We start from the raw sequence: 46,140 nt of genomic DNA on the forward strand, positions 1-46,140 counted from the left end.
GCCGACTGCTGGGCCGTCCCGGCCGGATTACAGCGCTGCAGCGCTTCCTCGACCACATCCAGAAGCACGACAACGTGTGGGTGTGCCGCCGTATTGATTTGGCTCGTCACTGGGCCGAGCGTTTCCCTTGCAAGGATTGATTGCGACATGGCTTTGACCCTGGAACAACTGAATGCCGCCGATGCGGCAACCGCCACCGACCTGCTCGATGGCCTGTACGAGCACTCGCCCTGGATTGCCGCCAAGGCACTGGAGCAGCGACCCTTCAAGTCCATGGCGCATATCAAGCACGCCATGGCCAAGGTGCTGGCCGAGTCCAGCGAGCAGGCCCAGCTCGATCTGATCCGCGCTCACCCGGAGCTGGCCGGCAAGCAGATGGAGACCAACACGCTCACCGCCGAATCGACGAATGAGCAGAAGAAGGCTGGCCTGACCAACTGCACGCCCGAAGAGCTGGAGCACATCCGCAAGCTCAACGCCGAATACGGCAAGCGCTTCGGCTTCCCCTTCATCCTGGCCGTGCGCGGCGCGCGCGGTCTGGGTCTGAGCAAGGCCGAGATCATTGCGACCTTCGAACGCCGCATGTTCAACCACCCTGCCTACGAACAGGCCGAGGCACTGCGCAACATCCACCGCATCGCCGAGATCCGCCTGAACGACAAGTTCGGCTACGAGCCCGTCGAAGGCAACGAAGTCTGGGACTGGCAGGAACGCCTGTCCACCAACAGCGACCCCGGCTACGCCGAAAAAGGCCAGCTGACGGTGACCTATCTGACCGACGCCCACCGCGCCTGCGCCCAGCGCATCAGCCACTGGATGCGCGAGATCGGCTTCGACGAGGTCGAGATCGACGCCGTGGGCAATGTGGTGGGCCGCTACAAGGCGGCCACCGAAGGCGCCAAGACCCTGCTGACCGGCAGCCACTACGACACCGTGCGCAACGGCGGCAAGTACGACGGCCGCCTGGGCATCTTTGTGCCCATGGCCTGCGTCAAGCAACTGGCCCAGCAAGGCAAGCGTCTGCCCTTCAACATCGAAGTGGTGGGCTTCTCGGAAGAGGAAGGCCAGCGCTACAAGGCCACCTTCCTGGGCTCTGGCGCCCTGGTGGGTGACTTCAAGCAGGAATGGCTGGAGCAAAAGGACGCCGACGGCATCACGCTGCGCGAAGCCATGCTGCATGCCGGCCTGTGCATCGACGACATTCCCAAGCTGGAGCGCGACCCCGCCAAGTACCTGGGCTTCGTGGAAGTGCACATCGAGCAGGGCCCCGTGCTCAACGAGCTGGACATTCCCCTGGGCATCGTCACCTCCATCAACGGCAGCGCCCGCTATGTCTGCGAATTCATCGGCATGGCCAGCCACGCAGGCACCACGCCCATGGACCGCCGCCGCGACGCCGCAGCCGGCGTTGCCGAGCTGTCGCTGTACATCGAAAAGCGCGCCGGCCAGGATGGCGACAGCGTGGCCACCATCGGCCAGCTGAACGTGCCTTCAGGCTCGGTCAACGTGGTGCCCGGCCGCTGCCAGTTCTCGCTGGACCTGCGCGCGCCCACCAACGAGCAGCGCGACGCCATGATCAACGACATCATGGCCGAGATGGCTGCGATCGCCGAACGCCGCGGCCTGCGCTACACCACCGATCTGTCCATGAAGGCAGCGGCTGCGCCCAGTGCTCCCGAATGGCAGAAACGCTGGGAAAACGCTGTCGACGCACTGGGCGTGCCCCTGTTCCGCATGCCCAGCGGCGCCGGTCACGACGCCATGAAGCTGCACGAGATCATGCCTCAGGCCATGTTGTTCGTGCGCGGCATGAACGCCGGCATCAGCCACAACCCGCTGGAAGCCTCCACCTCCGACGACATGCAACTGTCCGTGGATGCCTTCACCCACCTCCTCCACCAACTGGCTCAAGAACAGCAATGACCAATATGAATCAAGACAAGCAAGCCACCTACGCCGCCATCGATGCATGGATTGACGAGCACTTCGACGAAGAAGTGAAGTTTCTGCAGGCCATGGTGCAAGTGCCCACGGACACGCCTCCCGGCAACAACGCACCCCACGCGGAACGCACTGCCGAGCTGATCAAGGGCTTTGGGTTCGACGCCGAGAAGCACGTCGTTCCCGAAGCCGACGTCAAGGCCTACGGCATGGAGTCCATCACCAACCTGATCGTGCGCCGCCCCTACGGTGACGGTGGCCGCACCATCGCCCTGAACGCCCACGGCGACGTGGTGCCTCCGGGCGAAGGCTGGACCAAGGACCCCTATGGCGCCGAAATCGAAGACGGCAAGCTCTATGGCCGCGCCGCTGCCGTAAGCAAGAGCGACTTCGCCTCCTTCACCTTCGCTGTGCGTGCCCTGGAAGCCGTGGCCAAGCCCAGCAAGGGCGCCGTGGAACTGCACTACACCTACGACGAAGAGTTCGGCGGCATCATGGGCCCCGGCTGGCTGCTGGAAAAGGGCCTGACCAAGCCCGACCTGATGATTGCAGCGGGCTTCAGCTACGAAGTAGTTACCGCTCACAACGGCTGCCTGCAGATGGAAATCACCGTGCAGGGCAAGATGGCTCACGCCGCCGTGCCCCACACCGGTGTGGACGCGCTGCAAGCCACGGCCGTGCTGCTGACTGCTCTGTACGGCGAAAACGTCAAGTACAAGCAAGTCACTTCGCAAGTGCCCGGCATCAAGCACCCCTACCTGAACGTCGGCCGCATCGACGGCGGCACCAACACCAACGTGGTGCCCGGCAAGGTCATGCTCAAGATCGACCGCCGCATGATTCCTGAAGAGAATCCTGTGGAAGTGGAAGCCAGCATCCGTGCTGTGATCGCCAAGGCCATCGAAGACTTCAATACCCAGGGCGGCTACACCGGCGAAGACGCCGTGCGCGTGGACATCAAGCGCCTGCTGCTGGCCAACGCCATGACCCCCCTGGACGGCAACAAGCCCCTGGTGGACGCCATCCAGAAGCATGGCGAAGCCATCTTCGGCGAAGTGCCTCCTGCAGTGGGCACGCCTCTGTACACCGACGTGCGCCTGTATGTCGAGCGCGGCATCCCCGGCGTGATCTACGGCGCCGGCCCCCGCACCGTGCTGGAATCGCATGCCAAGCGCTCCGACGAGCGCCTGGTGCTGGAAGACCTGCGCCGTGCCACCAAGGTGGTGGCCCGCTCGCTGGTGGACCTGACTGCCTGAGCACCAAACACCGTTTGAACGCCTAGCCTTCTTCTGTCTGGATGGAGGTTTTTCAAGGAGCCTGGATTCGTCCGGGCTCTTTTTTTATGTGCGCAACACCAGCAGGCCGGCGGGCATTTGCTCGGCATGGCTCAGGTCCACATGGCTGGCCAGAAAATCCAGCACCGCCCGCGTCCTCACCGGCAACTGGCCGGGCTTGCCCACATACACGGCATGGATGGGTTGCAGATCCCCGGGATTGAAATCCTCCAACAACACCTGCAGCCTGCCCGCGTGCAGATCCTCCCAGGCGTGATAGAGCGACAGCCTCGCCAGGCCCGCCCCGGCCTTGGCCAGATTGGCCATGGCTTCGCCGTCGTTGACGCGCAGCACCTCCCCCATGCTCACCGTCACCGCCTTGCCCGCCACCACAAACGGCCAGTGCGGTATGGCCCGCGGGTAGTTCCAGCCAATGCGCACATGGCCTGCCAACTCATCGGGATGCTGCGGTCTGCCAAAGCGCTGCAGATAATCCGGCGAGGCCACGATCACCTGGCGCGTGTGACCCAGCTTGCGCGCCACCATGTCCGAAGACGGAAGCTCCCCCCAGCGCAAGGCGATATCGGCGCGAGCCGCTATCAGGTCCACGACGTGATCGGTAAAGCTGAGGTCCAGCTGCAGGCCCGGCCAGGTCCGCATGAGCAGGCCGACCAGCGGCACCAGCAGGCGATTGCCCGTGGACGAGCTGGCATTGATGCGCACCACTCCAGTGGGCTGGCCCTGCCGGGTGACCGAGGATTCCAGCGCCAGCCAGTCCGTCAGCAGCTGCCGGCCCTGCTCCAGCAACTGCTCTCCCTCGGCCGTCAGCTCCAGCCGCCGGGTACTGCGGCGCAGCAGTTGCACGCCCAGCCGGGTCTCGAGCCGGGCCACGATCTTGCTCACGGCCGAGGGCGAGACCTCGCGCAGACGCGCCGCTGCCGAGAAGCTGCCCTGCTGGGCCACCTGCACAAAGGTCTGCAGCTCCACAAAGCGGTCCGCGCTGTGCTCCTGCAGCGAAGGCATAGCCATGGATTTCTTCATGAATCACATCATAAAGATGCGATTTATTCCCTGCAGGAACAAATGAATGTCCGCATCAAGGGCTAGCGCGCCTTCTGCTGCAGGTTCACAGTTCAGCCCTTCGCGGAATTTTCACAAGGACGTTTTCATGCCTGCAGCATTGCTTGCTCTGGCCGCCGGTGCCTTCGGCATCGGAACCACGGAATTCATCATCATGGGGCTGCTGACCCAGGTCAGCCAGGATCTTCATATCTCCATCCCCACGGCGGGCACGTTGATCTCGGGCTATGCCGTGGGCGTCGCCGTGGGAGCTCCCGTTCTCACTCTGGCCTCGCGCCGCTGGCCACGCAAGCTGCTGCTGCTGAGCCTGATGCTGCTGTTCATCGCCGGCAATGCCGCCGCCGCTCTGGCGCCCAGCTATGGCTGGCTGCTGGCGGCACGCGTGCTAACCTCGCTGACCCACGGCACCTTCTTCGGCGTGGGTGCGGTCGTCGCCACGCAACTGGTGGCACCCGAAAAGAAAGCCTCGGCCATTGCACTGATGTTTTCCGGCCTGACCCTGGCCACGCTGCTGGGCGTGCCCTTCGGCACCTGGATCGGCCAGCACTGGGGCTGGCGCATGGCCTTTGCCAGCGTCAGCGGCATCGGCGTGATCGCACTGCTGATCCTGCTGCGCCATGTGCCACGCGCACTCAGCATGCCCAGCCCTCAGGGCCTGACACAGGAGCTGACCGTGCTGCGCAATGGCGCCATGTGGCGCGGCCTGCTGTTGACGGTGATCGGCTTTGCCGGCGTCTTCACCCTCTATACCTATATAGAGCCGCTGCTGACCCAGATCACCGGGATGGACAACCGCATGATTGCGTTCACCCTGCTGCTGTTCGGGGCGGGCCTGGCCCTGGGCAACCATGCGGGTGGCAAGCTGGCCGACCGCTTTGGCGTGCAGCGCGCACTATGGGTGTCGCTGGCCACCTTGATGCTGGTGCTGATCGCGGGCCGCTGGATGTTTGCGAGCACGCCCCTGGCGATTGCCTTTGTGCTGCTGCTGGGCATTGCCGCCTTTGCCACTGTCGCGCCGCTGCAGATGGGTGTGCTGCAATCGGCTGGCGAAGCCGGCATGAATCTGGCATCCAGCCTCAATATCGCGGCCTTCAATCTGGGCAATGCCCTGGGCGCCTGGCTGGGCGGAGCCGTGATTGCACAAGGCCTGAGCCTTACTTGGCTGGCCTGGGCTGCAGCCATGCCAGCAGCAGCGGCACTGCTCATGGCCAGCTTCGCACCACGTCAGACCAGTCCAGTTCAGGCTTCGGCCATGGCGGCGGGCATGCACTGAAGCTCAGACGCGGCGCCAAGGCGGCACAAGGCGTGCAGCAGCGCAGGCGAATTCCACTCCCAAGGCGACCTCAAGGTCGCCTTTTTCGCTTGTGCAGCAGCTCGGCATGGTTTTTGCACCAATTTAGGTCCTATGACTAGGCATGAGATCTTTACAGGTCCCCATGCACGCTTTTGCACAGCAGTGCACCAATTCCGGGCTTGATGCCTTTTTTTGCACCTTCTTCAACGCTAATGCATGCAACCGGCCTCAAGACGGCAACGCACTTTCTTTCACTAGATGTTTCAAGACCCGAAACCTGCGCACGCATAACCGCAGCCAGATCTCTTCCGATTGCATATCGCGCAATTTTTGCTATGAAAAACAAAGCATCTATCGCTTGATATCAATAGATTTCAATATGTTTTATTCTGAAAATTAGAAAAACAAAGCCTCAGAAGCTACATATTTAATAGCAATCAGTAATTACCTTAGATGGTTATGCACGAAAAACATAACCATTGACATCCCATCCAGAAACTGAAATTTGAGCAGGGTTTACCGCTAGATGCCGTGCGTTATGAGCTGTATACACTTTTTGTATGGATTGCATGCCGTTCGCGAATCGCATGCCAACCTGAAGCCAATATAGAGTGAGGAGACATGTTTTTATGACATCCCAAGTGCATCCCGTGGATGAGGTTCTGCCATTCGGCAAGCTCACCGCCTTAGGTCTGCAGCACGTTCTGGTCATGTATGCCGGCGCCGTCGCCGTGCCGCTGATCGTGGGCCGTGCCCTGAACCTGCCCCCTGAGCAGGTCGCGCACCTGATCTCTGCCGACCTGTTCGTCTGCGGCCTGGTCACCCTGATCCAGGCCATGGGCGCAACCCAGTGGTTCGGCATCAAGCTGCCCGTGATGATGGGCGTGACTTTTGCCAGCGTGGCCCCCATGGTGTCCATGGCACAGAGCACCGGCGGCAACGCCGGCGCAGGCCTGATCTTTGGCTCGGTGATAGGCGCGGGGGTGATCTCCATCCTCATTGCGCCGCTCATCAGCCGCATGCTGCGCTTCTTCCCGCCGGTCGTGACGGGCACCATCATCGCCGTCATCGGCATCAGCCTGATGCGTGTGGGCATCAACTGGATCTTCGGCAACCCCGTGGGCCCGACCGCCCCTTCCGTGCCAAACCCCGAGCACCTGAAGTGGCTGGCCGAGGCCCAGGCCATGGCCGGCGCTCCCGGCTCCTCGCTGCCCGCCATCCCCAAGGGCTTCTCGGTGCTGCCCACCATGCCCAACCCCAAGTATGCCGATCTGCAAGGCGCTGCGGTCTCGGGCATCGTGCTGCTGTCCATCCTGCTGATCGCACGCTTTGCCAAGGGCTTCCTGGCCAATATCTCGGTGCTGATGGGCATCTTGATCGGCGGCGTGATCTCCGTGGCCATGGGCCTGATGAACTTCGAGAAGGTCGCCAAGGCCGAGTGGTTCACGCTGGTACTGCCCTTCCAGATCGCCATGCCCGTCTTCGACCCCATCCTGATCCTGACCATGAGTCTGGTGATGGTGGTAGTGATGATCGAATCCACCGGCATGTTCCTGGCCCTGGGCGACATGGCCAAGCGCGACATCACGCAGGACGAGCTGACCCGCGGTCTGCGCACCGACGGTCTGGGTACCCTGATCGGCGGCATCTTCAACACCTTCCCCTACACCAGCTTCTCCCAGAACGTGGGTCTGGTGGCCGTGACCGGCGTGCTCAGCCGCTGGGTCTGCGTGGCCGGTGGCGTGATCCTGATCGTTCTGGGCGTGCTGCCCAAGATGGGCGCGCTGATCGAATCCCTGCCCACCGTGGTTCTGGGCGGCGCGGGTCTGGTGATGTTCGGCATGGTGGCCTCCACCGGCATCCGCATCCTGGCCAACGTGGATTTCCGCAACAACAAGAACAACGCCATGATCGTGGCAGTGTCCATCGGCGTGGGAATGATTCCTCTGGTTGCCCCTAATTTCCGTCAGTGGATGCCCCATTCCATCCATCCGCTGATTGAATCCGGTATCCTGCTGTCCTCGATTACCGCCGTGGCATTGAATCTTTTCTTTAACGGAGCCGCCAAAGACAACAGCGCTGCCATCAACGCAGCACGTGAGGCTGACGCTCACTAAACGCCAGTCCTGAAGCGAACGCTGGCTTACCGGCCAGCCCAAGCCCCCTGCCGCCCCACAGTGCGCCAGGGGGTTTGTTGTCGATACAGTTGAAGCAAAACAGACCTGACTCAAAATGCTTCTTGCCATCCGGTAAGCTCCGAGAAGCAACTTGCTGATAAATATTTCGTATGACACAAAACCTGTCCTCCGCCGAACAAGCCCTGCGCGATGCGGCCCGCGAATACCACCGCAGCCCCGTCAAAGGCAAGATTTCCGTCACACCTACCAAGCCCCTGTCCAACCAGCGTGACCTGTCCCTGGCCTACTCGCCAGGCGTGGCCTATCCCTGCCTGGACATCGAGGCGGACCCCTCCACTGCTGCCGAATACACCTCGCGCGGCAACCTGGTCGGCGTGATCACCAACGGCACCGCGGTGCTGGGTCTGGGCGATATCGGCCCGCTGGCTTCCAAGCCCGTGATGGAAGGCAAGGGTTGCCTGTTCAAGAAGTTTGCCGGCGTGGACGTGTTCGACATCGAACTGGCCGAGCGCGATCCCGACAAGCTCATCGACATCATTGCCTCGATGGAGCCCACCCTGGGCGGCATCAACCTGGAAGACATCAAGGCTCCCGAGTGCTTCTACATCGAGCAAGAGCTGTCCAAGCGCATGAACATTCCGGTGTTCCATGACGACCAGCACGGCACGGCCATCATCTCCAGCGCCGCTTTGCTCAATGGCCTGGAACTGGTTGGCAAGGACATCGGTGCCGTCAAGGTGGCCGTCTCCGGCGCCGGCGCGGCAGCCATTGCCTGCGTCGATGTGATGGTGGGCCTGGGCATCAAGCGCTCCAACGTCTACATGGTGGACTCCAAGGGCGTGATCTACGAAGGCCGCCCCGGTGGTCTGGACGCATCCAAGCAGCGTTACGCTCAGAACACCGAAGCCCGCACCCTGGCCGACGTGGTCGACGGCGCCGACGTTTTCCTGGGCTGCTCCGCTCCCGGCGTGCTGACTGCCGACATGGTCAAGACCATGGCCGACAAGCCCATCATCCTGGCCCTGGCCAACCCCGAGCCCGAAATCCGCCCCGAACTGGCCAAGGCCATCCGCCCGGATTGCATCGTGGCCACCGGCCGCTCCGACTATCCCAACCAGGTCAACAACGTCCTGTGCTTCCCCTACATCTTCCGTGGCGCGCTGGACTGCGGCGCCACCAAGATCACCGAAGCCATGAAGCTGGCCTGCGTGCGTGAAATCGCCGCCCTGGCCAAGCAGGACGTCAGCGACGAAGTCGCCGCCGCCTACCAGGGCAAGGAGCTGACCTTCGGCCCCGACTACCTGATCCCCACGCCCTTCGACACGCGCCTGATCCTGCGCATCGCTCCCGCCGTGGCCCAGGCTGCCGCCGAATCCGGTGTCGCCACCCGTCCCATCGAAGACATCGCCGCCTACCGCGAAAGCCTGACCCGCTTCGTCTACCAGACCAGCATGTTCATGCGCCCCGTGTTTGCAGCCGCCAAGGCCAATCTGCAGCGCGTGGCCTATGCCGAAGGTGAAGACGAGCGCGTGCTGCGTGCCGTGCAGGTTGCCGTGGACGACGGCTTGGCCAAGCCCATCCTGATCGGTCGCCCCGCCGTCATCGAAGCCCGCATTGCCAAGGCAGGCCTGCGCATGCAGCTGGGCAAGGACGTGGAAATCTGCAACCCCGAAGACGACCCTCGCTTCCGCCAGTACTGGGAAACCTATCACAAGCTGATGGGCCGCAACGGCGTCACTCCCGAAGCCGCCAAGGCTGCGGTGCGCCGCTCCAACACCCTGATCGCCGCCCTGATGGTGCACCTGGGTGATGCCGACGCCATGCTGTGCGGCCTGGTGGGCCGTTTCGACAGCCACCTGGCCCATCTGGAAGACGTGCTGGGCCTGAAGAAGGGCGCCAACGAGTTCGCAACCGTGAACGCCGTCATGCTGGAATCCGGCACGCTGTTCGTGGCCGACACCTACATCAACGACGCTCCCAGCGCCGAAGAACTGGCAGAGATCGCCAAGATGGCTGCCGACGAAGTGGCCCGCTTCGGCCTGCCACCCAAGGTTGCCTTCCTCTCGCACAGCAACTACGGTTCGTCCACACGCGGCTCGGCCCGCAAGATGCGCGCTGCACGCGACCTGTTCGCCGCCGCCAACCCCGGCATCGAATGCGATGGCGAAATGCACGGCGACGCTGCTCTGGACGCCAACGTGCGCAGCCACTCCCTGCTGGAGTCCTCGCTGACCGGCGCTGCCAACGTGCTGATCTGCCCCAACCTCGACGCCGCGAACATCCTGTTCAACGTGCTCAAGACCACGGGCGGCCATGGCACTACCATCGGCCCCATCCTGATGGGCTGCTCGGCCTCCGCCCACGTGCTGACCCCCTCCTCCACCGTGCGCCGCGTGGTCAACATGACCGCTCTGGCAGCCGCTCAGGCCATCGCACTGCGCAGCTGATCAAACGGCACCTCTCGGGTATCCCGCCCGAGGCTGCAACAAAACGCCCTCAGGGGCGTTTTGTTTTGCCCCATACCCTGTCTTGAGCTTTGAGCCCTTCGTTCATTCACGGCGGCCTGTAACTCGCGCAGCAAACGCTCATAGCAGACGCCATGATAAAAAGTGAGCGCTAATCGAGATACAGCAAGCGCCATGCGCTATGGTTTTCATAGATAAGGCAAATTGCGCGCAATGCCGACCGGCGCACAATCCTTGTGTAGAATCCTGCCATCCGGAGGTTTGGGTGAGTGGTTTAAACCAGCAGTCTTGAAAACTGCCGAAGGAGTGATCCTTCCGTGAGTTCGAATCTCACAGCCTCCGCCAGATGACTAAGAAACAAGCGCCCTTCAGGGCGCTTTTTTCTTGTCTCCATCAATCAACACGTCTGCCAAGCCCAAGATCTGGCTGGACACAACTGAGTCGACTGGCCTCTGATGCCAGCACTCGGTTCGATAGAAACAGAACCAGTTCAGTAAAGCTGTGTTGTGCGTGGTTCAAGAGGTACGGCCTGCACCTCGCCCACGACAAAACAACTGGACTCCGGATTCCCGCTTGACTACCAGTCATGTTGGCGATGACGAAGACGATATTTGAAAACTGCTTCATCACGAACTGGACGTCACACCAAGGCTTTACATCCAAGACGCTTCAGAAGAGCGAGGTGCAGGGCGCACATGAAGCACACCATCGCGCTCGCCGAAATTAGCACGTGCTTGAAAGTGGGGATGCTCAGGCAGTTCGGCCAGGGACAGAACGGGCGACACACAGGCTTCCGTACCCTCGAATACACGGCACCAGTGAGCCTGGTCGTGCATGGCAAACAAGGCTGCCAGACGCTGCCGCATCGCAGGCCAGGCGGACTGGTCATGCTGTGCAGGCAAACCGGCCTCCGATAGTCCCAGCCCTCGCAACAAAGCAGCATAAAAGCGCGGTTCGATGGCACCCACAGCCACCGCTTTGCTATCTGCAGTGGCATAGGTCGTATAGAAGTGCGCTCCGCCATCGAATAGATTGCTCTCGCGTTGATCCCTCCATTGGCCAGCTTGCCATCGTCCAAGAATTGGAGCGAGCATTGCCAATGCGCCGTCCACCATAGCCGCATCAACCACGCAACCCTGACCCGTGCCGCGTGCCCGGGTCAGTGCCGCCAGGACGCCTGCAATCAGCAGCATTCCTCCTGCTCCAAAATCGCCGATGAGATTGAGCGGCACGGTCGGAACCCCGTCTGCACGGCCTATGGCATGGAGCACCCCGCTGGTAGCGATGTAGTTGATGTCATGCCCCACCGTCTGTGCCAGTGGCCCGCTTTGCCCCCAGCCAGTCATGCTACCGTAGACCAAGGAAGGATTGTGAGCATGGCAGATGCCGGGCCCCAACCCCAAGCGCTCCATGACACCAGGGCGCATACCTTCCAGCAAGATGTCTGAAGACGCCAGCAGCTTGAGCACGATGTCTCGTCCGGCCTCTGTTTTCAGATCGGCGTGCACAAGCTGTTTGCCATGGTTTTGCAGCTCAAATTGCTGCTGGCGGGCAATGCCCATATCCGCAGGGGTGGGACGCATCACGCGGATGACCTTCGCCCCCATACCTTGCAGCATCATGCCAGCCCAGGGTACGGGTCCTATCCCCTCCATCTCCAGGATTCGTACATCAGACAGGGGCGCATTCATGGCATTTCTCGCATAGCGACAATGCTGCGCCCACTGGTTGCACCATCAAGTTGACGCTGGGCATGCGCGAGAAGCTCGGCCAGCTCTCTTCAGTGCTTCTGTTGTCAACGAGTCCCCACTGCTCGATGTGGTGAGGGCTACTCTGGCAAGTTCTGATCATGGCGTCGAGACGGTACGCTGGACTCGCTTACGGTGGCATGCACGTTTTGTCCGGGCAAACATTGTCTCTGTCCATTGAGGAGAGTTCTGCTCCGGCTTCAAATTGGGGAACCAAATCTAACGAGCGTTTGCGAGAAATCGCGCGCCACCCGTCCTGAGCATTCCGTCAGCAGAACGTTATGTTCAGGCGGCTCTAAAGGAGACACCGTCATGCCCCATCAGATCACCCTTCGTTTTGAAGACGGAGTAACCCGCTTTATAGAGTGCGAAGAGGACGAGCGCATCAGCGATGCCGCCATTCGTGCCAAGATCAACACTCCACTCGATTGCCGTGATGGTGTGTGCGGCACCTGCAAGGCAGTCTGCGAGTCCGGCGAATACACAACGGGTGACTGCACGGATGAAGCCATCAGCGCGGAAGAACTGGCCCAGCGCAAAGTCCTGACCTGCCAGATGAGCCCGAAGTCGGACTGCGTGATCCAGATCGCGTCGAGCTCGACGGGCAAGAGCGCTCGTATGCACCAAGGTCGCCTGACGTCGATCGAGCGCGTTTCGGAAAGCACCATTGCATTCGCCGCCAAACTCGAAGACCGTGTTGGTCTCGAATTCAAGGCCGGTCAATATGTGAACGTAACGATTCCTGGGTCGGATCAGACGCGCAGCTACTCGTTTTCCTCGGGGCCCCAAGACCGTGACGTATCGTTCCTGGTGCGCAATGTGCCGCAAGGCCTGATGTCCACGTGGCTGGCCGAGAAGGCGAAGGTCGGTGATGCGATCGAGTTCAAGGGACCATACGGCGGTTTCTATCTGCGTGAAATCGAGTCTCCGGTTCTGATGCTAGCCGGTGGCACAGGGCTTGCACCGTTCCTGTCGATGCTTGATGAGGTCCTGAAGAGAGGCGACAGCAAGTATCCGATTCACCTGATTCTGGGCGTGAATACGGAAAACGATCTGGTGTGCGTTGATCAACTCGACGGATACGCGAGGCTGATTCCCAGTTTCACGTACGCAACGGTTATCGCGGACAAGATGAGTGCTCACCCGCGTAAAGGTTGGGTCACCGATCACATCGATGCAGCTCAACTCAATGACGGTGAAGTTGATATCTACCTGTGCGGGCCGCCCCCGATGGTCGATGCAGTAAGCAAGTATCTCAAGGACCAGAACGTGAACCCCAAGAGTTTCCACTATGAAAAATTCTCTACGGCAGCACCTGCACAAGCGCCTGTTCGGGCCGCGGCTTCCGTAGTCGTATCGCAAGTGCCGGCAGCGTCCATTGCGTCCTCGGACGCGGCCAGGGCTCTCGAACTGGGCTTGCTGCTCGGTCGCTTGAACGCAGATCAGATTCAGAAGTTCGGGGCCTTCGCTGCGGCACAGAAGGCCTTGGTTCAAGCAACGGGCGATGATCAACTAGTCAAGCTGTACGCAGACTTCACGCAAAACGATTTCGTGATGAAGGCGCTAGCTAGGCACGTGAATCAGGATTCCCAGACTATGTCGGCTCTGGCTGCAGAAGCCAAGCTCGGTGGCTGCCCGTTTCACGCGATGATCGACCAGGCGCCAGCGACTGCGCTTCCCGTGTACTCGCATGAATTGAAATGGCCCGAGGGTATGGAGCCGTTCAAGGTCGTTGACGACGGTTCGCAGGGCGACCCTTACGCTCACTACGAGTGGATGCGTGAAAACGCACCAGTCCTGCGCTGCCAGTCCACGACGTCCGACGTCTGGTTTCTCTCGCGTTACGAAGACGTGTTCAAGGCCGTCCGTAACACGAAGCTGTTCTCGTCGGAAGTGGTGAAACCGGTGCCGCTCACGTTCCTCACGCTGTTTGACGGTGAAGCACACTCGCGTCTGCGAACGATTCTGCAACCGTCATTTACGCCGCTGGCAATCGATCCGTTTGTCGAAGCGGTGACCGCACGTGCCAACGAACTTCTGGATGCGATGATCGCCACGGGCGGTGGCGACGTGGTTCAGGATTTTTCGATTCCACTGTCGATTCGCACGATTTCGGCCATGCTGGATGTTCCGGCAGAAGACGAAGAAAAGATGAAATTCTGGTCTGATGAAACCTTCTCGTACTTCGGACGTATTGCACGTAACGCGCTGGGCACCGGTACTGATGAGCAGAGTGCTAACGATTTTTGGGAGTACCTCCGCATTCAAATGCTGAAGCTCATGGATACGGACAGCCAGTCGATTGGCGCGCACATCGCACGCATGTGGAAGGACGGGCTGCTCAGCGAGAAAGAGGCAAAGGAGCTGTGCTCGTTCGTGTTCATCGCCGGTCACGACACGACGACTATTTTGGTGGCCAACGCGTTCCGTATGATGGCCGAGCAACCGAGCCACCTCGAACGACTACGCGCCAACATGGATGACTGCGAGAAGTTTGTGGAGGAGACGGCACGCTATCGTGGCACTGTTCAACGCGTGTCCCGCGTGACGACCGCTGATACAACAGTCGCCGGTGTTCACATCCCGAAGGGTTCGATCATCCGGCTGCTGCTGTCGTCAGCCAACCGTGACTCGCGCAAGTTCCCGGACGGCGAGACGTTCAACATCGACCGCGATAACGAAGCACACATGGGCTTCGGAAACGGGATGCACAAATGCCTGGGCATGCCGTTGGCGAAGTTGGAGACGCTGGTGTCGGTGCGTGCGCTGGCACAAAAAGTGGGTTCAATCTCGCTCGATACCACGAAGGAAATCAAGTACGTGCGCGGCAACAACTTGACGAACTCGGGGCCAGAGCACCTGTTCGTGAAGCTCCACGGTTTATCCACGTAAGCGCATGCTGGACTCTGCGTAAAGAGTAGGCGCCACACAAAAAAAGTGGCGCCCCTTTGCGTAAGTGGAGTACAAATTTCATGAGCTAGCACCACAGGCGTTGCTGCAGTAGCTGGTAAATGCCGCCAAACGGAGACGATGACCAAGCGCACGAAACAAAGCTTTCAGCCCTATTCGGTTGGCCTGCATATTCAACACACCGCCATCAGCTTCGTGATGATGACGTCAAAGCCGAATCAGCCACACGTGCGAGTCAACCAGCACGCCCTTGCTCGAGGGACGAGGGTCGTGCATGCGCTGCAGAGCGGTACTCGGTTGGCCTCATTCCCGTTTGTTTGCGAAAGAACCGGCCAAAATACGCCTCGTCTTGAAATCCTAAGTCACTGGCGATCTGCTTCACGCTGAGCGTTGAATAGCCGAGCATGCGCTTCGCTTCATGGATCGAGCGCGCATCAATAGCCTCGATGGCCGAGATTCCAAAAGTGGCTCGGCAGATACGGGATAGCTGTCCGGTGGTCACTCCCATCTCTTGGGCGTAGGTGGCGACCGGCAGTCGCCTATGACAATGGAGATTGAGTAGCGCCCGGAACCTTTCGATGCGCTCAACCATGGTTCCTCGCTCCCTACTGGCTGCAAGCCGAGCACGCTCACTAAGGCGTCCGATCTTGACGAACAGGGTGATCGCTAGTGCGGCGCCTGCGGCGAACTGCCAATGCTCATTGTTCTCTGCCTCGTGCCCGATCGACTGAAAAAGGGTATCCAGTGGTGTGCCACGCTCGGTATAAGGATCAATGGAAAGCACCGTCGGCGTGCGAATGAATTCCAGCAGATCGGGGGCAGCGGTCATCGCCAGCGATTCCAGCGCAGACTGCGAGGCGGTGATGACATGACCGTCGATGTCACTGCGAAAGTGAAAGCCATGAACTGAGCGTGCCGGCACGACGACCAAGCACGGTGCTTCAATTGCCCAAGTCCGGCCATCGATGAACGTTTCTCCACTCCCGCTAATGACGTAGAGCACCTGTATCAGCGCATCGTGGACGTGCGGCTTGATCTCGAAATCGAAGCGGCCGGCACGCAGCGGAATGCGCTCGTAATGGACCATGTCAATCCAGGATTTACCGTCTTCGGCCCCATAGAGTGCGAAATGCAGCACGGTCTGATTGCGCTTTTTGTCAGGATTCATGATGCACGTTATGTCCTGCTATTTGTCGTCTCTGTCCATTGTTCAGTGGGTGCTCGAAGCGTTCAATGACGATACAAATTTCAGGAGACTTTATCGCATGGAACCCTCAGAAAAGTTTAACCGCAAGGATCAGGAAATTGAGAATCAAACAGCTTCCTCAAACCTGTATCAGCTAAATATCAAAGCCAAGGTCTGCGTCATCACGGGTGCGGGAAGTGGCATTGGTGCAGGCATCGCACGCACCTTCGCCGCTGTTGGCGCTCATGTGGCGCTGGTGGATCGGAATCTTGCGGGTGCGGAAGCTGTTGCGGCCGAACTTCGCGACGCCGGTGCTGTTGCGCAAGCAATTGGCTGCGACGTGTCGAGCGAAGCCTCGGTTGCCGAAGCTGCAGACAAGGTTCGTGCTGTGCTCGGCCCGGTAAGCGTACTGGTCAACAACGCTGGACTCTTGCGTGCAGGACCTCTTGAGACGGTCTCGATCGAAGACTGGAATCAGGCCATCGCTGTGAACCTGACCGGCTATCTCCTGTGTGCTCGAGCGTTCGGTCGCGACATGCTCGCTGCTGGTAAAGGCAGCATCGTCCACGTTGCCTCGATTGCTGCGCTCAACCCGCAGACCAATAGCGGCTCCTACAGCCCAAGCAAGGCAGGCGTACTACTACTTTCGCGGCAGTTGGCCGCTGAGTGGGGGCCACGCGGGATCCGCAGCAACTGCGTTCTGCCCGGCATGATCCGCACCGCTCTGTCGGCCAAGTTCTATGAGGAACTTGGTTTCGAAGCTCGCCGCGCCGCAGCCACTGCAAGCCGTCGCATTGGTGAACCGGAAGATCTCGCCGGCCCTGCTCTTTTCCTCGCTTCTGATCTGGCTGCCTACGTCAATGGCGCGGAGGTGCTTGTCGATGGCGGTCTCGACTGCATGCTGATGGACATGGTTCCTCGCCCTGGCTTCAATGCCACCCCGGCCGCCTGAGCCTCACCACACCATAACTACAAGGAGATTAGACATGGCAACGGAAATGAACTGCGATCTGGTCGTGGTCGGATCGGGAGCGGCAGGCCTCGCCACCGCGATCACTGCACGCAAGCGCGGCCTTGATGTCATCGTGCTCGAAAAGGAACCCGTGTTCGGAGGCACTACCGCATTGTCGGGCGGTGTTTTGTGGGTTCCGCTGAACAAATATGGTCGCCAGCAGAACCCCGCTGACACCGTCGAGCGCGTACGCGAATACATGATGAGCGAGACGGGCAGCAACTACGATGCCGCAGCGGTCCAGTGCTTCATCGAGAACGGGCCGAAAATGGTCGATTTCTTCGAGCGCGAGACCGAGATGAAGTTCGTGCCCACGCTCTATCCGGACTATCACCCGGATGCGCCAGGCGGCGTCGACATCGGCCGCTCAATCCTAGCCGCGCCCTATGACATTCGCGGGCTCGGCAAAGACATGCAACGACTCAAGCCGCCACTCGAGACGATCACGTTCATGGGGATGATGTTCAATTCCTCGAACGCCGACCTCAAGCACTTCTTCCGCGCGACCAAGTCGGTTGCTTCGTTCTTTTATGTGGCGAAGCGCCTTGCTACACACATCAAGGAGCTGGCACTTTACGGACGCGGAACTAACGTCACAAGTGGCAACGCGCTCGCTGCGCGGCTCGCAAAGTCGGCGCTGGCGCTCGATATTCCGATCCTTACCTCGACACCAGTGAAGGAGTTGCTGAGCGAGAACGGCAAGGTGGTCCGTGTGCGCGCGGCCGCAGCGGACGGGGAGCTTCAAATCTCCGCCCGGCACGGCGTCGTGCTGGCTTGCGGTGGCTTCCCGCACGATCTCAAGCGTATCGCACAGGTCTATCCGCATTTGAAACGTGGGGGGGAACATCTTTCGCCTACTCCCGTCGGTAATACCGGAGACGGGCTGACCATGGCGGAGAAGGTGGGTGGGACTGTTCAGCTCGGTTTCCCCGATGCGTCAGCCTGGATGCCAGTCTCAAAAGTTCCATTCGGCAAAGGCCGCTCAGGTGTATTCCCCCACCTGCTCGACCGCTACAAGCCTGGCGTAATCGGTGTGCTGCGCAACGGCCAGCGATTCACCAATGAATCAAACTCCTACCACGACGTTGGCGCAGCGCTCATGCGCGCCTGCGAAGGGGAACGGGAAACGGCGATGTGGCTTATCTGTGACAAGGTAGCGCTCGGCAAGTATGGCCTGGGTTACGCCAAGCCCTCACCGATGCCCGTGGGCCCGTTGCTGCGCAACGGATACCTTACAAAGGGTGACACCATCGGCGAGCTGGCTCGCAATTGCGGGATTGCACCTGATGCGCTGGAGATGACGATCCGTTCCTACAATCGCGATGCCGTGCGTGGAGAAGACCCCGCGTTTCGTCGTGGTAACACGTCGTTCAACCGTTATCTGGCCGATCCAGACAACAAACCTAATCCTTGTGTCGCGCCGATCTCTACTGGTCCCTTCTACGCAGTGAAGGTGTTGATGGGAGATCTGGGTACATTCGACGGCATCAAGACCAGCGTCACCGGAGAGGTGTTACGCGCGGATGGCAGCCAGATTGACGGCCTTTATGCGGTTGGCAATGACCGACGCAGCATGATGGGTGGCAACTATCCAGGCGCCGGCATCACCCATGGACCCAACATGACCTTCGGCTATGTCACTGGCAATACTATTGCCACCAAAGCCATGGCCGGAAAATCCAAGGTGTGCGCATGAAGATGCACTCAATGTATCTGGCGAAACCCCTCGTTGACTTTCGGGTCTACACCATTGCACTACGCAAGATGCCCGAGTTCCTTGAGGTCTTTGACAGGCTCGCCATGCCGATCCTCCTCGAAACACTTGGCCACCCGCTCGGATTTTGGACAAGTTTTGTAGGGCCGCAGAACCAGTTCACCCATCTATGGGGATATGACGATCTGGCAGACTACGAACGCCGTTGCCGAGCACGCGATACACACCCTGATTTTCCTGCCTATCTCAAGGCATCGGGCCATCTGATCACAGCACAGGAGACGCAACTCATTCGTGCCTCCTCGCTGGCGAGCATCGCCGCGTGAGCGAATTCTCCTAGGCAAGAACTTGCACATGCCTAGGAGCTTCAACAGGATCGATTACTTCATTGATCAAGCTCGGACTGGCTTCAAATCCGTCTCGCTCAAACGCGCTGCCCTAGGGGACGGTTCAAGCAGTGGCAGCGCCAATAGCTCTTGCCCCTGATCAATTGCCAGCTGATCCCAGCTCTGAAGGATGGTGTCGAATGACGCATCAAGGTAATCACTGCCTTCTGCATACTTTATCCCCATCTGCTTGGCTCCAATCAAGAGATAGTCGACCATGGCACCAGCATCGCCATTTCGGCGCAAGCCCATGGACAGTTCCCGCACAACCTTCACTACCCAGCCCGCTGACGTATATGGCGCAATGTCATACGCATGCGAAAGCCTCCAGCCATCTGGCATACGCAGGACTCCGTGGTTTCTGGGGTGATCATCCCCGTTGCCGATCGGCAGTTTGAAGGTCATCCGCCGCCATAGTTCAGCTATGGTGTCCCTCGACTCCCCACCGGCCTGCATTCATTGCCAGGCCGATATAGGTCCGGTTCGGATTGTCGCGCTGGGCGACTGTAGCTCCAGAACCGTGGCAGCACCCGCTGCCAGCATGAGCCGATCAAAGCGCTTGAGCAGGAGCATAGTCCACGTACGCCTGGTAGATGGCTTGCCGGGAAGGTGCGCCGGCTTTCCCCATGGCATAGGCTTGGAAGCCGCCCAAACGTGGCGAGATACAGGCGATATCGTTGTCGAAACGCGCAGGTACGCCGAAGTTGTTCACCATCGAGCCTCACGTGCGCCCCGTGAGGTCGATAGCACTACCGTTGTTCAACAGTGCCGTGTTCTGCCGGCCTAGTCGCACCTCGCACCAACTGCCACCCAATCTCACCCTGCTCTGGCGATCGAAGCCGCGCGTGCTTTCGGCCTGCGTGCCGTTGTTGGTGCTGATGCCCATTTCCAGCTGGAACCTGGCACGGAGGCCGCCGCCCAGATCCTCCCTGTCGCGAAAGCCAAGCCGGCTGCGCAGCACGGCACCGTCCACCAGCGCGGTGACATCGTTGCCCGAACTGCTGCGCAGGTGGTAAACGTACTGGTCCGCCGAATCATAGATAGCGACAGACGACTGCGCACAGGCCGCCGAGCCGGCGACCGAGAGAGCAGCGAAAGCGGCGGACTGCCTGCCGCAGCACCGGTTTGCGGGCAATGCATGAAGTACGGATGGATTTCCTCGTGGTTATGTTGCGGCGGAAAACACAAGAAGCGCATGCATCAGTCGACGACGAGATTGCGCTCTCTGATCAAGGCCGAGAGCACCTTGGTTTCGGCATTGATCGTCTTGCTGAAGGCCTCTGTCTCCTGCACCACGGGTTCGGTGCCTAGGTCGGCAAAGCGCTGCCTGACTTCGGGCAGGGCCATGGCTTTGGCAATCTCCTTTTCCAGCCGTGTCGTGATCTCAGTCGGTGTGTTTGCCGGGGCGAAGACGCCGAACCAGTTGCCCAGCTCCACGCCCTTAACGCCCAGCTCAGTCAGCGTGGGCACGTCGGGAAAGAAGGGCGAGCGCTTGGCGCCAGTCACGGCGAGCAAACGCACGCGCCCTTCGCGAATGTGAGAAATGCCGCTGGCGGGATCAAAGTAGTAGTCGATCTGGCCGGCCAGCACGTCTTGCAACGCTGGCGCCGCGCCCTTGTATGGCACGTGCACCACATCCACCTGAGCCTGCTGCTTGAACAACTCGCCGACTAGGTGCATCTGCGTTCCCGCACCACCCGAGCCGTAGCTGAGCTTGCCCGGCGCGGCCTTGGCCATAGCCACGAGTTCGGTAGCCGACTTAGCACGCAAATCCTTCTTGGCAACCAGATAGAGCTGAGCATGGCCCAGACTGGCCACGGGACGCAAGTCGCGCTCAATGTTCAGTGCAGGCTTGAACAGAAAAGGGTTGGCCGTCTGAACCGAAATTGGCGCCACCATGAAGGTATAGCCATCGGGCGCAGATTTGATGGTCTCGACGGCCGCAATGTTGCCGCTGGCGCCGGGCCGGTTGTCCACGACGACAGGCTGGCGCAGCGACTTGGCCATGGCTGCCCCCACCACGCGAGCCATGACATCAGTGGAGCCTCCGGCCGGAAAACCAACGACGAAGCGGATGGGCTTGGCCGGCCACAGTGCCTGGGCCTGGGCCGCACCGCCAGCCTGCAGGCACAGGGTGGCCACGATGGCGCCCAATAGGCTGCGGCAGGAAAGAACACGGGAAAAAGAATGCATCATGACTTGTCTCCGTCTTGTGAATTGTTAGGAGCAGGACTTCTCAGCCACGCGTAAACAAAGAACGTTTCCATCGGGTAAACGTCTTGCTCGAATCGGGTGTGCGCAAGTCGTAAGGAAGAAGGTGGGAGACTTAGAGTGGCTTATTCCATAGGAAGACCCTCCCCAACCCCTTGGGGATACTGCAGCGGCATGACTTGCTGGCGGCGCCCGTTACCACGCAAACCTGGTGCTGTAGTTTCAGCCTACCGGTCTGATTCTTTTCCATTGTCATAACGACTCCCCTTGAATCCGAAGAGCCGCATTCTCTAAGTCCCGGCGCACTAAGTCCTTTGACAATTCATGCAAAGAACCGGACTTTTCGTGCATAGCCAGTTCATAACGGGTAATCCCTATAAGTCTGACTGCGCATTGGCTAGGACATTTCATGCATGCAACGTCACCCTCCATCCAGCAACCGCACGCGCCGTATCCCCAACTACGCAATGTATGGCGACAACGCACCGGCGGGCGGCAGCAACATGTTCAACTTCGAGTGGATACCTGAGCGCTCCCCACTGTACGATTGGGAGATCGACCCCCACGAGCACCAGTCGCTAATCCAGATCCTGCTCATGACTGAGGGTCAGGGCAACGCCTTGCTGGACGACGCGCGCTGGCATCTACGCGCGCCGGCCCTGGTCGTGGTGCCGGCGGGGCGCGTACATGGCTTCGAGTTCAACCCCCAGGTCAACGGCGTAGTAGTGACGGCGGCACAAAAGCCGCTGGAAGCCATGGCGCGGATTGTCATGCCCGAGCTGCTGAGCACACTGCGCAAGCCACTGGCCATCAACCTGCCTGAGCAAGGCCGCTACACTGCAGGTCTGATGCCGCTGTATCTGAGCATAGAGCGCGAATGGCGCCTGGCCGCCACTGGCCAAGTCGCTGCTGGCCTGTCACTCATTACCACGCTGCTAGTACAGGTCGCGCGGCTCAATGAAACGCTGGAGCCCGCTATCTGGCCGGCGCTTTCACGCAAGACCTTACAGTTGGAGAAGTTAAGAAACCTAATCGACGAGCACATACGCCACCGCTGGAGCGTCGCGCAATATGCTGAACAGCTAGGCATCAGCCCGGGTCAACTTTCCCGGCTCACCCGCGAAAGCTTGGGTAAATCCAGTATCGATCTGATCAACGAGCGCGTGCTCATCGAAGCCCAGCGCGAACTGATCTATACCAACGCAAGCATCAAGCAGATCGCCGACGGTCTTGGCTTCGAGGATGAGAGTTATTTTGGTCGATTCTTTCGCAAGCACTTGGGCGTGAGCCCACAGGCCTACAGGGTCCAGGAACTTGAACGCCTGTCGCAAGATTAAGAGCGGCCTGTATGTTTACAGGTGTCGGGGTGAGGGACCAGAGCCGCTATCGGCTGTTTGCGCAGATCGACCGTGTTAGACCCCTCCCATACCACCTTATAGCGTCGATAAGGAACTGAGCAGCATGCAGCCTTTGGCTGCATGCTGCCGATCTGAAGGCAAGCCAACGTACCTGGGTGGAGCAGGCCCCAACGAAGCCATTGTCCTTGTTGGAGGTGCCGTTATGCAAACAAGTTTTATCGGCGTGGATGTCTCCAAAGCGGAACTGGTCATCAGCGTTGGCGCTCAAGCTGCGCCGCGCGATGGTCCGCACCTGGTCGACCGTCCGCAGGCTGGCGACCTACTGCTGCCATCGGGACACGGCGACGGGCCCCCGGCGCCGTTCGATCTGCTCAGCTGCACCAAGGCAGCGCTCTTCCTCGAAGCGTCCTGCCACCAGTTGGACCCCGGTGGGGCCGGTCGGCGCCAGTCCCATAGGCACCGTCAGGCCCGGCAGAGCCAGGATGGCCGTGGACAGCAGCATGCTTTGCGCATCCACCAGTGTGCGCATGACCTCGGCCCCCTTCAGATCCCCATCGACGGCGAAAGGAGTCTGCCAAGACACCGGGCACAGCAGCAGCGGGTAGCGCTGCAGAAACACCGCCCACTCGCGCTGCAGCGCCACACGCAAGCCTTGCATGCGCAGGTAGTCCTTCATGCCAAGTCCCGGCACCAACGCATGCATTGCGGCGTGCGCCAGCTGAACGGCGGAGTCACCACTGGTGGCCACGGCATCGCCCAGCATCTCGTCCACCTCGTGCGTAGTGAGCTGCAGCCAGGCGTCGGCGGCTTCGCGCAGCCGCGGGGGCGCGGCCTCTACCACGTCATAGCCTGCGTCGGCGAGCATCTGCGCCGCGCGCCTCAGCGCCTGCTCAACGGCGGGTGCAGCGCGATAGCCGGGTGCCTCCAGGCAGAGCGCGACGCGGCAGGGCGCGGAGATGCCGACACCAGCCGGTGCCACCGGCACCCATTGCGGATCGCGCACGTCGCGCGTCGACATGGCCTGCAGCGCCAGCCGGATGTCAGCCACGCTGCGCGCTAGCGGACCCTGAACCGAATTCAGGAAGAAGCTGATCGGTCGCTCGACCGTGCTCGCCGGGTTGAACGCCGGAACGCGGCCGACGGTGGGCCTAAGGCCGTACACACCGCACGCATAGGCCGGATAGCGAATCGAGCCGCCTACGTCGTTGCCATGCGCGATGGGACCCATACCGGCTGCCACCGCCACCGCAGCGCCGCCGCTGGAGCCGCCAGGCGTAAGGTCGGCATTGTGCGGGTTCAGGGTGCGGCCATGCAGATCGTTGTCGGTGAACCAACGCATGGAAAACGCCGGAGTGTTGGTACGCCCTATTGGAATGGCGCCGGCCCGGCGCAGATTGGCAACCACCGCACTGTCGGCATCGGCCACCAGGTCCCGGTTGGCGGGAATGCCGTTGGTCGTGGCAAAGCCCCTCTGGTCGGCATTTACCTTGATGGTCACCGGTACACCATGCAGAGGTCCGAGCGCCTCGCCGCGCGCCAGCCGCACGTCTGCAGCCCTCGCCTCTTCCAAGGCCTGTGCATCGTCAGCATCGACGATCGCGTTGAGCAAAGGGTTGACTTTGGAGATACGGTCAAGGCAACTCTCCACACTCTCCACGCACGACACTTCGCACCGTGCGATCCGCGCTGCCAGCTCGGCGGCATCCATCTGCCACAGTTCCATCTACGCTCCTCGCTGTTCAAAACGATTTGGCGCAGGCCTGCTCAAACAGCAGCAGACCATTGCCATCAACAGGACATACACCCAACTCCGCTCAGTCGCCGCAGCACCTCGACGCGGCGCACCAGCGCACGGCCGATTCAAGGCCGGCCCCAGCAGCGTCAGCCAGCGCAGCGGAACATGATCAGCGCCGAACCGAAGCCCGTGATACCTAACACCACGTAGCCGTCACCACCACCACACCGTCCGGGCCAGGCCTCAGTCGACCGGGTATGAAACGCTCACTGACGCTGGATGCCCACGTCCTTTACTAGCTTCTGGTAGACGAGAGCTTCGTTCACGTAAAATTTCGCGGCTTCCTCCAGCGTCATGGGCTTGCCCACGATCATGCTGTTGGCCACCAGTGTCTCGCGCACCTTGGGTTCGGCCATGACCGCCTGCAGCGCATTGAACAACTGGGTCTGCACGGCCGGCGGCGTGCCCTTCTTGACCAGATAGCCGCCCCAAACGGTGAAGTAGAAGTTCTTCAGCAGCTTGCCCTCCGTCATGGTGGGAATGTTCGGCAGCGTCTGTGCACGCGTCGCGCTGGCCTGCCCGATGATCTTGATGCGGCCGGCAGCAACCATGCCGTCGATGGCGGCGTAGTACGGCAGGAAAGCGAAATCAACGTTGTCACCAGCCATGTCCTGAAGCAGGGGAGCGCCGCCTTTGTAGGGTACGTGCGTCATCGTGGCGCCGATGGTCTGGCCCAGCCGCTCGGCCAGCAGGTGATAGAGCGAGCCAGGACCGACGCTACCGTAGTTCAGCGGCTGCGTCTTCGAGGACTGACGCGCCAGCGTGATGAGTTCGTCCGTGGTGTTGGCCGAGAGAGTGGCACGGGCGACCAGGACGATCGGCGTATAGGTGTTCAGCTGCACCAACTGGAAGTCGTCCGGGCTGATTTTCAAGGCCGAGTTAACCAGCGGCGACAGGATGAGCTCATTGGGCGTTCCCTGGTACAGGTAAAGGCCGTTGGCTGGCGCATTCAGCACCTTGCGCGCCGCGATGGCACCACTGGCACCACCCAGGTTCTCGACCACCACAGGACGCCCCAGCTTCTCGGCCAGCGACGCGGAAACGGTGCGCGCAATGATGTCCGATGCGCCTCCCGCCGGGTAGGGAACCATGATCGCAAGGGTGCCGTCCCGCGGCAGCTGGGCGTGCGCCGCATGGGCCAGCACGCCACCGACAAGGCCTACGAAAAGGATAAGCGCCAAACGCTGGAAGACACGCGTGAAAGAGGCTTTCATGGGAAGTTTTCCTCGTCGCAATGGTGGACGAAGGGATCGTAGAAATCTGGTAAAAATACGTCAAATGCATTATTTTTCTAAAAATCATTGATTTTTCTCATACTCAATGAACCTCCAGCAATTGCGCCACTTGATCGCCCTGTTTGAAACAGGCTCCTTCAGCCGGGCGGCCGAACAAACGCATCTGACCCAGCCTGCCCTGAGTCGGAGCATTCAATTGCTGGAGGAGGAACTTGGCGTCCCCTTGATCGACCGGGTCGGCAAGCGCAACGAATTCACCGCCTATGGCAAGGTAGTGCTGGCACGCGCAAGACGTGTCGTGTTTGAGGCCGAGGAACTCAAGCGATCGACCCTGCTGCTGCGAGAGGGCTCAGTCGGCAGACTTCGAGTTGGCCTTACAACCACGCCGGCAGCGCTCTTCATGCTGCAGGTGCTCAAGACCTTCGCAATGAGTCATCCGAAGATTCACCTGGAGATCGCGCAGGGCGCCACCTCCACCCTGCTGGAGCAACTTGAACGCAAGCAGCTCGATGCGGTGGTGGCGGACGCCCGTGCGGTTCCGCCGTCGGAAGACCTCGCGATGGAGTCCTTGCCCAGCCTCGAGGCTGGCTGCCTCTGCCGTGCCGGACACCCTCTACTGCAGGAAGCACGGCCCGTGTCGCTGCAGCAGCTCACCCGCTATCCAGTGGCCGCGACCTACCTTAGCGAGGAGGTTGGCCGGATCTTCGTCGAGCGCCACGGCGGGGCTGCGCACCCCGACCAGCTAGTCACACTGCGCTGCGACTCGATCTCCACCTTGCTGCAGGTGGCTGCCGAAACCGATACCGTCTGCCTGGCTGTCTACGCGACCGCGCTCGATCAACTGGCCAGCGGCACGTTGAAGGTGCTCGCGATAACGCCTTCCCTGGAGGCATCAGCGCACTATGGCATCGTCAGCTTGGCAGGTCGCACCGCACCGCCCGCGCTGAACCTGCTGCGCTCCGTCCTGACCAGTGAGAGCGTGCGCATCCAGCGTGTATTACCGGAGCGTTGATTTCCATGGGAGCCTGACCTGAACGTCGCTGCCTTTGCTCAAGACGTTCGAGCAGAGCGTGCTTGAATGTCCCAAGGCTCGGGGGACCCAGGAAAGATTGCTAAGCGGTGGATTCCGGACGATGTAATCCTTGTCGTCCAGCTTCCACAGGGGCGCCGCCGGCAAAATTCAAAGGGCGAAAATCCGAGATGAAATCGCCTTGAAGAAAGGAAATCAGAAGCCCTTGCTTTCTGCATGAATCCTTTGCTTGCAGGATGAATGCGAATGCCGCCCCCAGACTGAAGCGTTCTTGCGGATTCACTCAGTTCAAAAGCAGATAGCCAGACTCACGTCCCTGTCTGCCGTTGTGATGCACAACACCCAGCCTGCTTAGCTGTGCCACAACCTGCATAACGGTTCCCACACTGACAGGAGTCCCCCGAAGGTATAGCTGTCGATATATCTCATCTCTGCTGAGAGCATGGGGAGCAGAACTCAGCAGGACTTGAAGCACGCCAATTCTGGCGACCGTCGGACGCAGTCCTGCTGCCCTCAACCGTTGCATTACGCTTACGCCCCTCAACTCTCGGGCCCTTCCGGCAATCGCCTCCAGCCTCCTCCCAAGGCCCTGTAAAGCGCGATGCTTGCCTGAAGGCGCTCCTGTCGTATTTGAACTGCCAGGTCTCGGCTCTGATAGGCCACACGCTGCACATCCAGCAGGGTCTGCAAGTTGTCCGCCCCTGCCTTGTATCGGCTTTCCGCCAGCGAAAGAGCCCTCTGGGCCTGAGCCACTTCCTCCGCCTGAACCACCGCCTGTCTTTCTGCGCCGTCAACCGCATTCAATGCAGTTTGAACATCATTGAAGGCTTGCAGAATGGCCTTGCGGTAGCCGATCACAAGCTCCTGCTTTTGCGCTGCAGCCAGTTCCCGGTTCGAAGCAAGTCGCCCTGCATCAAAGATCGGAGCCAGAATTCCCGCTGCCAGAGAAGACAGGGGATTCTCCAACAGCCTGCTGAACTTTTCGCTCTCGGAGCTCAGGCCCGCAGTCAGCGTCACGCGGGGCAGCATGGCTGCTCTGGCAGCGGCAAGATTCGCATCCGCCGCGAGCAGTTGAGCCTCCGCTTTCGCCACATCCGGCCTGCGTGTTATCAGATCCGCAGGCGTACCCTGGCGAACGCCTGGAATCGCCAGATTCGAAAGACTGGTCTCGCTCACAAGATCCATAGTCCATTGCCCCGACAGCAATGCCAGCACCGCGTGTGCGTCTGCAATCTGTTTTCGGAGCAAGGCCACAACACGCTGCTGTGCAGCAACCTGGCCACGCTGCTGAGCCAGCTCCACGGAGGTCGCTGCCCCATAACGGGCTCTGGACTCGACCAGCTTCAAGAGCCGCTCGGAAATCTCCAGGTTGAGCTGGGCAATCGCGGCGCGCTCGCGCAAGCCCACACACTGGAGCCAGGCCTGGGCGACTGAGGCAGTGACAGTCAGTCTCACGGTCTCACGGTCAAACACGCTGGCCTGCCTGTTGGACTCTGCGGCGTCTCTCAAAGCACGCTGACGCCCCCAGAAGTCCAGCTCGTAACTGCTCGACAGACCCACTCGCCAAGTGCTGGCGTCTCTTTCCGTATGACTGTCCATCGCTGCAGATCTTGTGGCACCGAAATCTGCGTTCAAATCCGGTACCCGGGCCGCACGTGCATAAGTTGCCCGGGCATCCGCCTGCTGCACTCTCGCGACGGCAGCCGCCACATCCAGACTTTGAGTCCGGGCTTGCTCAACCAGTGCGCTGAGCTCCGGGCTGCCAAAACCGTGCCACCAACTGGCGCTGACTTGTTCGTTTTCCGCCCCCTGCTCCTGCGCCCAGGCATAAGGAATATCGAGAGACATTCCCCGGGTCTCGTTACTGGATTGCGTTGTCGCGCATCCAGCCAGAGCAAGAGCCGCCAGCACTGCGTTCCATTTGTACATGCCTACTCTCCCGCCAATGCTCGCACGGGCTCCAGACGCGCCGCCGTCCTGGCAGGCATGAAGCCAAAAACCAGACCGGTGAGCACCGCACAGGCAAATGCACCCAACATGGCTTTTACCGAAAAAATCACAGGTACGCCCGAGATAAGAAGCGTCATTCCGATGCCCAGCCCCGCAAGCAGACCGACGCCCCCACCCACAATGGTCACCATGCTGGCTTCCGTCAGGAACTGGCGCAGGATGTCACGCTGGCGAGCCCCCACTGCCATGCGAATGCCAATCTCCCTGGTCCGCTCGCGCACCGTCATCAGCATCACGTTCATGACTCCGATACCACCGACCACCAGTGAAACTGCCGCAATCAGCCCCAGCATCACGGCCATGCTCTGGCGAGTTGCTGCTTCGGCCTGAATACGAGCTGCTGCATTGCCGATGCCGAAGTCTTCCCGCCCCCCGTGCCGCGCCAGCAGAAGGCTGTGGATCGATTCCTCGGCTTCATGGACCTGCTCCGAGGAGCTGGCCTCCACGACCACGTAATCGGGCTGTGTCTGCGCTTGATAGACTCTCGCACGCCCCGACTGATAGGGAATGAAGACCATGTCGTCATAGTCCTGGGCGCCGGAGTCAGCCCCACGCTCGCTCATGACGCCGATGACTTCGAACGCCGAGCTCCCGATGATCAGCTGCAGCCCCAATGAATTGGCCACCTCTGGGAAAAAATGCTGGTGCGCCTTGTGCCCTATCACCACCAGCGGAGCCAGATCTCGGTCCTCCACATCCGTGAAGTAGCGCCCCTGGGCCACCCTCCAGTGGTGAACCAGCGGCATCTCCTCGCTGGCTGCAAACACATAGATCTGCTTGTCGGCCTTGCCATAGCGCACCGTGACAGGGTCTCCGATGACGGGCATGACTCTGCGTATCGCCGGCAACTCCCGCATGGCGGCCAGATCGTCTTCGGTGATCTGGCCCGCTGGTCCACCGCTGGCCGGTGGTTTGCTGCCCATATAGAGAATGGCTGTTCCCATGGTGCCCATCTGCTCGACCACTTTGCGCCGTGCGCCTTCACCGATGGCCAGCATGACGATCACCGAGGCCACACCGATCACGATGCCCAGCAAGGTCAGGCTGGTGCGTACCCGGTTCATGCGCATGCCGCGCCAGGCACTGCGTGCAGCTTCGGAAATCTCAGCCACCCAGGATATTGCCGATGTTGCGGTATTGCGCTGCGGGGTCAGCGGAGGAACCTCTGCTCGGCTTTGAATGCCATCGGGAGCACTGTCATTGACGACACGTCCATCGCTGATTTCGATGACACGCCTTGCCTGAGCCGCAACGTCGCGATCATGCGTAATCACAATGATGGTGTGTCCCGCATCGGCCAGCTCGCGCAGCAAAGCCATCACCTCGGCGCCGCTATGCGAGTCAAGAGCCCCTGTCGGCTCGTCGGCCAGGATGATGTGGCCGCCGTTCATCAACGCCCGTGCAATGGACACGCGCTGCTGCTGACCGCCCGACAGCTGATTGGGGCGATTGCCCAGGCGCGACCCCAGCCCCAGACGCTCGAGCAGGAGCTGGGCTCTTTGCACCCGCTGCTCCTTGGCCAGGCCTGCATAAATCGCAGGCATCTGCACATTCTCCGAGGCACTTTCACTGGGAATCAGGTGATAGCCCTGAAACACGAAACCGAAGGCTTCGCGACGCAGCCAGGCCAGGGCATCCGAGTCCAGCGTGGATACATCCTTACCTTGAAACCGATAGCAACCTTCGCTCGGTTTATCAAGGCAACCCAGGATATTCATCAAGGTGGACTTGCCCGAACCGGAGCTGCCGACGACGGCCACATACTCACCCGCGCGAATATCCAGATCAATGCCGTGCAACACGGTCACCGACGGCTGCTCGCCCACTCCGCCATAGTGCTTGCGAATGCCACGCAGCGAAATCAGCGGAACCTGTTCCATCGCACTCACCATTGCAGCCACCGCAGACCGCCAGGAATCAGGGTTTCGCCGACGATGACCCGCTCGCCCTCAGCCACGCCGTCAAGCACCTGCACCTGATGGCGACTTCGTACTCCGAGCTTCACGTTTCGCTGCTCAGGCTGCCGTTTGGCTGTCAGCACCCGAACGCTCTGCGATTGCTGATCTTTCTCAGACTGAAGAGCTGTCAATGGAACCGTCAAGGCCTGCTGCGCACTGCCGGTCACAAAGACCACCTGGGCCGTCATTTGTGGCAGCAGTTCCGCGTCCTTGTTATCCACGTCGAACAATGCCGTATAGGTCACAGCCTTGGTGGCCGCCGCAGGCGCCGCCGCATTGCCTGCTGCGGGGGCAACACTGGCCGGCGGCGCAGGCAGCACCTGCCTCACCCGGCTGTTCCACCGGCGCGCCTGTTCCTGACCTGCACTCCCCAGGGTCGTGAAATACACGGACATGTCCGCTCTCACGCGCCGCACGTCGGCCTCCGATACATCCGTCCAGACCGTCATGGCCGTCAGATCGGCAATGCGCAAGATATTGGGCGTCTGATAGGTCGCATTCAAGGTCTGCCCTTCACGCGCATCGACGGACACCACCGTACCGGACATCGGTGCGTAGATGCGGGTATAGCCCAGACGCGCTTCGTCAGCCTTGAGGCTGGCCTGTGTTTGCTGCATCTGAGCCTTGAGATGGTCGATGCGTGCGGCAGCTCCGGCCACCTGGGCCTCGGCAATCTGCACATCTTCCTGCCTGGTCGCCTCTTCGGCGGCCAGCTGCTGTTGTCGCTTCAATTGCTGGCCGGCCAGTTTCAGCTGTGCCTGCTGCTCTGCAATCTGGGCGCGCAAGCTCGCCAGCGATGCTCTGCCCGCATCCACCGTGGCGCGCTGCACGCTGGGGTCGATCTCCACCAGCAATGCGCCTTTCTCGACCCTGGCTCCTGGACTGACCAGCAAACGGGTGATCTGACCCGAGACCTGCGCCCCTACATCCACATAGGTTCTGGGCTGCAAAGTACCGATGGCAGTGACGGTGGACTCCACATCGCCGCGCTGCACCGCAACACTTTGGTACTCGACCCTGGGCCGACTCCCCCACCACAAGGCAATACCTCCAGCACAGACCAGCAGCAGCCCGAGGCTGCCCCAGCGTTTGATTTGTCCCACCGTCATGAACGTTGCACTTTCCAGAAAACAATTCGCAGTCGCTGCTGAAACCCATGGCCACGGCATGAGTTGGAGCGATTGAAGATCAGAAGCCTTGCGGGCTTCAAGGGATCCGTCACCAGAGGCAGCTGACGCCCCCCTGCAGCGCCGTCATGGCGCCCGCCACCGCCAGGTGTCGAGCCGACCAGGAAAGCCCCGCGACCGTCGCGAGAGCCCCCAGACTCCAGAAGCCCAGCACGAGCACGCTGCCAACCGTTGCACTCCACCCACGCATGGCAGGCAGGCAGACGGCCAGCAAAAGCAATGCTCCCAGCACACGCAGCGCCATGCGATGCGCTGTCGGCACCTCGTCCAGAGATGTCAATTGCGCGTAATGGCGGTCCATGGCAAAAGCCAGAGCCGTCATGCCTCCCATCGAAAGAGCAAAGGCCTGCAAGGATGACTGCCACAAGGTCATGACAGGCTCCCTTGCTTAGCGGCACTTGCGTCCGCAGCCGCAGGCAGGTCTTTCGACAATTCACGAGCCGACAATTCACGAGCCATTTGCTTTCGCACGGGCTTCAGGCCCGATGCCTTGCGCATCCAGGCCCAGGCGCCGGCCGCCGCCACTCCGACAGCAAGGGCGAAAAGCTCAACCCCCGCGCTCTCCCAGTCGCCATCGAGAAGGTATGCAGCAAGTTGCTCTCCAGTCGTCACAAGATTCAGCAAGGGCAACAGAAGACAAAGCACAGCCAGTGCTGCCATCTGATCGCGCCAAGCCAGTGGCGGCGACCTCAGCAGCGCATGTATGAGAGCCAGAATCCACAGCGCAAAGAAGACCACCAGCTCCCATCTGGAGCGTTGCGAGATTTCGAGAGGCAGCAAACGATTGGCCCACAAAAATCCCACGCAGGCGATGCCCAGTCCCGCGATAGCCGCCACATTCGCGGCTTCAATCATCCGGTAGACCTTGGAGGTGCTGGAGCCAAACTCCCCCTGATGCCTCCCCCGCCGTTTGACCATGAAGAGAATCGCCCCCGTAGCCATCATGGCGCTTCCGGCCAGCCCGCAAATGAAGTACAGCCACTTCAGCGGCAGCCCGCCATAAGTCGCCATATGCAGCCCGCCGATCACCGATTGCGCGAGTGATGCCGCACCGCCATCCACACCTCCGGGCAAGCGCAACTGCTGCAACTCTCCAGTAGCGGCCGAGAACATGGCCATGCCGCTGCTGGGGCTGAGACGCTTGCTCAGATCGTCGGCTTCATTCCATCCATAGATGCCGATGCGTGCAGCTGCATCGCCCGGGTAATCAATCACCACCGCTCGCACCGGTTGCCCGATCAAGGCCTGCCCGCGCAGCACGAAGGACTCCAGATCCGGTACGGGCATGGCCTGACCCGAACGCTGTGGCTTGCCTGGTTCATTCAGCGCCACCTGGAAAGACTTGACGGCTTCGGCACTGCTGCCGAAGTAGGCCGCAATGCCGGCAGGCATGAAGGTCGCGCAGGATATGGCGATGCCTGTATAGGCGATCATGAGCTGGAAAGGAAGCGTCAGCACCGCCACGACGTTGTGCATGTCCAGCCAGCTTCTCTGCCCTTTGCGAGCGCGGAAGGTGAAGAAGTCCTTGAAGATTCGTCTATGGGTGATCACTCCGCTGACCAGTGCAACCAGCATGGCAAGCGCGGCGATGCCCACAATCCAGAGTCCGAGCTGTCCTGCATGCAGCTGATAGTGGAAGTCCACGAAATGATGGCCACCCGATGTCTGGCGCACCTTGGGAGCTTCAGAGGCATCCATGGCACTTCCGGACTTCGGGTCCAGCTGGGCCGCCGCATACTGTCCCTCGCGATCGAACCAATAGACACGCAAGTCCCCGCCCCCTTGGGAGTCTGCAGGCCACAGCTCCCACATGTCTGCGCCAGGGTGCTGCCGCTCCATATAGGCCATGCCCCATTGCAGACGCTGGCTCAGGGAAGACTGCGCTTGCGGCACGGTGCCTGCCTGCCTGGCCTCGGCTTGTTCATGGGCATGATGCTCGGGAGTCATCCAATGGGTGATGGGCTCCTCGAAGACGGCCAGGGTACCCGTCAGAAAAACGGCATACAGCAGCCAGGAGAACCATAAGCCGCACCAGGTATGCAACCATGCCTGAGCCTGCCGGAAGCTGCCTTTGCCTGCGCCCGATTCCTTCTTTGCCGGCTGCATCAGCGTCCCTTCAGGAAGATCAACGCCGCGGTGCCAAGGAGCATGCCGAGCACCACGATGCCCAGCACGCCCCATATCCGGCGTGGCGATGCCGGAGAAAAAGCCCAAATCACGGCAGCCACGTACCAGAGCCAGCTGGACTGCATGCCCCCCAGAATGGTCTCCACACGAGATTGACTCATCGCACCACATAAAACCACCCAGGCACTGGAGACGGCATAGCCTCCCAGCACTGCAGCAGCCAGACGCGATCCCAGTCCCCAGTCAGAGCGCAGCCCATCAGATTGCGACATTGCTACACCCCGTCAGAAACGGCCCTTGAGCGACACGGTAACCGTACGCTTTTCGCCGTAGAAGTTGCCGTAGCCCGCATAGCCGACTGTGCTGTAGTAAGTCTTGTCAAACAAGTTCCCCACATTCATCGCAAGGCTCCAATCCTTGTTGAATGCATAGGCCACACGAGCCGACCAGACGGCGTAACCCGGGGAAGTGAAGTTGTACGGCGTCCAGGCTCCGTCATAACGACCCGTCGCCGGGTTGTAAGCGCTGATGCCCGAGGCCCGGTAGTTCGAGCTCTGCGCCACCACACCGCCGCCCACGCTCCAGCCGCGCAAAGCGCCGCTCATGCGATAGTCCGCCCAGGCCTTGAACAGATGGCGCGGCGTGACCGTGCTGAACTGTGCGCTGTCCTTGCGTCTGTCTTCATTGCTGTTGTAGGTATAGCCCACCGCCAGCTGGAGATTGGGAGTGATTCGCCCCGTCATCTCCAGATCGATGCCCTGGCTCAGCTTGAAGCCGTCGCGGAAGTAGCAGCAACCGCCGCGCCAATCGGTCTGGGGGTAAGCGGGGTCGTAAACGGCCTCGCCTTTTTTATCGGTACGAAACAATGCCGCACTGGCAATCAGATTGGGGGTCAGCTCGCTTTTGACACCCAGCTCGTAGGTACGACCACGCACCGGATCCAGCGGCGTCCCCGGCAGTGGTGCCGAGAACTTTCCGGCCTGGGACTGATAGATCTCGGCGGTGCTGAAATACAGATTGGTCGACTTGGTCAGCTCATGCATCAGCCCCATATAGGGCACAAAGACATTCGATTCCCGACTCTTTGCCGTGAGAGCACCGTTCATGTCGTGCTGGGTATTGCGATCCTGCAGCACATAGCGTCCGCCCAAAACCACGGACCAGCGCTCCACGGGACGCAGGCGAATAGAGCCATAGAGGCCGCTCTTTTGCGTTTTTGTCTGCGAGCCGCTGGTCCAGTCACCCAGCGGATAACCGGGGTCTTCCGGTGGAATCCGGTTGAAGACGTCGGCCGGCCCCACTCTCGGCCACAGGCTTCGATTGGTATTGCTGTTGCGGTGCTGATCCAGACCCAGTATCACATCGTGGCGCTGACCCAAGGCATCAAAGCTACCCTGCAAATTGATGTCGAAGCTGGTTTCACGCTCGCGTGACTTGGCTTGATGAATCCACCAGTCCGCCCCCTGCAGCGTGACGGGATCCGGCGAACTTTCGATCTCCGCGCCATTCACGCCCTCATTGAAGCGGGTGTGTCTGAGCTGGGTCTTGAGCAGCCAGTCATTGCCGAGTTGCTGCTCGAGCTTGGCAAAGACCGTGGTGTTCTCGCGATTGATCCAGTTCCAGGGTGCACCAAAGTTGGTATTGCGCGCAAAGCCGATATCGCTGCCATCCGCATAGCGCGGCAGGCTGGCATTGAAGCCCGTGTTTCTGTCTTTCTGATAGCTGGCACCCAGCGTGGCAACCGTGCTGGACGTCAGGTCCATCTCCAGCGCCCCATACAGCATCTGCCGCTTGAGCTTGGATGGGGCTGCCATTTCCTTTCGGTCATGGTTCACGGCCACGAAACGGCCACGCAGAGTTCCGCTTTCGTTCAACGCGCCCGTGGTGTCGAGCTCAGTGCGATAGTTGCTCATGGTTCCGCCGGAAAGCAGAACCTGCGTCTGACGCTTGGCCTGGGGCCTTTTGTAGGTGAAGTTCAGAACCCCACCAGCCTCACCTGCACCAAACAGACCGTCGGCTCCGCGCAGCACACTGACGCTGTCGAACTGCGCCATGTCCAGGCTGCGACTGCCCGAGCGAGAGGAGCTGGCAGCACCGCCATCGAACCGGAAATTGGTGATGTTCATGCCGCGGGACAGATAGGTCGTATCCAGCCAGGTCTCTTCGCGAGTGATCCCGGTGGTGTAGTTCATCACGTCATCGAGCGTGCGCATGGCCTGATCGTCCATGCGCTGACGAGTCACCACAGTCACCGACTGCGGAACCTCGCGCAGAGACTGCGCCGCCTTGCCGACCTCGACTCCGCCGGCCACGTAGGAATCACTCGACTCTCCATAGACATTGGGAATGGCCTTCTCCTGCACGGTCACTTCCGCAAGTGTCGATGCGGCATCCTCCTGCGCATGACTGACATAAGGCAGCAGGCAGACCACACTGACTGCCACAGCCGTGGCGTGAAGACGAAATGGCAAAGCCCCGGCTACGGGGAAAAACGAGCGTTCCAGCATGAGCGTTCAAAGAAAAACCAGGGTGCTTTCTTCAGGCAAGAAGTGCCGAAGAACGAATGACGCTGTGGCTGAAACGGAGATACCGTATAGGGGCTGGCAGCAAACAAACAGAACGAGAATCAATCTCAATTCCATTTGCGCGCAGATTGTAAAGCTCAGGTAAAAAAATTGCCACTGTTTTGTAAATCGATAGCGCAGGTCTGCTGCACTGCGACCAGCCACGCGCTGCTGAATCGCTGCTCATCGTCTGGGTTGACGCTATTCACACCTAGGCATCGAGCCCGCTCCAGCAAAGCTGCGGGACGGTTTGGCGGCACACCAGCGCCCCCGCCGGTGTCAGAGTGAAAGCACTCCTGCGAAACCTGGAATTTCTCTGCCGGACCTTGAGCCACTTCGGGCTTTATGGCGCACTCATTGGATACGCGTCGATCAATGGCTGCAGCAAGCCCAATCTGCCGGCTTCTCCTGGGAGCCAGGCGCAGCATTGAAGACAAAGAAAAAGCCCCGGCTGCATAAACAGTCGGGGCTTTTTTATATCTTGGCAGGGGAAGAAGGATTCGAACCTTCGCATGCTGGAATCAAAATCCAGTGCCTTAACCAGCTTGGCGACTCCCCTACAGAGATAGTGATTATAGCCCGGTTTTTCCAGGGTTTCAAAAAACGCCCATCGCCATGCAAAACCACGGCCAGCGAATCAATGCTTTGGTCGGGAGCGTTCAACGCTTGCCAATGCTTTTCGCTGCACCGAATCGCAAAGGCAAGCGACCTCAGCCGCTCATGGTGAACAACGACTATGGATTGCGCTGCAGATAGTCCACGGCCAGCGCGGCCAGTGAACGTGCCCCCGTGGGCAGCTGCTTCTCGTCGATATCGAACAGCGGCGAGTGGTTGGGCGGTGCCTTGGTGAAGTCATGGCCTGCCGGCGGCGCACCCAGGAAGTAGAAGAATCCCGGCACCACTTTCTGGAACTCCGAAAAGTCCTCGGAACCGCTGACCTTGGGAATCACCATGGCCCTGCCGCCCAGGGCCAGCTTGAGCGCGGGCAGCGAGGCCTCGGTCAGCGCGGCCGGATTGGTGGTGACCGGATAGGCCACGGGGCCGAAGCGCACCTTGGCCTTGGCGCCGCTGGAGGCCGCGATCTGCTCGGCCGTGGCCGTGATTCGCTTGTGCGCTTCCTGGCGCATGTCTTCGTCGAAGGTACGCAGCGTGCCCTGCATCTCGACATTGTCGGGAATGATGTTGTAGCGCGTGCCGCCCTGGATGGAACCAATGGTCAGCACGGCAGGCTCCAGGCTGATGTTGAGCTGGCGGCTGACAACGGTCTGCAGGCCCAGCACCACCTGGCTGGCCGCGACGATGGGATCGACCGCACTCCACGGCGACGAGCCATGGCCGCCCCGGCCCTCGACCTGGATGCTCAGGCTGTCCGAGCCCGCCATCAACGGCCCGCTGCGGTAGCCGACCATGCCCGGGGGAAGATTGGCCGTGATGTGCAGGCCGTAGATGGCCTGCACATCCTTGAGCACGCCGGCCTCCACCATGGCCTTGGCGCCGAAACTGGGTACATGGCCATGGGCATCGGCCTCCACCGGAGCGCCTTCCTCGGCCGGCTGGAAGATGAACTTCACCGTGCCCGGCAGCCTGGCGCGCATGCCGGCCAGCGCCTCGGCCGCACCCATGAGCATGGCCACGTGGGCATCGTGCCCGCAGGCATGCATGACCGAGACCTGCTTGCCCATGTACTGGGCCTTGGCCTTGGAGGCGAAGGGCAGGCCCGTCTTCTCGGCCACAGGCAGTGCATCCATGTCGGCGCGCAGGGCCACGGTCTTGCCTGGCTGGCCGCCGCGAAGCACGCCCACCACGCCCGTGCCGCCCACGCCGGTCTGCACCTCCATGCCCAGGCGGCGCAGGTGATCGGCCACCAGTTTGGCCGTGCGCACTTCCTGGCCCGACAGCTCTGGATGCTGGTGAATGTCGCGACGCCACTCCACCATCTTGGGCGCCAGCGGCTCAATGGCCGCATCCAGCGCTGCCAGACCCTGGGCATCCAGCCCCTGGGCGCTGGCTGCCAGCGGCAGGCCGCAGGCCAGCAAGCCGGCCAGCGCGATGCGCCGCAAGCCTATGCGGGGTGGTGTGGAAAGCTTTGTCTCGGACTGTTTATAAGGCATCTTCGTGACCCTGAAAAATGGCACAAGCAGTCATGCTAAAAGTGAAGCGCCTGTAACAGACACGGCGAAATCGCCATTCGAGGAGTCAGAAACGCCATGCCCCGGACCTTCGTCATCGAGCTGCCCTGCCTGGAGCACAGCGCCACAGGCCACGCCGCGCATCTCGTGGAGATGCTGCGCAGCGCCAACCTTGTTGCCGGCCTGCGCCTGGGCCGGCGCGCACCGCGCTTTGGCTGGCGCTGGGTCGATGACAGGGGCCAGACCCTGCCGGCCATGCCGCACGCGGCCGAAGGCGCCCTGGCCGAAGGGCCGGCGCATGCCGTCTTCGCAAGCACGCTGCATTGCCCCGACATTCCATCCATCCGCGACATCGTCGCCGCGCATCCGGGCCTCACGCAGCGCATCGCCACAGCCTTCGACCAGGGCCTGATCGTGTGCACGCTGGGCAGCGCCGCCTGGTTCGCGGCCGCCAGCGGGCGCTGCGAGGGCCGCCGTGTGGCCCTGCCCTGGTATTTCATGGGCGGATTCGGACTGGACTTTGCCGGTATAGAACTTGCCGAGGGCCAGCCCTTCGTGGACGACAGGCCCTGGCTCAGCGCCTCCCACCCGGAAGCCCTGACGCCCCTGGCTCTGGCGCTCACGCGCCATGCCTTCGGCGACGACCTGGCCGCGGCGCTGGCCGCCGTTCTGCAGCCCGATCCCCAGCGCGAACGCGCCACACGCGCCGCCCTGCAGGACCGCCGCATTCCCACCACACGGACCAGCGTGCTGGCCCACGCCCTAGCCTGGCTGGAGACGCGCGTTGAGCAGCCCTATGACCTGCGGGTGCTGGCGGACGCGGTATCAGCCAGCCCGCGCACCCTGCTGCGCCACTTCCAGCAGGAGTTGGGGCACAGCCCGCTGGACCACCTGCACCGCCTGCGCTGCGCGCGGGCTCGGGTGCTGCTCGAGATCACGCTGGAGAGCGTGCCCTCCGTGGCGCTGGCCTGCGGGTATGAGGATGCCTCCGCATTCCGGCGGGTGTTCGTCCGGTATGTGGGAATGACGCCCGCAGCCTATCGGGAAAGGCATGCATTGAGGGCGCCGAGGAGGCGGTGGCGCGTCGCCGCCAGCGAGGTTCCGCAGCCTTGACGGCACCGACAAGCTGACGGAGACCTCATCGCACTGTCCCGGGCTTGTTCGGCAGGAGTTCCCACGATGCAGCCATCTCCACTTCGCACCATAGGCGAATGAGGAGATCCCTTTGCGTTCACCTCACCCGGCAGCCGCTCCATTTCCCTTGAGGCCTGCTTCGCCCCCCTGCCGGGGACAAACCAGGCCAAGGAGCCTATTCCACCGTCACCTTGGCTTCACGGATCACTTTCCCCCATTTGGCAGTTTCAGCGGCGATGAAACGATCGCATTCCTCTGGTGTCGATCCTTCGGCAAACGTACCCATGGTCTGCTGCATGCGCTGCGTGATTTCAGGGCTGCGAATGATGCGAGCGACTTCGGCGGACATGCGCTGCACGATCTCCTTGGGCACTCCTGCCGGTGCAATCATTGCTGCCCAGGTGCTGCCCATCAGGTCGGGGATGCCTTGCTCGGCAAATGTCGGTACATCGGGCAAAACCGCCAGTCGCTTGTCGCTGGCCACGCCAATCAGACGAATGCGACCGGCCTTGGCAGGCTGGATCAGATTGGGCGGAGGATCTAGGAACAGCGGGATCTGACCACCCATGAGGTCGGTCAGTGCCGGTGCGGCCCCCTTGTAGGGCACATGAGTCATATCCGTCTTCGTCAGCAACTTCATCAACTCGGTTGTGAGATGCGCGCTGGAGCCGCTTCCCGAGGAGCCAAAGCTGACCTTGCCAGGATGTGCCTTGGCATAGGCAATCAGCTCCCGCGTGGTCTTGAACGGAGCATTGTTAGACACTGCAGCAACCAGAGGCGAGATCCCCATCAGAGACACGCCAACCAGATCCTTGCCAGGGTTGTAGGGCAGCTTGGGATACAGCGTGGTGTTGGCCGCATAAGCGGCAATCACCACTCCGAACGTGTAGCCATCAGGTGCGGACTTGGCCACCTGATCCACACCGATGAGACTGTTCGCACCAGGCTTGTTGTCGATGACGATGGGCTGGCCCAGCGCTTTCTGCAAACCCACTTGCAGCAGACGGGCCATCTGGTCGGTGAAGCCGCCCGCCGTGTAGGGAACGACGATGCGTATGGGCTTGGAGGGCCAGGGGCTCTGGGCCCAGACCGAGGGAGCCAGCATGGCGGCGCCGGCTGCGGCGCTCGATTGAAGAAAGCTGCGGCGAGATGTCGAAGGCATGAATGTCTCTTGGTTCTTGCAAGGATAAAGCGCCGCGCGGCAGCGCGACAGGGAAAGGGAAATACGTCTCAGTATCCGCGGGCCACGTCCACCAGGTTGAGCAAGGGCTCGCCCGCACGCAGGCGGCGCAGATTCTCCAGGCACTGGCGGGCCACGGTGTCGGCCGAGGCCTGGGCCGCGATATGCGGAGTGACAAAGGCCTTGGCGTGCCCCCACACCTTGTTGCCGGGCTGGGGCGGTTCCTCGCGCAGCACATCCAGCGCGGCGCCGGCCAGATGGCCTTCGTCGAGCAGAGCCAGCAGTTCATCCTCGACCACCTGTTCGCCGCGCCCCACATTGATGAAATAGGCGCCACGCGGCAGCAGGGAGAGCGTGCGGCGGTTCAGCAGATCGCGCGTCTCGTGCGTAAGCGGCAAGGCGCAGACCAGAATGTCGCTGCCGGACAGAAGCTGCTGCAGACCCTCAGCACCGCTGTGGGTGGTCAGGCCGGCAATGTTCTTAGCGCTGCGGCTCCAGCCCGCGACAGGATAGCCCACGGCCTGCATGGCAGCAGCCACGAAGCGACCGACCTCGCCCAGACCCAGAATACCCACGCGGCAGTCGGCGCCGGCGCGCACTGGGCGGCGCAGCCAGTCGCCGGCCTGCTGCTGGCGCGCGAACAGATCCAGCTCGCGCGTATGGCGCAGCGCGGTGCCGACCACATACTGGGCGATCTCCACATGCTGCTGCGAATCGACGGTGCGCGCCACGGGCAGGTCAGCCGGCAGATCGGGCACAGCCAGCAGCTTGTCCACGCCCGCACTGGGGGCGCACAGCAGCTTGAGTTGCGGATAGGCGGGCAGCACGCCCGGCTTGAGGCTCCAGGCGAGCATGGCTTCGACCTCGGCGGCCGGCGCTTCGTCGCGATGGGCCCAGACCTGCACGTCGGGCGCCAGCGCACGCAGCGCATCGACGATGGGAGCCCCCATGCTCGGGTGGATGTTGACCAGAATTCCCATTGATTTCTCCATGAATCTGAGCTCTGTTCGCTGCCTGCGAAACGGCAACAGCGCAAGCGAGTGACACCAAGCAAGGGCCGCCCCGCAGCGAGGGTGTCGTCCCCCTCCCGCGAAGCGAGAGAGGGGGAAGGCGCGCAGCGACTCAGGGGGTGTTAGTCCTTATAACTTGGGTCGATGCGGTCCAGGCGGCGCAGCAGGCCCGGCCAGGCCAAGCCCGCGCCTTTGCCCTTGGTGACCTGGCGCGACTGGTTGACCGCGTCGGCAATGATGGCCTGCGGGATGCGCGTCAGCTCGCCGCCACCCGACTGCGCCAAAATCTGGATGCGGCAGGCCGACTCCAGCGTGTACATGGCCAGCACGGCCTCGGCCACGCTGCGGCCGCAGGTCAGCAGCCCGTGATTGCGCAGGATGAGGAAATTGCTGGCACCCAGATCGTCCACCAGGCGCGGCTTTTCGTCATCACGCAGGGCCACGCCCTCGTAGTCATGGTAGGCCAGGCGCACCAGCGGGAAGATGGACTGCTGCGAGATGGGCAGCAGTCCATCCTTTTGAGCCGACACGGCGACGCCGTAGCGTGTATGCGTGTGCAGCACGCACTGCACCTCGGGCCGGCCGTCGTGGATGGCGCTGTGGATGACGAAGCCTGCAGGATTGACGTCGTACTCGCTGTCCATAAGCGGCTGGCCTTCGTGATCGACCTTGACCAGGCTGGATGCCGTGATCTCGTCGAACAGCATGCCGTAGGGGTTGATCAGGAACTGGCCGGGCTGGCCCGGCACGCGCGCCGAAATGTGGGTGAAGATCAGGTCGTCCCAGCCGAAGTGGGCTACCAGCCTATAGGCGGCAGCCAGCTCGACGCGGGTCTGCCACTCTTCGGGCGTCACCTGGCGGCGGACTTCGGACATCGTGGTGTCATGACTCATGGGATAGGTCTCGTGATGGGCATCGTGGAATGGAAGACAGGCTCAGCGTCCCGCCGCGTACTGGTCGCGCAGCTCACGCTTGAGCACTTTGCCGATGGCACTGCGCGGCAGCTCGGCGATGAAGCGCAGGTCGGCCAGGCGCTGGGTCTTGCCGGCTTGCTGGTTGTACCAGCCCATGATCTCCTCGGGCCGGGCCGGCTGGCCCGTGCGCGACACTACATAAGCCACGGGCGTTTCGCCCCATTGATCGGAGGGAACGCCGACCACGGCCACATCATCCACGGCCGGGTGGGCGCGCAGCTGAGCCTCCAGGTCGCTGGGATAGATGTTGAAGCCGCCGCTGATGATCATGTCCTTGCGACGGTCGAACAGGGTCAGAAAGCCGTCTGCATCGAATCGGCCCACATCGCCCGTGCGGATGAAGCGCTTGCCCGTGGCATCGAACCATTCAGCCTCGCGTGTCTTGGCGGGCTGACCGTGGTAGCCGCTCATCATGCTGGCCGAATGGCCCACAACCTCGCCGTCCGCGCCGGGAGCGACCTCGCAGCCCTGCTCGTCGATGAGGCGGATGTCATGGCCTTCGGCGGGCTGGCCCACGGTGTGCAGCTTGTCCGGGTGCAGATGGGCTTCGAGGATGCAGGTGCCCCCGCCTTCGGTCATGCCGTAGAACTCGGTGAGACTGCCTGGCCAGCGCGCCACCACATCGGCCTTGAGCTCGGCGCGAAACGGTGCACTGGTGCAGAACTTGGCCTGAAAGCTCGACAGGTCATGCTCGCCGAACTGCGGCAGTGCCATGATGCGCTGGTACTGCACGGGCACCAGCATGGTGTGGGTGACGCGGTGCTGCTGGGCCAGTTGCAGATAGCGTGCCGCGTCGAACTTGGGCATCAGCACCACGCAGCCGCCGCTGCCCAGCGTGGGGAAGAACACCACCAGTGTGGTGTTGGAGTACAGCGGCGTGGCCACTAGCGTCGTACCCTCGGGGCCGTAGCCGTAGACGCCGCCCCGGTTGATATGGGTCCAGCGCATGCCATGCGACTGCACGATGCCCTTGGGAGTCCCCGTGGTGCCCGAGGAATAGATGATGTTGAACGGTGCCTCGGGCGCAAGGCTCACGGCAGCGGGCTGCGCGCCTTCGGGTGCCAGCCAGTCCTCGAAGGCTCTGCCCGGCGCCACGCCGTCAAGCGAGATGCATTGCAGTCCGGTGTCTGCGGGCACCAGGTCCTGAGCCGCCTGGTCGAGGAACAGGTGACGCGCCTGGGCATCGCGCAGCATGGAAGCCAGGCTCTCGGCCGTGGAGGATGGCGCCAGCGGCGCAACCACCACGCCCGCACGCAGCGCGCCCAGGAACAGGGCGGCATAGCACACTGAATTCAACGCACAGATGGCAATGGCCTGGCCCGGCTGCACGCCGTCGCGCTGTAGCGCGGCGGCCACGCGCTCCATGAGGGCGTCGAGCTGGGCGTAGCTCAGCGTCTGCTGGTCGTCGCGCAGCGCGGCATGGCCGGGCTGCTGGCACGCATGGCTGCGGATCAGCGCAGCCAGCGTGGTGAAGGGTGCATCGGGCGAAGGCAGGGAAACAGTCATGAGGGGCTCCGTTTCAGGAATTCACGAATCTCAAGCGGACTGCACCTGCGGGCCCCACGGCCCTGCGGGCGCATTGGAGGACAGGCCTATTTGGCAGCCAGGCCCAGGCGATCGATCAGGACCTTGTCCTTGGCGTAGGCCTCGCGCACCCATTGCGCATAGTCGGCACCCGAGCGGTACCAGGCGTCCTGATTGAGCTGCCTGAGCACCTCGACATGGCGCGGATCGTCCATGGCCTTCTTGAAGGCGTCGTGCAGCTTGCGCACCACGGCCGGGTCCATGCCCTTGGGCCCCGCCAGGCCGTAGGGCGAGGTGGAGACCACGCCATAGCCCAGCTCCTTGGCCGTGGGCACGTCGGGCCAGCGCTGGGTGCGCTTTTCACCGAAGGTCATGAGCAGACGCATCTGGCCACCATTCACATAGGTGTCCCAGCCCGAGGCATCGCTTTGCGCGGCCACATGACCGCCCAGCAGGGCCTGCTGCAGGTCGGCATTGCCCTTGAAAGGCACATGATTGAGAGTGACCTTGGCGTTCTCGGCCAGCTCCTCCATCAGCAGATGCGGCGAGGAACCTATGCCCGTGGAACCGTATTCGATCTTGCCGGGGCTCTTGCGTGCGGCGGCAATGTACTCGTTGAAGCTCTTATAGGGCGAGTCCGAGCGCACCGTAAAACCGAAGGTATAGCCCGAGACACCGATGATGTAGGTGAAATCGGTGACCGGGTTCCAGGCGGTTTTTTGCATATGTGCCATGCGCAGCATGGACATGGGGAACTGGGTGATGGTGTAGCCGTCGGGCTTGGCGGTGCGCGCCATGGCGCCGGGGCCCAGCGTGCCGCCCGCGCCGGGCTTGTTCTCGACGATGATGGGCTGGCCCAGGTGCTTGCCCGCGATGTCGGCCAGCGTACGCATATGGCGGTCGGTGGGGCCGCCTGCCGGGAACGGCACGATCAGCGTGACCGGCCGCGCGGGATAGTCGCCGGACTGTGCCCAGGCTGATGCGCCGGTGCCTGCGGCAGTCACAAAAGCGGCTGTGGCAAGCACCAGGCTGCGGCGGTCAAGGGAAATCTGCATGTCTTGTCTCCTGAATCTCTGAACCAGGTGGGGCCGGGGCACATACTTGTGTGCCGCTCTGGCCAGGGCCCGGACAACGTTGTCCGGGCCGTTGGCACCGCCTTGTTGCGGGGGCGCCATGGCAAGGCTTAGATCGCCTTCACCAGCTCCGGCACTGCCTGGAACAGATCGGCTTCCAGACCGTAATCGGCCACCGAGAAGATCGGTGCTTCGGGGTCCTTGTTGATCGCCACGATCACCTTCGAGTCCTTCATGCCCGCCAGATGCTGGATCGCTCCCGAGATGCCGCAGGCAATGTACAGCTGGGGCGCCACGATCTTGCCGGTCTGACCCACTTGCAGGTCGTTGGGCGCGTAGCCCGCATCGACAGCCGCACGGCTGGCACCGATGGCCGCACCCAGCTTGTCGGCCAGGGGGGTGATCACTTCGGTGAACTTCTCGGCCGAGCCCAGAGCACGGCCACCGGAGACGATGATCTTGGCTGCCGTCAGTTCGGGACGATCGCTCTTGG

Annotated in this window: 36 protein-coding genes, 2 tRNA genes and 1 pseudogene; 14 read left to right on the plus strand and 25 right to left on the minus strand. The window is 61.5% G+C overall.

Annotated features, from left to right (window positions below; genetic code table 11):
• The 3 genes and pseudogenes from EIC84_RS26455 to EIC84_RS24205 form a co-directional block, all read left to right on the plus strand.
• Nucleotides 1-140 (plus strand): annotated as a pseudogene (locus EIC84_RS26455) (allantoinase); the annotation flags it as partial.
• A 7-nt stretch (nucleotides 141-147) separates the two neighbouring features.
• Nucleotides 148-1,923 (plus strand): 2-oxo-4-hydroxy-4-carboxy-5-ureidoimidazoline decarboxylase, encoded by a 1,776-nt coding sequence (uraD, locus tag EIC84_RS24200; protein WP_003063720.1) that lies wholly within the window; start codon nucleotides 148-150, stop codon nucleotides 1,921-1,923.
• Nucleotides 1,920-3,197 (plus strand): M20/M25/M40 family metallo-hydrolase, encoded by a 1,278-nt coding sequence (locus tag EIC84_RS24205; protein WP_003063718.1) that lies wholly within the window; start codon nucleotides 1,920-1,922, stop codon nucleotides 3,195-3,197. The genes uraD and EIC84_RS24205 overlap by 4 nt, the downstream gene beginning before the upstream one ends.
• A gap of 84 nt (nucleotides 3,198-3,281) precedes the next feature.
• Here the strand turns inward: EIC84_RS24205 and EIC84_RS24210 are convergent, their stop codons facing one another.
• Nucleotides 3,282-4,256, minus strand: a complete 975-nt coding sequence (locus EIC84_RS24210; RefSeq protein WP_034361722.1) for a LysR family transcriptional regulator — start codon at nucleotides 4,254-4,256, stop codon at nucleotides 3,282-3,284.
• A gap of 127 nt (nucleotides 4,257-4,383) precedes the next feature.
• On the opposite strand from EIC84_RS24210, the gene EIC84_RS24215 reads away from it, so the two are divergent.
• From EIC84_RS24215 to EIC84_RS24230, 4 genes are all read left to right on the plus strand, one after another.
• Complete coding sequence (locus EIC84_RS24215; protein ID WP_003063714.1) at nucleotides 4,384-5,568, plus strand: MFS transporter; 1,185 nt, start codon at nucleotides 4,384-4,386, stop codon at nucleotides 5,566-5,568.
• A gap of 650 nt (nucleotides 5,569-6,218) precedes the next feature.
• Nucleotides 6,219-7,706 (plus strand): nucleobase:cation symporter-2 family protein, encoded by a 1,488-nt coding sequence (locus EIC84_RS24220; protein WP_003063711.1) that lies wholly within the window; start codon nucleotides 6,219-6,221, stop codon nucleotides 7,704-7,706.
• A 170-nt stretch (nucleotides 7,707-7,876) separates the two neighbouring features.
• Nucleotides 7,877-10,174, plus strand: a complete 2,298-nt coding sequence (locus EIC84_RS24225) for an NADP-dependent malic enzyme (RefSeq protein ID WP_003063708.1) — start codon at nucleotides 7,877-7,879, stop codon at nucleotides 10,172-10,174.
• A gap of 273 nt (nucleotides 10,175-10,447) precedes the next feature.
• Nucleotides 10,448-10,537, plus strand: a tRNA-Ser gene (locus tag EIC84_RS24230).
• A 308-nt stretch (nucleotides 10,538-10,845) separates the two neighbouring features.
• On the opposite strand, the gene EIC84_RS24235 is transcribed toward EIC84_RS24230, so the two are convergent.
• Complete coding sequence (locus EIC84_RS24235; RefSeq protein WP_034361720.1) at nucleotides 10,846-11,883, minus strand: CaiB/BaiF CoA-transferase family protein; 1,038 nt, start codon at nucleotides 11,881-11,883, stop codon at nucleotides 10,846-10,848.
• 369 nt (nucleotides 11,884-12,252) lie between these two features.
• Between EIC84_RS24235 and benC the strand changes: the two genes are divergently transcribed.
• On the plus strand, nucleotides 12,253-14,832 hold the full coding sequence (gene benC / locus EIC84_RS24240; RefSeq protein ID WP_003063704.1) for a benzoate 1,2-dioxygenase electron transfer component BenC: 2,580 nt from the start codon (nucleotides 12,253-12,255) through the stop codon (nucleotides 14,830-14,832).
• 253 nt (nucleotides 14,833-15,085) lie between these two features.
• Here the strand turns inward: benC and EIC84_RS24245 are convergent, their stop codons facing one another.
• Nucleotides 15,086-16,018 (minus strand): helix-turn-helix domain-containing protein, encoded by a 933-nt coding sequence (locus tag EIC84_RS24245; protein WP_003063702.1) that lies wholly within the window; start codon nucleotides 16,016-16,018, stop codon nucleotides 15,086-15,088.
• A gap of 97 nt (nucleotides 16,019-16,115) precedes the next feature.
• On the opposite strand from EIC84_RS24245, the gene EIC84_RS24250 reads away from it, so the two are divergent.
• Genes EIC84_RS24250 through EIC84_RS24260 form a run of 3 tightly spaced genes read left to right on the plus strand, consistent with a single transcriptional unit; the run spans nucleotide 16,116 to nucleotide 19,088 of the window.
• A complete protein-coding gene (locus tag EIC84_RS24250; RefSeq protein ID WP_003063701.1) occupies nucleotides 16,116-16,988 on the plus strand; it encodes an SDR family NAD(P)-dependent oxidoreductase in 873 nt (290 codons plus the stop codon).
• 34 nt (nucleotides 16,989-17,022) lie between these two features.
• The gene (locus EIC84_RS24255) at nucleotides 17,023-18,744 is read left to right on the plus strand and encodes an FAD-dependent oxidoreductase (protein WP_003063699.1); all 1,722 of its coding nucleotides are present in this window, start codon (nucleotides 17,023-17,025) and stop codon (nucleotides 18,742-18,744) included.
• Nucleotides 18,741-19,088, plus strand: coding sequence for an NIPSNAP family protein (locus EIC84_RS24260; RefSeq protein WP_003063697.1), 348 nt, complete (start codon nucleotides 18,741-18,743; stop codon nucleotides 19,086-19,088). Before EIC84_RS24255 ends, EIC84_RS24260 begins: the two co-directional genes overlap by 4 nt.
• Before the next feature lie 66 nt (nucleotides 19,089-19,154).
• Here EIC84_RS24260 and EIC84_RS24265 read toward each other — a convergent pair whose 3' ends face one another.
• The 4 genes from EIC84_RS24265 to EIC84_RS24275 form a co-directional block, all read right to left on the minus strand.
• A complete protein-coding gene (locus EIC84_RS24265; RefSeq protein WP_003063695.1) occupies nucleotides 19,155-19,604 on the minus strand; it encodes a HipA domain-containing protein in 450 nt (149 codons plus the stop codon).
• A 94-nt stretch (nucleotides 19,605-19,698) separates the two neighbouring features.
• Entirely contained in the window at nucleotides 19,699-19,863 is a 165-nt protein-coding gene (locus EIC84_RS26460) for a hypothetical protein (protein ID WP_003063693.1), read from the minus strand.
• 6 nt (nucleotides 19,864-19,869) lie between these two features.
• Nucleotides 19,870-20,283: a porin gene (locus tag EIC84_RS24270; RefSeq protein ID WP_003063691.1), complete on the minus strand. Its 414-nt coding sequence runs from the start codon at nucleotides 20,281-20,283 to the stop codon at nucleotides 19,870-19,872.
• A gap of 65 nt (nucleotides 20,284-20,348) precedes the next feature.
• Nucleotides 20,349-21,344 (minus strand): tripartite tricarboxylate transporter substrate binding protein, encoded by a 996-nt coding sequence (locus tag EIC84_RS24275; protein ID WP_003063689.1) that lies wholly within the window; start codon nucleotides 21,342-21,344, stop codon nucleotides 20,349-20,351.
• Between the two features lie 428 nt (nucleotides 21,345-21,772).
• Here EIC84_RS24275 and EIC84_RS24280 point away from each other — a divergent pair, with 428 nt between their 5' ends.
• The gene (locus tag EIC84_RS24280; protein ID WP_003063688.1) at nucleotides 21,773-22,696 is read left to right on the plus strand and encodes a helix-turn-helix domain-containing protein; all 924 of its coding nucleotides are present in this window, start codon (nucleotides 21,773-21,775) and stop codon (nucleotides 22,694-22,696) included.
• A 340-nt stretch (nucleotides 22,697-23,036) separates the two neighbouring features.
• Here the strand turns inward: EIC84_RS24280 and EIC84_RS24285 are convergent, their stop codons facing one another.
• Nucleotides 23,037-24,440: an amidase family protein gene (locus EIC84_RS24285; RefSeq protein ID WP_003063686.1), complete on the minus strand. Its 1,404-nt coding sequence runs from the start codon at nucleotides 24,438-24,440 to the stop codon at nucleotides 23,037-23,039.
• Nucleotides 24,441-24,718: 278 nt separating this feature from the next.
• On the minus strand, nucleotides 24,719-25,726 hold the full coding sequence (locus tag EIC84_RS24290) for a tripartite tricarboxylate transporter substrate binding protein (protein ID WP_003063684.1): 1,008 nt from the start codon (nucleotides 25,724-25,726) through the stop codon (nucleotides 24,719-24,721).
• 106 nt (nucleotides 25,727-25,832) lie between these two features.
• Here EIC84_RS24290 and EIC84_RS24295 point away from each other — a divergent pair, with 106 nt between their 5' ends.
• Complete coding sequence (locus EIC84_RS24295; RefSeq protein WP_003063682.1) at nucleotides 25,833-26,759, plus strand: LysR family transcriptional regulator; 927 nt, start codon at nucleotides 25,833-25,835, stop codon at nucleotides 26,757-26,759.
• A gap of 301 nt (nucleotides 26,760-27,060) precedes the next feature.
• On the opposite strand, the gene EIC84_RS26630 is transcribed toward EIC84_RS24295, so the two are convergent.
• From EIC84_RS26630 to EIC84_RS24345, 10 genes are all read right to left on the minus strand, one after another.
• A complete protein-coding gene (locus EIC84_RS26630; protein WP_080554117.1) occupies nucleotides 27,061-27,303 on the minus strand; it encodes a transcriptional repressor in 243 nt (80 codons plus the stop codon).
• 14 nt (nucleotides 27,304-27,317) lie between these two features.
• Nucleotides 27,318-28,706 carry an efflux transporter outer membrane subunit gene (locus EIC84_RS24305; protein WP_003063680.1) on the minus strand — a complete coding sequence of 463 codons (1,389 nt, stop codon included), beginning with the start codon at nucleotides 28,704-28,706 and terminating at the stop codon, nucleotides 27,318-27,320.
• Nucleotides 28,707-28,708: 2 nt separating this feature from the next.
• Nucleotides 28,709-30,667 carry an ABC transporter permease gene (locus EIC84_RS24310; RefSeq protein ID WP_003063678.1) on the minus strand — a complete coding sequence of 653 codons (1,959 nt, stop codon included), beginning with the start codon at nucleotides 30,665-30,667 and terminating at the stop codon, nucleotides 28,709-28,711.
• A gap of 5 nt (nucleotides 30,668-30,672) precedes the next feature.
• Nucleotides 30,673-31,854, minus strand: coding sequence for an efflux RND transporter periplasmic adaptor subunit (locus EIC84_RS24315; RefSeq protein WP_003063676.1), 1,182 nt, complete (start codon nucleotides 31,852-31,854; stop codon nucleotides 30,673-30,675).
• 109 nt (nucleotides 31,855-31,963) lie between these two features.
• Nucleotides 31,964-32,305: a DUF3325 domain-containing protein gene (locus EIC84_RS24320; RefSeq protein WP_003063673.1), complete on the minus strand. Its 342-nt coding sequence runs from the start codon at nucleotides 32,303-32,305 to the stop codon at nucleotides 31,964-31,966.
• Nucleotides 32,302-34,038, minus strand: coding sequence for a PepSY domain-containing protein (locus tag EIC84_RS24325; RefSeq protein WP_003063672.1), 1,737 nt, complete (start codon nucleotides 34,036-34,038; stop codon nucleotides 32,302-32,304). The genes EIC84_RS24320 and EIC84_RS24325 overlap by 4 nt, the downstream gene beginning before the upstream one ends.
• Nucleotides 34,038-34,331, minus strand: coding sequence for a hypothetical protein (locus EIC84_RS24330; RefSeq protein WP_003063670.1), 294 nt, complete (start codon nucleotides 34,329-34,331; stop codon nucleotides 34,038-34,040). Before EIC84_RS24330 ends, EIC84_RS24325 begins: the two co-directional genes overlap by 1 nt.
• 12 nt (nucleotides 34,332-34,343) lie before the next feature.
• On the minus strand, nucleotides 34,344-36,566 hold the full coding sequence (locus EIC84_RS24335; protein ID WP_003063667.1) for a TonB-dependent siderophore receptor: 2,223 nt from the start codon (nucleotides 36,564-36,566) through the stop codon (nucleotides 34,344-34,346).
• Nucleotides 36,567-37,105: 539 nt separating this feature from the next.
• Nucleotides 37,106-37,182 (minus strand) — tRNA-Gln (locus EIC84_RS24340).
• Between the two features lie 175 nt (nucleotides 37,183-37,357).
• On the minus strand, nucleotides 37,358-38,734 hold the full coding sequence (locus EIC84_RS24345; RefSeq protein ID WP_034361716.1) for an amidohydrolase: 1,377 nt from the start codon (nucleotides 38,732-38,734) through the stop codon (nucleotides 37,358-37,360).
• A 96-nt stretch (nucleotides 38,735-38,830) separates the two neighbouring features.
• Between EIC84_RS24345 and EIC84_RS24350 the strand changes: the two genes are divergently transcribed.
• A complete protein-coding gene (locus EIC84_RS24350) occupies nucleotides 38,831-39,865 on the plus strand; it encodes a GlxA family transcriptional regulator (protein WP_003063665.1) in 1,035 nt (344 codons plus the stop codon).
• A 196-nt stretch (nucleotides 39,866-40,061) separates the two neighbouring features.
• Here EIC84_RS24350 and EIC84_RS24355 read toward each other — a convergent pair whose 3' ends face one another.
• The 6 genes from EIC84_RS24355 to EIC84_RS24380 form a co-directional block, all read right to left on the minus strand.
• Nucleotides 40,062-41,048, minus strand: a complete 987-nt coding sequence (locus tag EIC84_RS24355) for a tripartite tricarboxylate transporter substrate binding protein (RefSeq protein WP_003063664.1) — start codon at nucleotides 41,046-41,048, stop codon at nucleotides 40,062-40,064.
• A gap of 68 nt (nucleotides 41,049-41,116) precedes the next feature.
• Nucleotides 41,117-42,046 carry a glyoxylate/hydroxypyruvate reductase A gene (locus EIC84_RS24360; RefSeq protein ID WP_003063662.1) on the minus strand — a complete coding sequence of 310 codons (930 nt, stop codon included), beginning with the start codon at nucleotides 42,044-42,046 and terminating at the stop codon, nucleotides 41,117-41,119.
• A gap of 152 nt (nucleotides 42,047-42,198) precedes the next feature.
• Nucleotides 42,199-42,969 carry a class II aldolase/adducin family protein gene (locus tag EIC84_RS24365; protein WP_003063661.1) on the minus strand — a complete coding sequence of 257 codons (771 nt, stop codon included), beginning with the start codon at nucleotides 42,967-42,969 and terminating at the stop codon, nucleotides 42,199-42,201.
• A gap of 42 nt (nucleotides 42,970-43,011) precedes the next feature.
• Nucleotides 43,012-44,556: a class I adenylate-forming enzyme family protein gene (locus tag EIC84_RS24370; protein ID WP_003063659.1), complete on the minus strand. Its 1,545-nt coding sequence runs from the start codon at nucleotides 44,554-44,556 to the stop codon at nucleotides 43,012-43,014.
• A gap of 86 nt (nucleotides 44,557-44,642) precedes the next feature.
• Nucleotides 44,643-45,629, minus strand: coding sequence for a tripartite tricarboxylate transporter substrate binding protein (locus tag EIC84_RS24375; RefSeq protein ID WP_003063656.1), 987 nt, complete (start codon nucleotides 45,627-45,629; stop codon nucleotides 44,643-44,645).
• A 128-nt stretch (nucleotides 45,630-45,757) separates the two neighbouring features.
• Nucleotides 45,758-46,140: electron transfer flavoprotein subunit alpha/FixB family protein (locus tag EIC84_RS24380; protein WP_205699881.1), on the minus strand; the 383-nt coding region annotated here is incomplete at its 5' end.

It is taken from the genome of Comamonas sp. A23 (genome assembly GCF_004522605.1).
GTDB lineage: Bacteria > Pseudomonadota > Gammaproteobacteria > Burkholderiales > Burkholderiaceae_C > Comamonas > Comamonas thiooxydans.

Coding starts and splice junctions, on each gene's coding strand:
- EIC84_RS24320 (WP_003063673.1), bottom strand. CDS start 32,305: ATGACCTTGTGGCAGTCATCCTTGCAGGCCTTTGCTCTTTCGATGGGA.
- EIC84_RS24250 (WP_003063701.1), top strand. CDS start 16,116: ATGGAACCCTCAGAAAAGTTTAACCGCAAGGATCAGGAAATTGAGAAT.
- EIC84_RS24325 (WP_003063672.1), bottom strand. CDS start 34,038: ATGCAGCCGGCAAAGAAGGAATCGGGCGCAGGCAAAGGCAGCTTCCGG.
- EIC84_RS24330 (WP_003063670.1), bottom strand. CDS start 34,331: ATGTCGCAATCTGATGGGCTGCGCTCTGACTGGGGACTGGGATCGCGT.
- EIC84_RS24255 (WP_003063699.1), top strand. CDS start 17,023: ATGGCAACGGAAATGAACTGCGATCTGGTCGTGGTCGGATCGGGAGCG.
- EIC84_RS24345 (WP_034361716.1), bottom strand. CDS start 38,734: ATGCCTTATAAACAGTCCGAGACAAAGCTTTCCACACCACCCCGCATA.
- EIC84_RS24215 (WP_003063714.1), top strand. CDS start 4,384: ATGCCTGCAGCATTGCTTGCTCTGGCCGCCGGTGCCTTCGGCATCGGA.
- EIC84_RS24360 (WP_003063662.1), bottom strand. CDS start 42,046: ATGGGAATTCTGGTCAACATCCACCCGAGCATGGGGGCTCCCATCGTC.
- EIC84_RS24290 (WP_003063684.1), bottom strand. CDS start 25,726: ATGAAAGCCTCTTTCACGCGTGTCTTCCAGCGTTTGGCGCTTATCCTT.
- EIC84_RS24285 (WP_003063686.1), bottom strand. CDS start 24,440: ATGGAACTGTGGCAGATGGATGCCGCCGAGCTGGCAGCGCGGATCGCA.
- EIC84_RS24370 (WP_003063659.1), bottom strand. CDS start 44,556: ATGACTGTTTCCCTGCCTTCGCCCGATGCACCCTTCACCACGCTGGCT.
- EIC84_RS24205 (WP_003063718.1), top strand. CDS start 1,920: ATGACCAATATGAATCAAGACAAGCAAGCCACCTACGCCGCCATCGAT.
- EIC84_RS24225 (WP_003063708.1), top strand. CDS start 7,877: ATGACACAAAACCTGTCCTCCGCCGAACAAGCCCTGCGCGATGCGGCC.
- EIC84_RS24275 (WP_003063689.1), bottom strand. CDS start 21,344: ATGATGCATTCTTTTTCCCGTGTTCTTTCCTGCCGCAGCCTATTGGGC.
- EIC84_RS26630 (WP_080554117.1), bottom strand. CDS start 27,303: ATGCAACGGTTGAGGGCAGCAGGACTGCGTCCGACGGTCGCCAGAATT.
- EIC84_RS24315 (WP_003063676.1), bottom strand. CDS start 31,854: ATGACGGTGGGACAAATCAAACGCTGGGGCAGCCTCGGGCTGCTGCTG.
- benC (WP_003063704.1), top strand. CDS start 12,253: ATGCCCCATCAGATCACCCTTCGTTTTGAAGACGGAGTAACCCGCTTT.
- EIC84_RS24295 (WP_003063682.1), top strand. CDS start 25,833: ATGAACCTCCAGCAATTGCGCCACTTGATCGCCCTGTTTGAAACAGGC.
- EIC84_RS24235 (WP_034361720.1), bottom strand. CDS start 11,883: ATGAATGCGCCCCTGTCTGATGTACGAATCCTGGAGATGGAGGGGATA.
- EIC84_RS24245 (WP_003063702.1), bottom strand. CDS start 16,018: ATGAATCCTGACAAAAAGCGCAATCAGACCGTGCTGCATTTCGCACTC.
- EIC84_RS24280 (WP_003063688.1), top strand. CDS start 21,773: ATGCAACGTCACCCTCCATCCAGCAACCGCACGCGCCGTATCCCCAAC.
- EIC84_RS24260 (WP_003063697.1), top strand. CDS start 18,741: ATGAAGATGCACTCAATGTATCTGGCGAAACCCCTCGTTGACTTTCGG.
- EIC84_RS24350 (WP_003063665.1), top strand. CDS start 38,831: ATGCCCCGGACCTTCGTCATCGAGCTGCCCTGCCTGGAGCACAGCGCC.
- EIC84_RS24335 (WP_003063667.1), bottom strand. CDS start 36,566: ATGCTGGAACGCTCGTTTTTCCCCGTAGCCGGGGCTTTGCCATTTCGT.
- EIC84_RS24305 (WP_003063680.1), bottom strand. CDS start 28,706: ATGTACAAATGGAACGCAGTGCTGGCGGCTCTTGCTCTGGCTGGATGC.
- EIC84_RS24265 (WP_003063695.1), bottom strand. CDS start 19,604: ATGCAGGCCGGTGGGGAGTCGAGGGACACCATAGCTGAACTATGGCGG.
- EIC84_RS24210 (WP_034361722.1), bottom strand. CDS start 4,256: ATGAAGAAATCCATGGCTATGCCTTCGCTGCAGGAGCACAGCGCGGAC.
- EIC84_RS26460 (WP_003063693.1), bottom strand. CDS start 19,863: ATGGTGAACAACTTCGGCGTACCTGCGCGTTTCGACAACGATATCGCC.
- EIC84_RS24220 (WP_003063711.1), top strand. CDS start 6,219: ATGACATCCCAAGTGCATCCCGTGGATGAGGTTCTGCCATTCGGCAAG.
- EIC84_RS24310 (WP_003063678.1), bottom strand. CDS start 30,667: ATGGAACAGGTTCCGCTGATTTCGCTGCGTGGCATTCGCAAGCACTAT.
- EIC84_RS24355 (WP_003063664.1), bottom strand. CDS start 41,048: ATGCCTTCGACATCTCGCCGCAGCTTTCTTCAATCGAGCGCCGCAGCC.
- EIC84_RS24365 (WP_003063661.1), bottom strand. CDS start 42,969: ATGAGTCATGACACCACGATGTCCGAAGTCCGCCGCCAGGTGACGCCC.
- uraD (WP_003063720.1), top strand. CDS start 148: ATGGCTTTGACCCTGGAACAACTGAATGCCGCCGATGCGGCAACCGCC.
- EIC84_RS24375 (WP_003063656.1), bottom strand. CDS start 45,629: ATGCAGATTTCCCTTGACCGCCGCAGCCTGGTGCTTGCCACAGCCGCT.